Annotated in this window: 43 protein-coding genes and 1 pseudogene; 30 read left to right on the top strand and 14 right to left on the bottom strand. The window is 53.5% G+C overall.

The annotated features are described in order from the left end of the window. Positions 1-157 precede the first annotated feature (157 nt). From QRY16_RS15195 to yjfF, 3 genes are read left to right on the top strand one after another with little or no spacing between them, the layout of a single operon-like run. Positions 158-1678: a sugar ABC transporter ATP-binding protein gene (locus QRY16_RS15195; protein WP_289777192.1), complete on the top strand. Its 1521-nt coding sequence runs from the start codon at positions 158-160 to the stop codon at positions 1676-1678. After that, a complete protein-coding gene (gene ytfT, locus QRY16_RS15190) occupies positions 1671-2687 on the top strand; it encodes a galactofuranose ABC transporter, ATP-binding protein YtfT (RefSeq protein ID WP_193404096.1) in 1017 nt (338 codons plus the stop codon). The genes QRY16_RS15195 and ytfT overlap by 8 nt, the downstream gene beginning before the upstream one ends. Further along, the gene (gene yjfF / locus QRY16_RS15185) at positions 2684-3670 is read left to right on the top strand and encodes a galactofuranose ABC transporter, permease protein YjfF (RefSeq protein WP_289777191.1); all 987 of its coding nucleotides are present in this window, start codon (positions 2684-2686) and stop codon (positions 3668-3670) included. The genes ytfT and yjfF overlap by 4 nt, the downstream gene beginning before the upstream one ends. 453 nt (positions 3671-4123) lie before the next feature. Here the strand turns inward: yjfF and araA are convergent, their stop codons facing one another. Together araA and QRY16_RS15175 are read right to left on the bottom strand one after the other, a co-directional pair. Further along, entirely contained in the window at positions 4124-5626 is a 1503-nt protein-coding gene (araA, locus tag QRY16_RS15180; RefSeq protein ID WP_289777190.1) for an L-arabinose isomerase, read from the bottom strand. Positions 5627-5638: 12 nt separating this feature from the next. Continuing rightward, entirely contained in the window at positions 5639-7318 is a 1680-nt protein-coding gene (locus QRY16_RS15175) for a ribulokinase (protein ID WP_289777189.1), read from the bottom strand. 366 nt (positions 7319-7684) lie between these two features. On the opposite strand from QRY16_RS15175, the gene QRY16_RS15170 reads away from it, so the two are divergent. The 5 genes from QRY16_RS15170 to QRY16_RS15150 all read left to right on the top strand — a co-directional run bounded on the left by QRY16_RS15170 (position 7685) and on the right by QRY16_RS15150 (position 13476). Then, positions 7685-8668 carry an arabinose ABC transporter substrate-binding protein gene (locus QRY16_RS15170; protein ID WP_193404100.1) on the top strand — a complete coding sequence of 328 codons (984 nt, stop codon included), beginning with the start codon at positions 7685-7687 and terminating at the stop codon, positions 8666-8668. Positions 8669-8850: 182 nt separating this feature from the next. Next, a complete protein-coding gene (gene araG, locus QRY16_RS15165) occupies positions 8851-10371 on the top strand; it encodes an L-arabinose ABC transporter ATP-binding protein AraG (protein WP_289777188.1) in 1521 nt (506 codons plus the stop codon). Between the two features lie 13 nt (positions 10372-10384). After that, positions 10385-11371, top strand: coding sequence for an L-arabinose ABC transporter permease AraH (araH, locus tag QRY16_RS15160; RefSeq protein WP_289777187.1), 987 nt, complete (start codon positions 10385-10387; stop codon positions 11369-11371). Between the two features lie 68 nt (positions 11372-11439). Continuing rightward, complete coding sequence (gene araC, locus QRY16_RS15155) at positions 11440-12357, top strand: arabinose operon transcriptional regulator AraC (protein WP_193404103.1); 918 nt, start codon at positions 11440-11442, stop codon at positions 12355-12357. Positions 12358-12435: 78 nt separating this feature from the next. Further along, positions 12436-13476: an oxidoreductase gene (locus QRY16_RS15150; protein WP_289777186.1), complete on the top strand. Its 1041-nt coding sequence runs from the start codon at positions 12436-12438 to the stop codon at positions 13474-13476. Positions 13477-13522: 46 nt separating this feature from the next. On the opposite strand, the gene add is transcribed toward QRY16_RS15150, so the two are convergent. From add to manA, 3 genes are all read right to left on the bottom strand, one after another. Next, complete coding sequence (add, locus tag QRY16_RS15145) at positions 13523-14518, bottom strand: adenosine deaminase (protein ID WP_289777185.1); 996 nt, start codon at positions 14516-14518, stop codon at positions 13523-13525. Positions 14519-15070: 552 nt separating this feature from the next. Continuing rightward, positions 15071-16570, bottom strand: coding sequence for a YdgA family protein (locus tag QRY16_RS15140; protein ID WP_289777184.1), 1500 nt, complete (start codon positions 16568-16570; stop codon positions 15071-15073). A gap of 133 nt (positions 16571-16703) precedes the next feature. Then, entirely contained in the window at positions 16704-17879 is a 1176-nt protein-coding gene (manA, locus tag QRY16_RS15135) for a mannose-6-phosphate isomerase (protein ID WP_289777183.1), read from the bottom strand. Between the two features lie 188 nt (positions 17880-18067). Between manA and fumC the strand changes: the two genes are divergently transcribed. Then, on the top strand, positions 18068-19465 hold the full coding sequence (gene fumC / locus QRY16_RS15130) for a class II fumarate hydratase (protein ID WP_289777182.1): 1398 nt from the start codon (positions 18068-18070) through the stop codon (positions 19463-19465). Between the two features lie 50 nt (positions 19466-19515). On the opposite strand, the gene tus is transcribed toward fumC, so the two are convergent. Next, on the bottom strand, positions 19516-20445 hold the full coding sequence (tus, locus tag QRY16_RS15125) for a DNA replication terminus site-binding protein (protein WP_193404108.1): 930 nt from the start codon (positions 20443-20445) through the stop codon (positions 19516-19518). Positions 20446-20657: 212 nt separating this feature from the next. On the opposite strand from tus, the gene QRY16_RS15120 reads away from it, so the two are divergent. The 5 genes from QRY16_RS15120 (at position 20658) to QRY16_RS15100 (ending at position 23906) form a co-directional block, all read left to right on the top strand. Next, positions 20658-21842: an MFS transporter gene (locus QRY16_RS15120; RefSeq protein ID WP_289777181.1), complete on the top strand. Its 1185-nt coding sequence runs from the start codon at positions 20658-20660 to the stop codon at positions 21840-21842. Positions 21843-22032: 190 nt separating this feature from the next. Next, entirely contained in the window at positions 22033-22521 is a 489-nt protein-coding gene (locus tag QRY16_RS15115; RefSeq protein ID WP_193404110.1) for an RrF2 family transcriptional regulator, read from the top strand. Between the two features lie 250 nt (positions 22522-22771). Beyond that, positions 22772-23119, top strand: coding sequence for a helix-turn-helix domain-containing protein (locus QRY16_RS15110; RefSeq protein WP_193404111.1), 348 nt, complete (start codon positions 22772-22774; stop codon positions 23117-23119). An 86-nt stretch (positions 23120-23205) separates the two neighbouring features. Continuing rightward, positions 23206-23640 (top strand): ribonuclease domain-containing protein, encoded by a 435-nt coding sequence (locus QRY16_RS15105; protein WP_289777180.1) that lies wholly within the window; start codon positions 23206-23208, stop codon positions 23638-23640. Positions 23641-23642: 2 nt separating this feature from the next. Continuing rightward, positions 23643-23906 carry a barstar family protein gene (locus QRY16_RS15100; RefSeq protein WP_193404113.1) on the top strand — a complete coding sequence of 88 codons (264 nt, stop codon included), beginning with the start codon at positions 23643-23645 and terminating at the stop codon, positions 23904-23906. Here the strand turns inward: QRY16_RS15100 and QRY16_RS15095 are convergent. From QRY16_RS15095 to QRY16_RS15080, 4 genes are all read right to left on the bottom strand, one after another. Beyond that, positions 23903-26269: a virulence factor SrfC family protein gene (locus QRY16_RS15095; protein WP_289777179.1), complete on the bottom strand. Its 2367-nt coding sequence runs from the start codon at positions 26267-26269 to the stop codon at positions 23903-23905. The two genes, QRY16_RS15100 and QRY16_RS15095, sit on opposite strands and share 4 nt — an antisense overlap. Then, positions 26266-29229, bottom strand: coding sequence for a virulence factor SrfB (locus QRY16_RS15090; RefSeq protein ID WP_289777178.1), 2964 nt, complete (start codon positions 29227-29229; stop codon positions 26266-26268). The genes QRY16_RS15095 and QRY16_RS15090 overlap by 4 nt, the downstream gene beginning before the upstream one ends. Positions 29230-29231: 2 nt before the next feature. Further along, complete coding sequence (locus tag QRY16_RS15085; protein ID WP_289777177.1) at positions 29232-30515, bottom strand: SrfA family protein; 1284 nt, start codon at positions 30513-30515, stop codon at positions 29232-29234. Positions 30516-30675: 160 nt separating this feature from the next. Continuing rightward, complete coding sequence (locus tag QRY16_RS15080; protein ID WP_289777176.1) at positions 30676-31851, bottom strand: benzoate/H(+) symporter BenE family transporter; 1176 nt, start codon at positions 31849-31851, stop codon at positions 30676-30678. Between the two features lie 94 nt (positions 31852-31945). On the opposite strand from QRY16_RS15080, the gene QRY16_RS15075 reads away from it, so the two are divergent. The 3 genes from QRY16_RS15075 to QRY16_RS15065 all read left to right on the top strand — a co-directional run bounded on the left by QRY16_RS15075 (position 31946) and on the right by QRY16_RS15065 (position 33574). After that, on the top strand, positions 31946-32491 hold the full coding sequence (locus QRY16_RS15075) for a helix-turn-helix domain-containing protein (protein WP_289777175.1): 546 nt from the start codon (positions 31946-31948) through the stop codon (positions 32489-32491). A gap of 82 nt (positions 32492-32573) precedes the next feature. Then, positions 32574-32999 carry a MarR family winged helix-turn-helix transcriptional regulator gene (locus QRY16_RS15070; RefSeq protein ID WP_289777174.1) on the top strand — a complete coding sequence of 142 codons (426 nt, stop codon included), beginning with the start codon at positions 32574-32576 and terminating at the stop codon, positions 32997-32999. A gap of 17 nt (positions 33000-33016) precedes the next feature. Beyond that, the gene (locus QRY16_RS15065; RefSeq protein ID WP_193404120.1) at positions 33017-33574 is read left to right on the top strand and encodes an isochorismatase family protein; all 558 of its coding nucleotides are present in this window, start codon (positions 33017-33019) and stop codon (positions 33572-33574) included. 252 nt (positions 33575-33826) lie between these two features. Here QRY16_RS15065 and pqqU read toward each other — a convergent pair whose 3' ends face one another. Continuing rightward, positions 33827-35956, bottom strand: a complete 2130-nt coding sequence (pqqU, locus tag QRY16_RS15060; RefSeq protein WP_289777173.1) for a TonB-dependent receptor PqqU — start codon at positions 35954-35956, stop codon at positions 33827-33829. A gap of 292 nt (positions 35957-36248) precedes the next feature. Here pqqU and QRY16_RS15055 point away from each other — a divergent pair, with 292 nt between their 5' ends. From QRY16_RS15055 to QRY16_RS15010, 10 genes are all read left to right on the top strand, one after another. Then, positions 36249-37109, top strand: coding sequence for an NAD(P)-dependent oxidoreductase (locus QRY16_RS15055; RefSeq protein WP_289777172.1), 861 nt, complete (start codon positions 36249-36251; stop codon positions 37107-37109). Positions 37110-37652: 543 nt separating this feature from the next. Continuing rightward, complete coding sequence (locus tag QRY16_RS15050; protein WP_419776137.1) at positions 37653-38600, top strand: ABC transporter substrate-binding protein; 948 nt, start codon at positions 37653-37655, stop codon at positions 38598-38600. 92 nt (positions 38601-38692) lie between these two features. Next, positions 38693-39709, top strand: a complete 1017-nt coding sequence (locus QRY16_RS15045; protein WP_289777193.1) for a dipeptidase — start codon at positions 38693-38695, stop codon at positions 39707-39709. A 151-nt stretch (positions 39710-39860) separates the two neighbouring features. Beyond that, the gene (gene pqqA / locus QRY16_RS15040; RefSeq protein ID WP_009090272.1) at positions 39861-39932 is read left to right on the top strand and encodes a pyrroloquinoline quinone precursor peptide PqqA; all 72 of its coding nucleotides are present in this window, start codon (positions 39861-39863) and stop codon (positions 39930-39932) included. A 54-nt stretch (positions 39933-39986) separates the two neighbouring features. Then, on the top strand, positions 39987-40904 hold the full coding sequence (pqqB, locus tag QRY16_RS15035; RefSeq protein ID WP_289777171.1) for a pyrroloquinoline quinone biosynthesis protein PqqB: 918 nt from the start codon (positions 39987-39989) through the stop codon (positions 40902-40904). Between the two features lie 3 nt (positions 40905-40907). Beyond that, positions 40908-41663, top strand: coding sequence for a pyrroloquinoline-quinone synthase PqqC (gene pqqC / locus QRY16_RS15030; protein ID WP_289777170.1), 756 nt, complete (start codon positions 40908-40910; stop codon positions 41661-41663). Between the two features lie 3 nt (positions 41664-41666). Then, positions 41667-41945 (top strand): pyrroloquinoline quinone biosynthesis peptide chaperone PqqD, encoded by a 279-nt coding sequence (gene pqqD / locus QRY16_RS15025; RefSeq protein WP_289777169.1) that lies wholly within the window; start codon positions 41667-41669, stop codon positions 41943-41945. Continuing rightward, positions 41908-43074, top strand: a complete 1167-nt coding sequence (gene pqqE / locus QRY16_RS15020; RefSeq protein ID WP_290428330.1) for a pyrroloquinoline quinone biosynthesis protein PqqE — start codon at positions 41908-41910, stop codon at positions 43072-43074. The genes pqqD and pqqE overlap by 38 nt, the downstream gene beginning before the upstream one ends. After that, positions 43074-45350 carry a pyrroloquinoline quinone biosynthesis protein PqqF gene (gene pqqF / locus QRY16_RS15015; RefSeq protein WP_289777167.1) on the top strand — a complete coding sequence of 759 codons (2277 nt, stop codon included), beginning with the start codon at positions 43074-43076 and terminating at the stop codon, positions 45348-45350. Before pqqE ends, pqqF begins: the two co-directional genes overlap by 1 nt. Before the next feature lie 134 nt (positions 45351-45484). Next, positions 45485-46051: a YceI family protein gene (locus QRY16_RS15010; RefSeq protein ID WP_290428331.1), complete on the top strand. Its 567-nt coding sequence runs from the start codon at positions 45485-45487 to the stop codon at positions 46049-46051. Between the two features lie 35 nt (positions 46052-46086). Here the strand turns inward: QRY16_RS15010 and dld are convergent, their stop codons facing one another. Beyond that, positions 46087-47784 (bottom strand): D-lactate dehydrogenase, encoded by a 1698-nt coding sequence (gene dld, locus QRY16_RS15005; RefSeq protein ID WP_289777165.1) that lies wholly within the window; start codon positions 47782-47784, stop codon positions 46087-46089. Positions 47785-48144: 360 nt separating this feature from the next. On the opposite strand from dld, the gene QRY16_RS15000 reads away from it, so the two are divergent. Together QRY16_RS15000 and QRY16_RS14995 are read left to right on the top strand one after the other, a co-directional pair. Beyond that, positions 48145-48594, top strand: coding sequence for a thiol-disulfide oxidoreductase DCC family protein (locus QRY16_RS15000; protein WP_289777164.1), 450 nt, complete (start codon positions 48145-48147; stop codon positions 48592-48594). 149 nt (positions 48595-48743) lie between these two features. Further along, the gene (locus QRY16_RS14995) at positions 48744-49538 is read left to right on the top strand and encodes an SDR family NAD(P)-dependent oxidoreductase (protein ID WP_289777163.1); all 795 of its coding nucleotides are present in this window, start codon (positions 48744-48746) and stop codon (positions 49536-49538) included. Between the two features lie 118 nt (positions 49539-49656). On the opposite strand, the gene QRY16_RS14990 is transcribed toward QRY16_RS14995, so the two are convergent. Beyond that, a complete protein-coding gene (locus QRY16_RS14990; protein ID WP_289777162.1) occupies positions 49657-49986 on the bottom strand; it encodes a cupin domain-containing protein in 330 nt (109 codons plus the stop codon). Positions 49987-50124: 138 nt separating this feature from the next. Between QRY16_RS14990 and QRY16_RS14985 the strand changes: the two genes are divergently transcribed. After that, positions 50125-50763 (top strand): RpiB/LacA/LacB family sugar-phosphate isomerase, encoded by a 639-nt coding sequence (locus QRY16_RS14985; protein ID WP_289777161.1) that lies wholly within the window; start codon positions 50125-50127, stop codon positions 50761-50763. 492 nt (positions 50764-51255) lie between these two features. On the opposite strand, the pseudogene QRY16_RS14980 reads toward QRY16_RS14985, so the two are convergent. Further along, positions 51256-51469, bottom strand: a pseudogene (locus tag QRY16_RS14980) (IS4 family transposase); the annotation flags it as partial.

Below are 51469 nucleotides of genomic sequence, written 5' to 3'. Positions count from 1 at the left end.
TTTTAAGGCTCCATCAGGTGCGGAACTCATCGAGGCGCGGGCATCCATGCCCATAGTGACGCCGGATAGATTTAGGCAAGCCAACATTAATCAAAAATCAGTGTTGCAAAAATGGTGGGGACCATAGATTTTCGTGACGTGAGGCGGAGTTAGCCGGATGACCACACACAATGAAGATTCGCTGTTAACCATCAGCGGTGTCAGCAAAGAATTTCCTGGCGTAAAGGCGCTGGATAATGTCTCTTTCAGCATTCGCAAAGGCGAAATTATGGCATTGCTGGGGGAAAACGGTGCGGGTAAATCCACCCTTATCAAAGTGCTGACCGGCGTTTACACCCGCGATGCTGGCACCATTACCTTAAACGGCCATGCCGTCTCGCCACATAATACCGCCGATGCGCAGGCGATGGGCATTGGTACTGTCTATCAGGAAGTGAACCTGTTACCTAACATGTCGGTGGCCGACAATCTCTCTATTGGGCGCGAACCCCATCGTTTCGGCATAATCGATCGCAAGCGTATGGTCCGCAATGCCGATGCACTGATGCGCAATTACGGCTTCGCGCTGGATGTAACGCGCCCGCTTGGTCATTACTCGGTGGCGATGCAGCAAATTATTGCTATTTGCCGCGCTGTCGATCTTTCCGCGCAGGTATTGATCCTTGATGAGCCCACCGCCAGCCTTGATGCCAGCGAAGTGGACCTGCTGTTTAGCCTGATGGCGCAGCTGAAAGCCAAAGGGATGAGCCTGATTTTTGTTACGCACTTTCTCGATCAGGTTTATCGCATCACCGATCGTATCACCGTGTTACGTAACGGGCAGTTTATCGCAACGCGTGAAACCGCGTCGCTGCCACAGATTGAACTGATTAAGTTGATGTTAGGTCGGGAATTACTGGAAACCGCCTTGCAGCGTCAGGGCAGTACCTTGCGCAGCGATCAGCCCGTGGTTTCTTTCGAAGATTATGGCAAAAAAGGCACTATTGAGCCGTTCAACTTGCACGTGCGGCCCGGTGAAGTGGTTGGCCTGGCGGGCTTGTTAGGTTCAGGTCGTACAGAAACCGCTGAAGTTTTGTTTGGTATCCGCCGGGCCGATCGCGGTAAGGCCACGCTGAAAGGCAAAGTGCAACATATTCGCACGCCCGCCAAAGCCTCGCGACTGGGCATGGGTTTTTGCCCGGAGGATCGTAAAACAGACGGCATCATCGGCGCGGCTTCGGTCCGTGAAAATATTATCCTGGCCTTACAGGCGCAGCGCGGCTGGTTGAGACCGATCAAAAAGCGTGAGCAGCAGGCGATTGCCGAGCGCTTTATTAAAAGCCTGGGCATCCGTACGCCACATGCCGATCAGCCGGTTGAACTGTTATCCGGTGGCAACCAGCAAAAGGTATTGCTGTCGCGCTGGCTGGTGACCAGGCCGCAGTTTTTGATCCTCGACGAACCCACGCGCGGCATTGACGTGGGCGCTCATGCTGAAATCATTCGCTTAATCGAATCGTTGTGCGCGGATGGGCTTGCGCTGCTGGTTATCTCCTCTGAACTCGAAGAGCTGGTGAGTTATGCCGACCGCGTATTAATCATGCGCGACCTGAAGCAGGTGGCAGAAATCCCGCTGGAGCAGCTTTCGGTGGCATCAATTGTTAACGCCATTGCTAACGGAGGAGCACAACATGCTTGAATCCCATATGACACCTGAAAAATCGAACCGGCGTAAGCTGAAGCTACCGCCGGGTATGCCACAAATTGCTGCGCTCATTCTGGTCCTGCTGGTGGATAGTCTGGTCGCGAATAACTTTTTTGCCGTGCACCTGCAGGATGGCCGTCTGTTTGGTAGCCCGATTGATATTCTTAATCGCGCCGCGCCGGTGGCGTTGCTGGCGACCGGTATGACACTGGTGATTGCCACTGGCGGTATTGATTTATCCGTTGGCGCGGTCATGGCGATTGCCGGGGCTACAGCCGCGACCTTAACGGTCGCCGGTCACAGTTTGCTGTTTATTATCCTCGCCACGCTGGGCACCGGTTTGTTATGTGGATTATGGAATGGCGTGCTGGTGGCGCTCTTGCGTATTCAACCCTTTGTTGCCACCCTGATTTTGATGGTTGCCGGGCGCGGTATTGCGCAGTTAATTACCCAGGGCCAGATTGTCACTTTCAATAGCGACAGCTTAGGCTGGTTTGGTAATGGTTCGTTGTGGATGTTGCCAGTGCCGGTATGGATTACCGTGGTTGTGGCGCTGCTGGTATGGCTGCTGACACGCAAAACTGCGCTCGGCCTGTTTATCGAAGCGGTAGGAATTAACCTGCGTGCCGCACGAAACGCGGGCGTGACGGGCTGGCTGGTGGTGATGACTACCTATATGGTCAGCGGCATTTGTGCTGCGGTTGCCGGTTTAATTGTCGCGGCCGATATTCGTGGTGCCGATGCCAATAATGCCGGTTTGTGGCTGGAGCTGGACGCAATTCTGGCGGTGGTTATTGGCGGCGCTTCGTTGATGGGCGGACGGTTCAATTTAGTGCTGTCGCTGATTGGCGCGTTGATCATTCAGTCAATGAATACCGGTATTTTGCTCTCCGGCTTTCAACCTGAACTGAATCAGGTCGTGAAAGCCGTGGTGGTGATGTGCGTGCTGTTACTGCAATCGCCGCGCTTTATTGCAATGTTTAAGCGGAGGCGTCCATCATGATTAAACGTCATCTTCCTTTGATGATCACTTTGCTGGTGTTTATCGCTGGCTACCTGTTCTGCCTGAGCCAGTTTCCCGGCTTCGCTTCAACGCGAGTGATTTGCAATATCCTGACCGACAACGCTTTCCTCGGCATTATTGCTGTCGGCATGACGTTTGTGATTTTGTCTGGTGGCATCGATTTATCCGTTGGCGCGGTGATCGCGTTTACCGGCGTGTTTCTGGCGCGCGTGATTGGCGATCTCCATGTGAATCCTCTGCTGGCGTTCGCGCTGATCCTGGCGCTGGGTGCGCTGTTCGGCGCGATGATGGGCTGGCTGATTGATGTGCTGAAAATCCCGGCATTTATCATCACCCTGGCGGGTATGTTTTTTCTGCGCGGTTGTAGTTATCTGGTATCGGAAAATTCTATTCCTATTGATCATCCGTTTTACAGCATGCTTTCCAGTCTCGCCTGGAAGGTGCCAGGCGGGGGGCGGCTGAGTTTGCTGGCCGTCATTATGCTGGTTGTGGTTGTCGGTGGGATTATTCTCGCGCACCGGACACGTTTTGGTAATCAGGTTTATGCCATTGGCGGCAGCCTGACCTCGGCTCAGTTAATGGGGATTTCGACCCGTGCGACCACCATCAAAATCTATATGCTCTCCACTATGTTAGCGACGCTGGCAGGGATAGTCTTTTCAATCTATACCTCGGCGGGTTACGCGCTGGCGGGTCTGGGCGTGGAGCTGGACGCCATTGCGTCGGTTGTCATTGGCGGAACGTTGCTGTCTGGCGGCGTTGGCACCGTATTAGGCACACTGTTTGGCGTATTGATTCAGGGATTAATTCAAACCTGGATCAACTTTGACGGCACACTGAGTTCGTGGTGGACCAAAATCGCCATCGGCATTCTGCTGTTTGCTTTTATTGCTCTGCAACGCTTATTAACGGTGATGTGGGATCGTCAGCAGAACGCGCCGGTTAAGCGCTTAAGTTCGTAAATCTCTGGCGGCTCGTTAGCGCCGCGTTTTTCATTCAGTCTTATCAGACTATTGCCGGATCAACGAAATCATGCCTCCTTTGCTCCCCAGCCTGCTTTCAGCAGGCTGGGCTTCATATTGCCCGGCAGCGGTACGTGAAGCCCGCAAAATGGCAAAGCAGGTAAGGTTGCAGATAAGAAACGCTGATTAAACCGAAGGGATGGCATCTGAGGGCGTGTTAAAAACTTGCCTGACGGCTGTTAACAAGCGGGGGAGCCTAAACGCTCCCCCTGGCGACCCGGCAGAAGGTTGCTCTCTGCCTCTCTTTTTACTGTATCTTTTTACTGAAAAACAGTGCGCTGGCCGGAAAGATGCCTGTCAGGATTCACCGCGTTTTTACGAAACTGCCCATCATTTATGACGGGACAGCACCGTTTTTAAACCTGACGAATCCGTGCATCATTACACAATAAGTCAACGTGTTATCCGGTAATAAGCTTCATTCCAGCGCAGCGCATCTTTAAAGGCGGGTAGCTGCGTATGTTCATCAATGACTAACACCTCAATGTCGTTCATTTCGCCGTACAGATACATATCATCAAGGCTCAACGCCTGACTGAACACGGTATGATGCGCGCCACCAGCCAGAATCCAGGCTTCTGATGCGGTCGCCAGCGAAGGCTGGGCACGCCACAGCGCACGTGCCACCGGTAATTTCGGCAAGGGCTGCGGCTGTTCAATGGCATCCACCACGTTCACCAGCAAACGGAAGCGATCGCCCATATCAATCACGCTGGCGTTAATCGCACGGCCTGCGGGCGTTGAGAAAAGCATCCGCGCCGGATCGGCTTTATCGCCGATACCGAGGAACTGCACGTCAATCAGCGGTTTTTCTTCAATGGCGATGGAAGGACAGACTTCCAGCATATGGGAACCCAGCACCAAATCGTTGCCCGGCGAGAAATGATAGGTGTAATCCTCCATAAAGGAAGTGCCGCCTGGGCGATCGCCCGCTAACACTTTGAAAATACGCAGCAGCGCGGCGGTTTTCCAGTCGCCTTCGCCAGCAAACCCATAACCTTGCCCCATCAAACGCTGAACGGCCAGGCCCGGCAGTTGTTTCATGCCGTGCAGTGTCTGGAAATTGGTTGTAAAGGCGTGGCAATCTTCGGCTTCAAGGAAGCGTTTCAGGCCCAGCTCGATCCGTGCGGCATCCAGCACGTTTTGCCGTTTTTCGCCGCCTACTGCCGCCACGTCAGTAAAGCGATACTGACTTTCATACTCATCAATCAGTGCATTAACATCGCCATCGCTGACGCTGTTGATCACCTCAACCAAATCGCCCACGCCCCAGCCGTTAACTGAATAACCAAACTGGATCTGTGCCGCGACTTTATCCCCTTCGGTAACCGCAACTTCACGCATATTGTCACCAAAACGCGCAACTTTAAGTTGCTGGCTGGCCTGTTTCGCGATTGCGGCGCGCATCCAGTTGCCGATGCGCTGCTGGCTCTGTTGATCCTGCCAGTGACCGGTTACTACGCTGTGTTGCAGCCCCATGCGTGCACCAATAAAACCGAATTCGCGGCCGCCGTGCGCGGTCTGATTCAGGTTCATAAAATCCATGTCCATACTGTTCCACGGGATCTCAGCGTTGAACTGCGTATGGAACTGCAACAGCGGTTTGTTTAGCACGCTCAGACCGCCGATCCACATCCTGGCGGGAGAAAAAGTGTGCAACCAGGTAATGATGCCGACACATTTGGGGTCGTGATTCGCGTCGCGACACAGCGCCAGCGCTTCATCTGGTGATTTCACCAGCGGCCTGAGCTCCAGACGCAGGGGTAACGCTGCATGCTGATTCAGGCCCTCGACCACTTGCTGTGCATGCTGTTCTACCTGACGTAACGTTTCCGCTCCGTAAAGGTGTTGTGTACCAATCACAAACCACACGCTGTGTGTGTTGAACTGTTCCATAAAATGTCTCCATTATTGAGCGGAAGCGGGACGTGGGGCGTAATGCGGTTCTGCCGTCACGCACCATTGTTGATAGCGTTGATAGAGTTGCTGATAGCGTGCGACACGCACCGGGTCGGGTTGCAAAGTGACGGCAATCGGGCTGGCCATCACGCGTTGAGCCTCGGGAACGCTGGCATAAACACCGGCGGCGACGGCGGCAAAAATCGCTGCGCCCAGCGCACAGCATTCGTCAGAGGCGACGATGTCTAACGGGCGATTCATCACATCGCAGCAGGCTTGCATGATAGCGGGGGACTTACGCGCAATGCCGCCAAGCGTCAGGATGTTTTCCACCGGGATCTGCTGCTGCTCGAAACACTCCATAATGGCGCGCGCACCAAAAGCGGTGGCAGCGATCAGCCCACCGAACAGCGCGGGCGCGTCGGTGCCAAGATTAAGATCGGCGATCACCCCTTTCAGTCGCTGATTCGCGTTAGGCGTGCGGCGGCCGTTGAACCAGTCCAGCACCACGGGCAGGTGATCCAGGTGCGGATCGGTGGCCCAGGCGTCGGTCAGATTTTTAATCAGCCCTTTTTGCAAGTCTGCCAGCTGTGGTTTCAGTTCAGGATGCTGTTCTGCTGCCAGCTTTAACGGCCAGCCAAGCAGGCGACTAAACCAGGCGTAAATATCGCCGAAGGCAGATTGCCCGGCTTCACAGCCAATCGCGCCCGGCATCACGCTGCCGTCAACCTGACCACAAATGCCTTTGATTGCGCGATCGCCTACCTTTTCGCTGTCTGCGATCAGGATGTCACAGGTGGATGTACCGATGACTTTCACTAAGGTATAGGGTTTGGCACCGCCGCCGACTGCGCCCATATGGCAATCAAACGCGCCGCCAGAAATCGTCACCCGTTGCGTTAAACCCAGGCGCTGTGCCCACGCCGCACTGAGCGTGCCAACCGGAATATCCGCCGTCCAGGTCTGTTTAAATAGGGGCGAATCAAGCTGCTGCGTCAGCAACGGGTCAAGTGCATTAAGGAAATCTGTGTCTGGTAAGCCACTCCAGTCGCTATGCCATAACGCTTTATGACCGGCGGCACAGCGACCACGGCGCAGTTGCGCCGTGGCGGTGGTCGCGCTGAGCAGCGCAGGCACCCAGTCGCACAATTCGACCCAGGAAACAGCCGCGTCGCGTACTGCCGCATCTTCACGGGATATATGAAGGATCTTGGCCCAAAACCATTCAGAGGAGTAAATTCCGCCAATATAACGGCTGTAATCCGGGAAGCGTCCGCTGCGACAAAGTTGGTTGATCTCTTCGGCTTCTTCTATGGCCGTGTGATCTTTCCACAGCACAAACATCGCGTTGGGGTTATCGGCAAATTCAGGGCGCAGCGCTAAAACGTTGCCGTCACGATCGACAGGGGCAGGGGTTGAGCCGGTGGTATCCACACCAATCCCGACGACGGCGGCGCGTTGTTCTTCACTCAGCGCATTTAGCACGCCGAGCATCGCTTGTTCCATAGCGTCAATATAATCCTGCGGATGGTGACGAAAGCGGTTGGCATGCGGATCGCTGTAAAGACCTTGCTGCCAGCGCGAATAGCTCACTACCGCGCTTTCAAGCTCTTTGCCACTCTGACAATCCACCGCCAGCGCACGTACCGAATCACTGCCAAAATCCAGTCCGAGGGTGATGGCGCGCATCGGGTATCTCCTGTTGTGTGTGAGTGCTCCTATCCTGGAATTGGCGTGCGTGAAGGGTTAGTCATCGCTGGCTGAGAATATGCACTTTTCTGCCGTCAGCAGTGATTTTGTGATCCATTGCAAAAGTTACAACTCGGTTAAATTTGCTAAATATATGGACCAATTTGTCGTGATTGTGAGTTGTGATACCGCTCTACATTTTTCTTCTTCATTCCAGCTAAAACTAGCGCAGCGTTTGAACAGGCATGGCTTATCGTGCTTTCTAACGTACTGATTTACATCTGACCCTAAAAAAGAAATTTGATTGGTAACGTTTACACCGATTCGTTATTAACAGCGATAAAACAACTAGCGCCGGAGAGCATCATGCATAAATTCACTAAAGCGTTCGCAGCCATTGGGCTGGCAGCGGTTATGTCACAATCCGCTATCGCCGAGACCATGAAGCTCGGCTTTTTAGTCAAGCAGCCGGAAGAACCCTGGTTTCAGACCGAGTGGAAGTTCGCCGATAAAGCGGGCAAGGATCTGGGCTTTGAAGTGATCAAAATTGCCGTCCCCGATGGTGAAAAAACCCTTAACGCTATCGACAGCCTGGCGGCCAACGGCGCGAAAGGTTTCGTTATCTGTACGCCCGATCCCAAACTTGGCTCTGCCATTGTGGCGAAGGCGCGCGGTTACGACTTAAAGGTCATTGCTGTCGATGATCAGTTCGTTACCGCTAAAGGTAAGCCGATGGAAACCGTGCCATTAGTGATGATGGCCGCCACGAAAATCGGCGAGCGTCAGGGCCAGGAGTTGTATAAGGAGATGCAAAAACGTGGCTGGGACGTGAAAACCACGGGCGTTATGGCGATTACCGCGAATGAGCTGGATACGGCGCGTCGTCGCACCAGTGGTTCCATGGCAGCGCTCAAAGCGGCGGGCTTCCCGGCAGGTCAAATCTATCAGGTGCCGACTAAATCCAACGACATCCCAGGCGCGTTTGATGCGGGTAATTCGCTGCTGGTACAGCATCCCGAGGTGAAGCACTGGCTGGTTATCGGCATGAACGACAACACCGTGTTGGGTGGCGTGCGTGCGACTGAAGGTCAGAACTTTAAAGCCGCTGATGTGATTGGCATTGGTATTAATGGCGTGGATGCGATCAGCGAATTGTCGAAAGACAAAGCCACCGGGTTCTACGGCTCGCTGCTGCCAAGCCCAGATGTGCACGGTTATAAGAGCAGCCAGATGCTCTACAACTGGGTAAGCAAAGGGGAAGAACCGCCAAAATTCACCGAAGTCACTGACGTCGTGCTGATCACCCGCGATAACTTCAAAACTGAGCTGGCGAAGAAAGGGTTGATGTAAACCCGCAGAGCGTGCCGATGTTCATTGCGACAACGGCACTTTAATGACGTATAGCCAAAATAGTTCGGACCGCATGAAAGTGGCGAACGCGTGATCGCAGCAACGTCCTTCAGTCAGTTACTGAAGTCAACGCACGCAGCCGCTCTATCGGCGGGCCGAAACAGGAAGGATAAGGAGCTTCCATGAACACTGATAAAGCCTTTCTGTCGTTTCATGGCATCAGTAAAACGTTTCCCGGCGTAAAAGCGTTGCAGGACATCTCGTTTGACTGTCACAGCGGCCAGGTGCATGCGTTGATGGGAGAAAATGGCGCCGGCAAATCGACGCTGTTAAAGATCCTCAGCGGCAGCTACCAGCCGAGCGGCGGAGGAATTCGTATCAACGGCCAACCGGTCAACTTCCAGCACACCACGGATGCGCTTGATGCAGGCGTGGCAATTATCTATCAGGAACTGCATCTGATCCCTGAAATGAGCGTGGCGGAGAACATCTTTCTCGGTCAGATTCCGCACAAGCGCGGCCTGGTGAATCGCAAACTGCTGCGGCACGAAGCCAGTTTGCAGCTTAAAAAGCTCGGTATGGATATTGATCCTGATATGCCGCTGAAATATCTGTCGCTCGGGCAATGGCAAATGGTGGAAATTGCCAAGGCGCTGACACGCGATGCCCATATTATCGCCTTTGATGAGCCGACGAGTTCGCTGTCGGCACGTGAAATCGACAATCTGTTTCGCGTCATCCGTCAGCTGCGTGCGGAAGGCCGCGTGGTGCTGTATGTGTCACACCGGATGGAAGAAATTTTCGCCCTGAGCGATGCCATCACGGTATTCAAAGATGGCCGTTACGTCCGCACCTTTACCGATATGGCAACCACTGAGCATGACGACCTGGTGCAGGCGATGGTGGGGCGCAATCTGGGGGATATTTACGGCTATACACCGCGTGCCAAAGGTGCGGTGCGCCTGACGCTGGACAACGTTGAAGCGAAGGGGGTCCGCACCCCGATCTCCCTGAATGTGCATGCGGGTGAGATCGTTGGCTTGTTTGGCTTAGTGGGCGCAGGACGCAGCGAGCTACTTAAAGGGCTGTTTGGCGCGACACGACTGCGTGCTGGTCAGGTTTTGCTGGATGGCAAACCGTTAACGCTACGGGAACCGATTGATGCCATTCGCGCAGGCATCATGCTGTGCCCGGAAGATCGTAAAGCGGAGGGCATTATTCCGGTGCACTCGGTGCGTGACAATATCAATATTAGCGCGCGACGCCATAACCTGACGGCGGGATGCCTGATCAAAAATGGCTGGGAAGCGAAAAATGCTGACAGCCATATTCGTTCCCTGAATATCAAAACCCCCGGCGCCGAACAGCTAATCATGAACCTTTCCGGCGGTAATCAGCAAAAGGCCATTTTAGGCCGCTGGTTATCGGAAGAGATGAAAGTGATCCTGCTCGACGAGCCGACGCGTGGCATCGATATAGGGGCTAAGCACGAAATCTATAACCTGATTTATCAGCTGGCAAACAGAGGCATTGCCGTGCTGTTTGCTTCCAGTGATTTACCGGAAGTGATGGGCCTTGCCGATCGTATCGTGGTGATGCGAGAAGGGGCGATTGCCGGTGAATTACTGCATGACGACGCCACGGAGCAGCAAACGCTGAGCCTGGCGATGCCAAAAACTACTCAAGCGGCCGCCGTGGCCTGACAGGAGATCAATCATGGCTTCATCCACGACATCCAATACGCCGCCGCCAGCATCACGCAGTGGGCTGCAGTTTGGTCGCATCTGGGACAATTTCGGCATGCTGGTAGTGTTTGCGCTGCTGTTTGTTGCCTGTGCAGTTTTCGTGCCGAACTTTGGTTCGTTCATCAATATGAAAGGGCTTGGGCTGGCGATGTCCATGTCCGGCATGGTGGCCTGTGGCATGCTGTTCTGCCTGGCGTCAGGCGATTTTGACCTGTCGGTCGCGTCAGTGATTGCCTGCGCGGGCGTGGTCACCGCTGTGGTGATCAATATGACCGAAAGCCTGTGGATTGGCGTGGCGGCAGGCCTGATGCTGGGCATGCTGACCGGGTTTATCAATGGCTTTGTTATCGCCCGACTGAAAATTAATGCGCTGATAACCACGCTGGCGACCATGCAAATCGTGCGTGGCCTGGCCTATATCTTTTCCGACGGTAAAGCCGTGGGCATTGAGGATGAACGTTTCTTTGCGTTGGGTTTCACCAACTGGCTGGGGGTGCCGGCGCCGATCTGGCTCACCATCGCCACCATGGCGATTTTTGGTTTCCTGCTGAATAAAACCACGTTTGGCCGCAACACGTTAGCGATTGGCGGTAATGAAGAAGCTGCGCGATTAGCCGGTGTGCCGGTGGTGCGTACCCGCATTATCATCTTTATCCTGTCCGGGTTAGTCTCGGCGGCGGCGGGTATCATACTGGCGTCGCGTATGACCAGTGGACAGCCAATGACCTCGCTGGGCTATGAGCTGGTCGTCATCTCCGCCTGCGTATTAGGCGGCGTGTCATTAAAGGGCGGCATTGGCAAAATCTCCTATGTCGTTGCTGGCGTTTTGATTCTCGGCACCGTTGAAAATGCGATGAATTTATTGAATATCTCGCCATTCTCACAGTATGTCGTGCGCGGTTTGATACTGTTAGCAGCGGTAATTTTTGACCGCTACAAACAAAAGCATAAAGCCTGATTAAGTCGCAGTAACCACGCGGACGTCGGCGTCCGCGTTTGATCAAACATCGACAGAGTGAGGATATTATGTATCACCGTGAATTAGCTGCGGAACAACACAATCCCCTGTTGCCGGGTTACGCGTTTAATGCCTGGCTGGTGGCGGGGTTAACGCCCATTACTGCTGAAGGCCCGCTGGATTTCTTTATCGATCGTCCGCACGGCATGAAAGGCTACATTCTGAATCTGACCATCAAAGGAAAAGGGCGGGTATTTGATGGCGAAAGGGCGTTCGATTGTGAGCCGGGTGAGATGCTGTTGTTTCAGCCAAAAACGGCGCATTATTATGGCCGTTCACCGGAAAGCCCGCAATGGTTTCACCGCTGGGTCTATTTTCGCCCGCGCGCTTACTGGAATGACTGGCTGCAATGGCAGGATGAGAAAGAGGGCGTCGGGCGGCTGCAGCTACCGGAATCGTTACGCGGTGAATTTGATCGCCTGTTTGCCAGCATTGAACAAACGCACACATCGGGGCGGCGCTTTGCCGAAGAGCTGGCGATGAATTTGCTTGAACGCCTGTTATTACGGGCAGTGGAAGAAGATCCGCGTAGCCACCAGCAGGTGCGTGATCCGCGGGTGATTGAAGCTTGCCAGTACGTCACAAACCATTTAGCCAGCGAAGTGAAAATTGAGGATGTGGCCCGTCATGTTTGTCTGTCGCCATCGCGCCTGGCGCATCTGTTTCGCGAACAAATGGGTGTCAATTTGCTGCGCTGGCGTGAAGATCAACGCGTTATCCGTGCCAAACTGCTGCTGCAAACCACGCAGGAACCGATTGCCACCATCGGACGTGAAGTGGGTTACGACGATCAACTCTATTTCTCACGCGTATTCCGTAAACGGGTTGGCATCAGCCCCAGTGATTTCCGTCGACGCAATCTGGATGTACCTGACAGTCTGGCGGCGCAAACGGCCTGGCCAGCGACACGACGTGCTATCTCCTGATTTTTAGGGAAATTCCACCTTGTTCTGGCCGGGTTAATGGTCTTAAATCAATCGGATTAGCGAACAAGAGGAATAAAGATGAGCGATAAACTTCGTGTTGGTCTGATAGGTTATGGCTTTGCCAGTAAAACGTTCCATGCACCGCTGATTGCGGGTACCCCTGACGTCGAGCTGGCGGCGATTTCCAGCAGTGACGCCAGCAAAGTTCACGCCGACTGGCCATCCGTCCAGGTTGCGACTGATCCTCAGGCGCTACTGGACGATCCTACGCTGCAACTGATAGTGATCCCCACCCCTAATGACACCCATTTTCCGTTGGCGAAGGCAGCGCTTAATGCCGGTAAACATGTGGTGGTTGATAAGCCGTTTACCGTGACGTTGTCACAAGCACGCGAGCTGGATGCGCTGGCGAAAGCAAAAGGGTTACTGCTTTCTGTATTTCATAATCGCCGCTGGGATAGCGATTTTCTGACGCTAAAACAGCTGCTGTCGGATGGCACGCTGGGCGAAGTGCGCTATCTGGAATCGCATTATGACCGTTTCCGCCTGGAGGTTCGTCAGCGCTGGCGTGAAATGAAAGGCGCAGGCAGCGGTATCTGGTACGATTTAGGCCCGCATTTACTGGATCAAACATTACAGCTGTTTGGTTCGCCGGTTGCTATCAATGTGGATCTGGCTGAAATGCGCCCAGGTGCGCAAACTACCGATTACTTCCATGCCACGCTGACCTACCCGCAGCGCCGTGTGGTGCTGCACGGCAGCATGCTGGCGGCCGCAGAATCTCCCCGTTATGTGGTACATGGCACCGCAGGTAGCTATGTGAAATACGGCCTTGATCCGCAGGAAGATCGGCTGAAAGCAGGCGATTTTCCGCCAAAAGAAGACTGGGGATATGACATGCGCGACGGCACGCTGACGCTGGCTGAAGGTGACAGCATGACGGAAAAAACCCTGATGACGCAGCCAGGCAATTATCCGGCTTACTACGCGGCAGTACGTGACGCGATTAACGGACGGGGCAGCAATCCGGTGACAGCGGAAGAGGCGATTCAGGTAATGGAGCTGATCGAGCTCGGCCTGCAATCAGCTGAAAAGCGCCAGACAATGTCGCTGAAATAACAAGCTTAAGCAAACGGGCCTGAATGGCCCGTTTTTTTACCTGCCATTACTGCACTTTTGCCCTGATCGCGGCTTTTTCATCCTCGCTCAAAAAGGCGATGGTTAAGCCATTCTCCTGTGCCTGACGCATTTGCGCCTGACTCAGCCCCGCAGCTGGCGCGGCATGCTCATATTCATACCCCAGCTCAATGCCCTGAACCGCCGGGTCGTCGGTGTTAATGGTGGCCAGGATGCCATGCTCAAGGAAGGTTTTCAGTGGATGCTGCGCCAGTGATGGCACGGTGCTGGTCTGGATATTGGAGGTCAGACAGGATTCAATGCCAATGCGGTGCCCGGCAAGGAAATCCATTAGTGCGCGATCTTCCATCGCCTTGACGCCATGGCCGATGCGCTCAGCGCCCAGTTCGCGAATGGCTTGCCAGATACTTTCCGGACCAGCGGCTTCTCCGGCATGCACCGTGACGCGGAAACCCGCATCACGTGCCCGGTTAAAGTGGCTGAGAAATTCGCTGCCAGGAAAACCAGCCTCGTCGCCTGCTAAATCTACCGCTGTGATATGGTCGCGATGCGCCAGCAAGCCATCAAGTTCATTCAGGCAAGCTTCTTCACCAAAGGTGCGGCTCATAATGCCAATCAAACGCACCTCAATATCGTACTGCTGACAGCCAGCTTTGATGCCATCAATGACCGCCTCAACGACACCGGCAATGGGCAGATTGTGGTGCATCGCCATGTAGCCAGGAGAGAAACGCAGTTCAGCATAGTGGATACCGGCGCGCGCGGCATCTTCAACATTTTCCATGGCGACACGTCGGCAGGCATTCAGATCACCTAAGACTTTTACGCCCCAGTCCAGTTTTTGTAAAAAGCTGACCAGGTCCGGCTGGCTTTGTGTGACCTGTACGTGTGGGCGCAGCAAATCTAAGGTGTCAGCAGGCAGGGTAAAATTAAACTGGCGGCCTAAATCGAGAATAGTTTGTGCACGAATGTTGCCGTCAAGATGACGATGAATATCAGTGAGGGGGATCTTTGAATCAATCATGGTGCACTCGCTTAGTTGTCGGTATGCGTTGGCGGGGAGTGCAGAGTAGTATAAAAACAACGTACGCAACTGTGCCAGTGGTTTGCGCAACAACCGTTTCAGATGTTGCTTAATTGTGCGGAAAAAGACGCCGCTTCTGTCTGGACGCTTACCCGGTTTACAATCGGATAACCGCGCGTTGACGCGACATGCCATTTTCCAGTTGCATTTACCTGCTGCCGTGGCGAGCCACTGTTTCGATAAAATCAAACATGGTCGCTTTAAGTGACAACGTCATATTTAGGCGTGAGCGTTCGCCGCTGACCGGTTGAATGGTGGCTTAACCGCGCCTTTAAGAAAGTTTGCTGCAAGATCGCGCTGTAAAAGGCAGACACCTTGCCCGGTGTGATCGCTCAGGGGAGAAAACATTGCCCGAACGCGGGCGCTTAAACAGGGGTTGCGATGTTTTATCGTTTCACTTTAGCGTATTGAATAAAAATGCCGACCTATGGCGGGGTCGGCACTGTTCGCTTTTGGCACTGTTTACCTGTAGCGGGAGGTAAACCGAAAACGCTATTGCGGCATCCCATCACTGGTTGGCATACCCAGCATATAGCGTGACATAAATTGCTCAAGCGTCATCTTATTGCCATTCATGTTCACCTGGCCCCTGGCGTATTGCAGCGTGGTAACAATATTATCGTCTTGCTGCTGGGTCAGACGGAACATCTGGCCCATTGCCGCCAGGCCTTTAACCTGCTGGTCAGCCAGTTTTTGTGCATCTTCAGCCTGATAACCTTCTGCCAAACCAACATGGCGCATCGTTTCAGTCGCCATCGGCATATTAATAATTAATTTGCCATCCAGCGTTTTCAGAATCCGATCAATCATTGTGCTCAGACTTTGTGGTTCACCGCTCACGGTAGCCGGATCGTTAAAGTTAGCGGTCAGATTAAATGTGCTTTCGCCTTTATCATTTTTCCAGCTCAGCGGCGCAATGCTGATGGAAGGCGAGCCTTTCAGCAAGGTAGGTAAGTTGTTCAGCAAAATAGTATGAACGCCAGCCTGGTAGCGGATAGGATCGTCCGCCAGCCCCTGTTGATTTAGCAGATCCTGCAACTGCGCGTTGTAATTATCGGAGAAGGTTTTCACCGCCTGCGCATCAAACTGTGACAGCTTCATCTTTAATGTCGCCTGGCCGAAATCCTGTTGCTGCAACTGAACGCTAGCGACGTGATAATCGATATTGCCGCCAATTTTGCCGGAATGATTATCAAAGGAGGAGGTGCCTTTCAGCTTCAGCAGGGTCAGGGCGTCCTGACCATTGATGCTTGCGTTGACTTTTTCGACGTCAATCGCTTGATCACCGATACGCACGCCTTCAGGGCTGAGATGAGTTTTGCCGCTGACGTTTAAGTTATTCAGCGTGAACAAGACCGGCTGGCCCATTTCATTTTTGCTGGTCAATGCCACGCTGCCAATATCACTGTCCAGCGACACGCTATCGCCTTTGCTGTCAATGCTGACGTTCAGCACGCCGCCATTGGTAGCCGCACGTTCTCCGCTTTGCACATTTTGATAATCGATCGGTAAAACTTTCAGCGCGGTATCGGTTGCACCGCTGTAGCCAATGCGCGTTTCAGCATTGATCAGCGAGTGATTATTGGTCAGTTCAAACAGTTTCTTCACCGCATTGGTATTCGCCAGTTCGGTATGAACTGACGCCATGCTGGGGATCAGATTGCCATGCTTCAGCTGGGCAAACGGAAAAGGGCCGTGGCTGATCTTTTCATTAAAGACGATACTTTGGCCGGGCTTCAACAGCGAATTATCTTCCGTCTGCGAGGTTGCCTGGATCACCAGTTTTGTCTGGCTGCTAAACACGCCGCGTTGATAATCCTGATAGCTAATCTTCAGTCGGCTGTTTGGTGCGTAAGCGTTCAGCTGGGTATTGGCGTTTTGCACCAGCTGATCCATGTGCGTTTCCAGTTGCTTGCCGGTGAACCAGGCTGCGCCAGCCCAGATTACGCCCAAGGCTACAATTACACCCACGGCAACGTTAGTCTTTTTCATTACTGAGTCGTCCTTATCCTTGAGTCCGCCTACGCCGCTTATCGTATCCGGCGAGTGAAGAAAAAACACCCGCAGGTGTTTTTTAGCTAATAGATTGAAATAATAGCAGTTACGCGCGAGAACGTCAGCCGCATCACGGTAAGTCGTTGAACACGCGTGCCAGACGGCCCGTTCCGGCGACGGTAATCGGGGCCTCATTCGCAGCAACAAAGCATGACTCACCCGGACGCAGCGTTAACTGCTGTGAGCCTCTGGCAATAATCGCCTGGCCTTCAATGCAAAACAGCAGGGCAGCGCTTTCCTGGCTCACCGATTGCGGCTCAGCATTCAGGGTATGAATAGCGAAAGCAAAATCATCAACCGGAATGGGGAAGCGCAGCTCATTACCCTGTTGTTCGGGCTGCGTCAGTAACTGATCCGCCGGTTTCTCGACAAATTTAACGTTCGCCGTCAGTTCAGGAATATCGATGTATTTAGGCGTTAAACCGGCACGCAATACGTTATCCGAATTGGCCATCACTTCCAGCGCTACGCCTTTTAAGTAGGCATGCGGCGTTTCGGCAAACAGGAACATCGCTTCGCCTGGCTGCAACGTAATCACGTTAAGCAGCAAAGGGGAAAACAAACCGCTGTCGTCAGGATAACTGGCTGCAATGTTTTTGACCGTCTGCCACGGTTCACCTTTATTCGTGTTCAGGGCCGATTTCAATACGCCGAGCGCCAGTGATTTGGCTTCATCTTTCAGCGACAGCAGCGTGAGGAACAGTTTCGCCAAATTATCCTGATCAGGATGTTGCAGAAAGTGGGCAATTTGCGGATGCGCCCCGGCAACCGGCTCCAGTAAGGAAACGATCTCCGAACAGGTACGAAAACCGTTCATCGCCTGAAAAGGGGTTAACGCATACACCAGCTCGGGCTTGTGATTAGCATCTTTATAATTGCGTTCGGCAGCGTTGAGCGGAATTGACGCGGCGTTTTCCCGTGAATAACCCTCTTCGGCTGCGCTTTTGCTGGGATGAACCTGAATAGAGAGCGGCTGATCTGCACACAATACTTTGAATAAGAAAGGCAATTCACCAAAGCGTTGCGCAACGGCGGCACCAAGGACGGAAGCAGGATTAGCCGCAATTATATCGTGTAAAGAGCGGGTTTTACCCTGGTCGTCCAGGGTTGAAGGACTTTTAGGATGCGCGCCCATCCACATCTCGGCCATCGGTAAACCTTTGGGGTTGGCAATGCCATACAGCTCCGTTAAGGCCGTTTTGCTGCCCCATGCATAATTTTGCAGCGAATTGTTCAGTTTATACATTATTTGCCCTTATTCACGGGAAGTTAATGTGCTTATTAAAGCAGAAAGTATTAATGAAAATACATATCAAGTGCAATAAGGATGGCAGGCTTGCATAATGTTAAATTATTGTATGTAAAAATCTCGCCCGCCCAGATGAATTCGTCGGGCGTTTCAATCCCAAAACCTGTGCTAAAGGAGAAGTAGTCATGGCAGCCAATCGCATTGAAAAAGATTCAATGGGGCCCATCGATGTACCGGCAGATAAGTTATGGGGCGCGCAAACACAGCGCTCGCTGGAACATTTTCGTATTTCTACTGAAAAAATGCCGACAGCGCTGGTACATGCGCTGGCATTGACTAAACGCGCTGCTGCCAGCGTTAACCGTGATTTAGGTTTACTCCCGGCCGAGCGGGCAGACGCGATCGTTAACGCAGCGGACGAAGTCCTTGCTGATAAACACAGCGAAGAGTTCCCGTTGGCCATCTGGCAGACCGGTTCCGGTACGCAGACCAACATGAACATGAATGAAGTGCTGGCAAATCGCGCCAGTGAAATTCTTGGCGGCGAACGCGGCATGTCGCGCTTAGTGCATCCGAACGATGATGTAAATAAAAGCCAAAGTTCGAATGATGTATTCCCAACCGCCATGCACGTGGCTGCGGTTATTGCTCTGCGCGAACAGCTGATACCGCAGATTCATGTCCTGAAGAAGACCCTGAGCGAGAAGTCAGAAGCCTTTAAAGACATCGTGAAAATCGGCCGAACCCATCTACAAGACGCGACACCGTTGACGCTGGGTCAGGAAATTTCCGGCTGGGTGGCAATGCTGGAGCACAACCTTAAGCACATCGAACACAGTATTCCGCACGTAGCCGAGCTGGCGCTGGGCGGCACCGCAGTTGGCACCGGTTTAAATACCCATCCTGAATATGCGGTTCGCGTAGCAAAAGCCCTGGCCGAATTAACCCAACAGCCCTTTGTCACCGCGCCAAATAAATTCGAAGCGCTGGCAACCTGTGATGCCTTAGTCCATGCACACGGTGCATTGAAGGGGCTGGCCGCATCCTTAATGAAAATCGCCAACGACGTGCGCTGGTTATCTTCAGGCCCGCGTTGCGGCATCGGCGAAATTGCGATCCCGGAAAACGAGCCGGGTAGCTCCATCATGCCGGGCAAGGTCAATCCAACACAGTGTGAAGCCATGACCATGTTGTGCTGCCAGGTGATGGGCAACGACGTGGCGATTAATATGGGAGGAGCTTCAGGTAACTTTGAACTAAATGTGTTCCGTCCGATGGTGATCCATAACTTCCTGCAATCGATACGCCTGCTGGCAGATGGTATGGACAGCTTTAATCACCATTGTGCAGTCGGTATTGAACCTGTGCGCGAACGTATCGAGCAGTTACTGAATGAATCACTGATGCTGGTTACGGCTTTGAACACCCATATCGGTTACGACAAAGCGGCGGAAATTGCCAAAAAGGCCCATAAAGAGGGGCTGACGCTAAAAGGTTCGGCGCTGAAACTGGGTTATCTGACCGAGGAGCAGTTTGACGAATGGGTCCGTCCTGAAGAGATGGTCGGCAGCATGAAGCAATAAGTCATTCGTCACAACGAGGCCAGCTTATATTAGCTGGCCTTTTTGCTGTGCTACACCGGCGAATCGACCCAAAGATGCAGGCGCGGAATCAGCAAATAAAGCGGTTCAGCGGCAGGTTTATGGCGATAAGTGATGTTATCGGCGTCATAATTAAGCAGTTCGCCCAGCAGCGGAACCTGGGTACGGTCACGACATAACACCAAAATCGGCGAAGGGCAGGCAAGCTGCGTTTGCTTTTTTTCATCGGCGCGCCAGACGCGGGCAATCGGCTGTACTTTTACGGGGCGCTTAATTTTCAAACGTGCCGATGCAGGCAGTGCCCGCACACTTTCTAACTCTTCCTGCACTTTCTGCGCCCACTGCTCACGTGACCAGGGCGCTTGCGAGCGTCCAGCCTTCAGGCTTTTCTCCAGTTTTGCCATGATCTCTTCGCGCGTCACATTTTTGATGATGTGTTTGTTAGCCCAGCCAAAACGCAGGCTGTCCGGTGCCTGTAGCAAAGTAATGGTACGGTAAGCGTTTAGCGTGATTAGGCCACGTAAGTGCTGATGGACAAATTCAAAGCGCGCTTCACTGGGTAAGCCCGAATCCACGGTGATTAGTTTCTCCAGCTGGGCTTTTAATTGATTAATCTCATCGATTTGCAGCGTGATTTGCTGTTGCCTTGCGTCGTCACATTCAATGCAAATCGCGCCAGGCAAACGTACTGCCGCTTTGGTGCTGAGCTTTTCAGACTGATGCTGCATAAACAGGCGGCAGTAATGGTTCAGCGCCATTTCACGCGCCGTTTCACCGAGATGTTGCTCAACGGCTATCTGGGTGATGGCGTCATGTTCGCGGCCTTTTTCAACTGGCGGCAAGCTAAACACGCGCGCAATCAGCAGCGGTTGGGATTCAGTCATCTGCCTTAAGGAAGCGAGCGCCCGTTCTAAATCGTTTATGCACTGGTGTAAATCAGCCACTAAATCGTAACGCGACATAATTTTTCTCCTTAATTACAACATCCATAATGTGGCAGAAGAAAAACAGAGGCGCAAACGTGGTTATAGTTACAACATACTTTTAGTGATCAACCAAAATCAGGCCCGCGGTTTTGCAAAGCAGAACAAAAGGGTGGCCTCACGGCTGGCAAAGTTTTTCCTTGTCTCAGAACGTGTTATAAAAATGCTTTGTTAGCTAATGGATTACAAACGTGAATCAAAAGAACAAACCTGGCGCTGCCGCTATTATCACGCTGGGTTTCGTGCAAATTCTCTCCTGGGGTGGATCGTTCTATTTAATGGCGGTGATGGCAGATCCCATCGTTGCCGAAACCGGATGGTCGCAGCAATGGGTTTACGGTGCGTTATCGACGGGTATTTTAGTGTCTGGATTGCTGGCTCCGCTCAGTGGGCGCATTATCGCCAAAACCGGTGGGCGCCTGTTACTGGCATCAAGCGGGGCAGTGATGGCGCTGGGACTGGTCCTTATGGGGCTAAGCCACACGCTGGCATTATTTTTAGGCGCATGGGTGATTATCGGAACGGGCATGGCGATGGGGTTATATGACGCGCTTTTTGCCACGCTCGGCGCGCGTTATGGCAGCCAGGCACGTTCAGCAATTACGGGTATTACGCTGATTTCAGGGTTCTGTACCACCCTGGTCTGGCCCGGCACGGCACTATTAATTCACTGGCTGGACTGGCGCGGCACTTGCTTTGCGCTTGCAGCCATGCTTGTGCTCTGCGTTTTACCGGCGTACTGCTATGCGTTACCGCAGAGTAAACCGGTTCCCACTATAAAACCTCAATCCTTATTGCAGAATGATGCCGACATCGCACCGATGCTGTTTTGGCTGTTGTGCGCCATTTTTACCCTGGCATCGGTGATTATGACGGCGATCTCGGTGCAACTCATTAGCCTGTTGCAAGCCAGCGGCCATAGCTTAACCTCAGCGCTGGCGTTAAGCGCCATACTGGGTCCTTGTCAAGTCGCTTCACGGCTGGTTGATATTGCCTTTAAGCGAGGGCATCCCATCTGGACCACTTTTTTCTCCGTTGGACTGGTGGCAACGGGCTTGTTACTGCTGGTTTTTTTCCCACAGCTGGCGCTGCTCAGCATGGTGCTTTACGGAGCCGGAAACGGTTTACGTGCCATCGTACGTGGAACTTTACCGCTGGCGATGGTCAAACCGGAGGTCTATGCCATTGTGGTAGGACGAATGGCGCGTCCGGCCCTCATCGGACAGGCACTGACGCCGCTGGTGGGTGGATATGTGTTTGAAACTATGGGCGCACCCGCTACGTTAGGGTTGCTTTGCGTGCTGGCAATTATTAATGTGCTGCTGGTGATTTTTTTAAAACAAAAACTTCCCACGCCTTCGGCCGCTTTCAGCTAATAGCAGAATAATCTGGCGGTTAGCCGGCTAAGCACCTTGTGCTATCGTGCCGTAGGCTTTGGGGAAAACGTGCCTTGTCACTGTCGCCTTGCTTCTAAAAAGCAACAGTGTTTGTTATATTTATTGCTTATTCATTGTTCTCTTAAGCGGCGATAAAACAACAAGATGCACCGCAACTCAGGATAAATAAATGCTTGATTACCGCTTCCCGACAGCTTTGCAGATGGTTCTGAGCGTAGCGATGGCGGAGCAAACGGGAAAACGCTCAACCAGCGCGATTCTGGCTTATGGGCTTGAAGCGAATCCCAGTTTTATCAGGAAATTGATGGTCCCTTTAACCCGCGACGGCATTATTGTCTCAACGCTGGGACGCACCGGATCGATTCATCTGGGCCGTCCGGCCGCAGAAATCACGCTTCGTGACATCTATATCTCCGTCATCGAAGATAAAAAAATCTGGGCTTCCCGCCCTGATGTTACGCCGCGTTGTCTGGTTAGCGCCAATCTCTGCTGGTATTTTAAATCCATTGCAGATGAGGCTGAACAGGCTTCGCTGAATGTATTAGCTAAACGTACTGTCGCCGATGCGCTCAATGAGCTTAAAAAACGTGACACCAGCAATTGCACCGCCGTACCTGTACTTGACGAGGCGGATGATTGCTGCAAAAAAGGCCGCTGATGCGGCTTTTTTTCATTTCTGATCCCCGCTGAATCGAGAGCAATCTGAAGATGACTCTCCCGGTTATTCACTTCACTGCGTCACTGCTTTTTTGCCTGCCTTACTCGTCAGCAGGCGATAAAAAACCCTACAAGCTGTGCGGCATTTAATGTACCAATAAAACTTGCATTAAATGGCATAGTCACTCACCCTTTAAGTGTAACTGCAATTGATACTAATACTATTTGTCACCGCGACGGGAGAGACTGGAATGATGAGCGACGCCTTTATTCATGATCTAATCGACTGGATTGATAACAACATCGAAGCACGTCTGGATCTGGATACCGTTTCTGAGCGTGCAGGCTATTCGAAGTGGCATTTGCAGCGGATGTTCAAAGAACACACCGGCTATCCGCTGGGTGAATATATTCGCGTGAAAAAGCTGAAAAAGTCCGCTGATCGTTTGACCAGCACCAATGAACCGATCCTTAACGTGGCGATTTCGTTAGGCTTCGATTCACAGCAATCGTTTAACCGCAGCTTTAAACGGCAATATGGTGTTGCGCCGGGGACATGGCGTCGTCATAGCGCAAATACGCATTCACACGCTGCTTAACGCCGCTGGGGCCAGCTTGACTGGCCCGCGCTGTTTCTGCGCATGAAAACTGTTATTATCAGCATCCTGTCGTCACGGATGTCATCATGTCAAAAAAACTCTGGATTGGACTCTTTTTTGTCCTTGCCGCCTGCTGGACTGGTCTTAAACCTTATCTGAACTCATCACTGGCGCCTGCTGCTGGCGACATTACTTCGCTGACCGATGCGCGCCTTGTGGCCCGTTATATTTTGCAAAATCAGCAATTGCCCGATTATTACCTGACTAAAAATGAAGCGCGGCAACGTGGCTGGAACCCGGCTAAAGGGGATCTGTGCCAAGTCTTGCCGGGTAAAGCCATAGGCGGCGATCGGTTTTCAAACCGCGAGAAGCGACTGCCGCAACGCAAAAACCGTCAGTGGTATGAGGCTGACGTAAATTATCGCTGCGGTCATCGCGAAGCGGATCGTCTGGTCTACTCTTCCGATGGCCTGGTTTATCTCTCAACCGATCACTATCGCAGCTTTAAACAGGTGCCGTAAGCATGCTGATTCTGACCTTTGATTTTTGCCAGTTAGCCGATCGCGATGCGTTTTATCATCAGCTGGCACAGCAAAGCCATTGCCCGTTTCCGTTTGGCAATAACCTTGATGCGCTATGGGACTGGCTGACCGGTGGAATGGCACTGCCTGCGGAAATACACTTACACCACATTGATAAGCAGCGTGATGCGCTTGTACCGGTATTGGCGCTGTTAGAAGAAGCGGCGCAGTCGCTAAAAGGAGAGCTGCGCCTGGTAATACATTAGCTGCGCAGCGGCTTCAGCAAAGCAATCAGCGCTTCACGCGCAGCAGCGGGTAAATCGCTGCCGCCGGTGTAGCCGTTATTTTCGATAATCACCGTATTGAGTCCGACTAACCAGTCATAGATATAATAAGCCGTATGATTAGCGGGCGCGGCAGCAAGTCTGGTCAGGCGTTGCCCGGCACCAAAGCTTACGCTTGGCGCGGGGGGGCGCGAGAAAATAGGTTGACCGCGATTGACGCGGCTTGGTGGACGCTCCGGCTCCGGGCGCTGCAAGAAACCCAGCCAGGCGACAAAATCGCCCAGTACCGTCATTGCCCGCGTTACCTGCCGATCGGCGCGCGATCCATGCGTCACCGCATGCGAATCGGATTCATGCAGCGCCTGCTGCAATTTTTGCGTCATATCGGTGCGGAAACTGGCGGTGATCAACTCTTCAACCAACCATTCCATTGTAGCTTTATCGATATTCAGCAGCGTCAGTAAGCTGCGGTTTTCGGGCAGCTGGCGCAAGTGATCGAGCCATAAACGGAATACCTGCTGCGGAAATTGCTGACCACTCTGACCCGTTTGACTTTGCTGTACCGGCGCTTGCGCTGTTTCAGTGCTGCTAAACAGATCAAACTCAAACCCAATGCCAAACTGCGTTTCTGCCGCCGGGAGACTGCTGCTGGCGGGTACGGCGGTTTGATTCAGCCAGAGCTGACGTAACGCCTCACGCGGGGGTTGCAGGCATTCCAGCAGCTCACCGTGCAAACCGGTGCGGTGCTGCAAACACTTCAGCAGGGTATCCGCGATAGTCTGTTTGCGTGCCGCCTGTTCCGGGCTGGCTTCGGCTTCCGTCCACGGCTGCAAGCGGCGCTCAACTACGGCATGCTGAACCTGAGCCAGTTGGGCGACAAGTCGATCGCGCCGCGCCTCCGGCTGCATCTCGTCCTGTAACCAGGCGGCCATACGATCAACCCCTGCGCGATCCAGCGCCAGCATTGAACCCCAGTGCTGTCCCGGCTGACCAATCTGACGCTGTACCGCTTCATCTACATTGATCTGCTGATGGCGTGCATCGTAAGGGGTGATCGCCCAGATCAGCCGGGGCTTTTCACCGTTTTTATGCACAGGCTGGTAACGCAGCCATGCACGCAGCGTCTGGCTGGCAAGGCTGGCATCCTGGCGCTGGCTGGCAGCGGTGCAAACCAGTAACAGATCGATAGCCTGACGCGCAGCGTAAAAGCCGGGCAGCAGGGCGCGTTTGTGTTCCAGTAGCCGCGCTCGCAGCGGATCCTGCTGTTGCAGGCGCAGACGCTCTTCCCGAATTGTCTGGTCTGCTGGCAGACCTGGCGCAGGCAGTTCGAGCATGTCGGCGTCATCGTACAGCGCGGTACGCGGCGTTGAACTTAGCGGAATCGACACTTCCAGCGTTAATAACGCCAGCAGGCCCAGCGCCACGCTTTGCGGTTTGGCGATGCGATTTCCGTTCAGTGGACAAACTTCGATTTGCCGTTGCTGGTCTTGCTCGCTGGCCGGTACGATCAGCTGTTCGGCAGGCAAAAAGGCGGTATCGGTCAATACGCTCAGCGGCACCAGCACGCGGTTGCTGTTACGCAGCTGATGACGCAAATGCAGCAGGTCGCGCAGCACTTCATTTAATGCCGGTTCGGCAGGCCACAGCAGCGAAAATAGCTGCACGCGATCGTCAACGCTGAGCCAGGGAGCCAGTTCAATCGCCTGCGGCCAAAAATGGCGATCGAGCAATGCATCATACAAGTGATGACGACGGCACCACGACCATAAGCTGACTAACGCGTCGGTCTCTGATCCTGCCAGCGGCGTGGTCAGGCGATGACGCTGCAAACGGCGTAGTTCGCTGTCGATCTGAGGAATATCCGGCTGTGCAATACCGCCGCCGCAGGTGATGACCAGACGCAAAATTTCCGCTTCGCTCAGCAGAGCTAATTCCACTGGCCATTCGCCAGACAGCGGCTCACGCTGGTGGCTAAAACGGGTCGCAATGGCAAAATCGAGGTTATCGGGATTGATATGCTGAAAATAGTTCAGCGATTTATCGTTCAGGCGAGTCATTAACTGGCCTTGCGCGTCGGCAACCATTTCACGTAGCAGCCAGGCTTTTCCTGCCTGTGATTGCCCAAACAGGGCCAGCGTAACCGGTCGCGCTATTTGCTGGGCCAGCGTTTCCGTTTGCACGCGCGCCTGGCGTAGTTGCAGCGTCAGCGTTTCAGCTTCCAGCGCCAGACGTGGTGAATGCTGGCGGCTGTTATCAATCCAGTCAAGGCTGGCGTTCAGCGCGTCCTGTAACAGGCTAAGACGTTTTGCCAGCGTTTGTGGCTGGCGCGGTTTTACCGATTTCATGATTTACATACGCTCCCGCTATCAATCCAGTATTGCGCATTGGCGTTGCCAGTGGCCGAGAGGGTATTTAATTTCAGGCTCAAATGGTCGAGCGGCACGCGTGTGCCGTCGTCAAGTTGCGCATCACTCAATATCAGGTTTTCCGGGCCTTGCGCATCCGCGCCTGCTTTGACCGTAAGCTTCACGCGCAACACGCTTTCACCAGCAACCTTACGGGCAAGCGCGGCGTCGTTCAGCGTCAGGCTATACAGCGGCGATGCTGGCCAGCGGTCATTGTCCAGTTGGCGGAAACCAAGGCAGACATTGCCGCGAATGCGGAAACTGCTTTTGCGATCCAGCACAAAACTGTTGTCATCAAGGTCAATCTCGCTGTAACAGAGATTTTCATCGCTCAGCGCCTGGTTTTCGTCGAGCATCCCAAGGTAGCGAATCGTTGAGTAAGGCTCAAAGTCACCCGCGCGGAACCAGAAGCTGCTGAGGCGTAAATCCAGCGCCAGCAGGCAGAGCATTGCGCCGACGGCGGCGGTGGATTTAGGGTTGTCAATGCGGCCATGTTTGTTAAACGGATACCAGTCACTGGTATGATAGCCTTCCAGCGACAAAATTCGGCTGCCCGGCAACGGTTGCAGGTGACGCACCAGTGCCTGAATGCCAGGGAAACGTGATGGACGTCCGGTGAGCAGCAGCACATCGCACTGATAAAGTGAAACCACTTCACACATTGAACGCAGCGCGGGAATGATCGCCATGCGGTGCTGCATAAACTCTGCATGTAGCTGCGTCATGCTGACCACCAGCGGCACATCGAGCAGATCGAAGCGGCTGTTGCCGCCTAATTCACGCTGAATCTCACCATTTATAAACGCCAGTACCGCATCGCCAGGCCGCTGTCCCACCAGTTCACCGAACAACGCGTTAATCTCGGCGTGGCTCTCCAGCGGGTCCCAGTTTTCGTAGCGTTCCAAAACCGCCTGTGCCAGTGGAATGAACAGCTGCAACGTGGCTTGCTGGCGCAGCGTCGCTTGTCCATCCATGCGACTGTCATGGCCAAATAACTTCGTTATCAGCGGCTCTGCCAGCGTCAATCCTGCCTTTTGCAGGCTTTGCTGTAAGGCAGGTAAAACCCATAGCTGGATCACATCCAGTAGAATGTCGTCGCCGGCCACTTTAAACCCTTCACGGAACAGCAGACGTGGGGTGATTTTGACATTATTGCCCTGGCCGTCATCAAGACGATATTGGGTTATCGCTAAATCAGTGGTGCCGCCGCCAATGTCGATGGAGGCGATGCGCAGGCTTTTGCCCGGCCGCTCATCGGTTTCGCGTGGGCAGTCCGGACGCGCCATGCTGCTGAAAAAATCCCCGGCGCGACCGGCGAAGTTGACCTGAGTTTCGTTAAACAGCCAAACCATTTGCCCACAGGTGGCTTCATCCCACTCCATTTGTACGTCTGGCACCGGTTTGCGGCTTTGCGCCTGGCTTTGTGGCGAAAAGGCTTCGTCGGCGGGATGCCAGCCTTCAGCCTTCCACACCAGCGCAATGGCTTCCTGCATCCGGCGACGGAATATCTCACGTTCTGGTTTTGGCATCGCCGACGGCAGCGTAAGAATGACGTGCCGCAGTTGACGCGGCGCGTGACTTTGCGGCATGCGTTGCCGCTGTGCGGCACTGTTCATTTGCATCATTGCCTGTGCCAACAGCTCACACAGCATAAAAGTCATCAGCGAACTGCGACTGTAATGAGCAGAAAAAACCGGCAGGCGCTGATCAACAGGCAGCGTATGCAGCGGCTGGCCTTCATCATTAAGCAACAGCGTAAAAGGGGCAGCGCAGGCCAGCGGCTCGCCTTGACCATTCTGCTGATTGAAGCGCCAGCCTGGCTGATAGCGCGCTTCATCCCATAAGTAACGGCGCGGACTGGATAATCCGGTGCTGCCTTCCAGCCCGGCGCGTTGCAGCGCCATGCGGCTGGCTTCACGACCAACGCGGGTCAACGAGGGCCACATAAAGGCCGATTCACGTCCGCTTTCCAGCGAAAAGTTAGCTTTACCGAAACGCGCCTCGGCGAACTCCAGGCGGCTGTCGAATAGCCCGTTATAGACCCGATGTGGCTGCGTGAGATCGCGCAGTTGCAGCTCATAGGTCTGTTTCAGGCCGTTAGTCTCTTCGGGATGATCTTCCACCAGAATGCCACAGGTATGGGAATTACCGACGTCGAGAATGATGTCGACATTCACCGCCGGGGTTTGCAGCGTGGCGGCCTGAATATGAATATCAGTGAGATTCAGCTGCTCACCGAGCACTTCCAGCAGATTAAGATAGTGCGCCTGATATTCAAATTCGCGCAGCGCCTGATTAATTGCCTGCTCGCGGCGATCCTGAACACGCTCGGTAAACGCTTCACGCAGCCAGCCATCAACCCAGGTATGATCGAGAAATTCACCCAGCTCATAGTTGTGCCACGCCAGCGCAAAGGTTACGCCGTTTTGCGCATCAGCGGGGGACAGGCCAAGTTGTTCGCCACCTTCTTCCTCTGCCACGCAGCGGGTGTCAAACGCCAGGCTCACGCGATGGGTATTGCCTGCCGCGTCGGGGGTATCCAGCGCCACCAGGCGCATGCGCGCCCAGTTTTCTGGCCCGCCAATAAAGCGGCGTCCGCTGGCACAACGCAGTATTGGCAACGGCAACCAGCAGGCAGACAGCAGTGCCAGCGAATCGGCCAGCGCAATGTCAGATTCAGGGCGCACGACTTCCGGGGCGCCTCCGTCTTTGGGATAGAGCCGGAATTTGCCGTTGTTACCGTCCAGGTTAAGGCGCAGCAGCGGACCGTTTGCCGTCTGGCGCACAAACTGGCGGCGCGCCTGGGTCGCCGAAAATTGCAGACCAAAGTCAAGGAACTGTACGCCGCTGTCTTGAATCAGCGTGATTTTTTGTTTGTCATCGATCAGGGGAGCCAGCATGGTTATTTATTCTCACGCTTAATCGTCATTGGAAAGGCTTTGTCACCACTGAACCGGGCTTCGCATACCGCTGCCTCCAGGCCGGGTTTACATATCAATCGCGGCATACGATAGCGCGAGCCGTCACTGCACTTAGCGGTATAACGGCTGCGGATCACCATTTGTCCGCTGCTGACCATCGCGGCACTGACCTCGTCCGCTTCACAGCGCACATTATTGCCTAACGTAACGATGGCGCTGCCTTTACCGTTATTGAAGGCATAATGCAACACGGGGGAAGCGCCGCCCGGCAGGGAATTTTGCATAACTACGCGCCAGTTGCCATCAACCACTTTTACCGCGCCGGTTCGTACATCATCGCTGCTTATCACCAGTTCGCTGCTTTGGGTAGATACCGTCGGGACAGGTGGCGTAATCACACTAGCGAGGGTAGCTGATGGCGCAACTGATACAGCAGCGGCTACTGTTGCTGTTTTTTGTGGCAGCGTAGCGGCCAGTTTTTCTGCTGAAGCGACGATCGGCGGAGATTTGATCGGCGATTGTGTCACAGACTTAGCCGGTGTGACGGGCGCAGGCGAGGGCGAGGTATACAGTAAAACAGCCGTGACAATAGCTGTAGCCACTGCAACGGGTAGGATCACGTACCCTGGACGGAAGGTTGAACGACGCGAGATGGCTTGTTCAACGCGAACGGGTTCAGCGATAACCGGCTCGGCGGCAACCGGTTCAACGGGCACAGGTTCGCTCTTAATCACCGGTTCTGCTGACGGCGGTTCAATCCGTATTTTTGGTAACGACGCTTCAATGCTGTCGCGCAGGCAGGAAAGGGCATCTTCGCGGCTACGTGCCTGTGCGTCGACAAAGCCCCAAAAGGTAATGACCGGTTTGCCATCCACCAGGTAAACATATTGCTGATCAGGAAATTGCAGGGTTTTGCTCAGCAAGGCACCAAACAAGCGCATCGCCGGATTCTCAGCTTCGCGCGCGCGTGCGCTCAGATCGTTCATATCCTGTTGATAAACGGTAAGCTGTTGCAGCGCCTGACGACGTTCGTGCTCACTGGCACCCAGCCAGGATTTTACCTTGCCGGAAAAGGGCGAATACCAGTCAAGGCGGTCACCACGCTCGTTGGCCTGTGGAATGGCAAGGCAGTTTGCCAGTGCGTTTTGGCGGCGCAGCCGCAGGGTTTCGCGAATTTGCAGGGCAGAGGCATAGACCGGTTGGCCGTTTTCACCTAAAGCCAGCACCGCGTCGAGATTACCGCTACGCAGAAAAGTTTTTGCCACCTGTTGGGACCTTATCGGTCGTTGTCTGAGGCAGAAAATCGTGAGTTATCGGCTATTACGGTAATTTTACGTGGAACAAGGGCCAGTCAAACGGTGGAAAAAGGGGATAAATGGGTGGGTTTTTCGCGCGCTGCCGTAAAAACAGCAGCGCGTAAAGCGGTCAGGCTGACTTTCTTACCAGCAGCAGATGAACGATCAGGCCTCCCACTAATCCCCAGAAGGCAGAACCGATGCCGAGCAGCGCTACGCCCGACGCGGTGATCAGGAAGGTGATAAGTGCGCTGTCACGCTCAGCAGGATGTGCCAGGGCGCGTTGCAGACTGCCTCCGAGCGTTGCCAGCAGCGCAAGACCAGCCAGTGCCTGAATCAACACCGCTGGCAGGGCGCTAAACAATACGCCAATCAGTGCGCCGGAGAAGCCCGCGATAAGATAGAACACGCCCGCAATGGCAGACGCTACCCAGCGGCGGCGCGGATCGGGGTCCACATCTTCGCCCATGCAAATCGCTGCGGTAATCGCGGCGACGCAGACAGAAAAACCGCCAAACGGCGACAATACCAAAGCGATCAAACCGGTCCAGCTCATCAACGATGACACGGACGGTGCATAGCCATGCGCCTGCAACGTAGCGATGCCAGGCGCATTTTGCGAAGCCATCGTCACCAGAAAATAGGGTAAGCCGATGCCGATCAAAGTCGTTAAGGTAAAGTGCGGCATTACCGCGTCCGGCAAAGTAAAGCCAACGGGATGCGGCGGAAAATGGATCCCACCCTGGGCCATCGCGACAGCCACGCCGGCGACCAATGTCACCAGAATGGCATAGCGCGCCAGCCAGCGGCGGGCCAGCAGCCAGGCAAGACACATACTGCCGCACAGCGTGAAATTGCTTTGTAGATCGGCAAACGTTTGCAGACCAAAACGCAATAAAATACCGGCCAGCATCGCCGCCGCTAACGAGGACGGAATAGCGTTCATCAGCCTGGCGAACAAACCGGTTATGCCGCTTAGCACGATTAACGCGTTAGTAAAAACAAAAACGCCCACCGCTTCGTTGATGGAAATGCCGTGAAAGCTGGTGGCGAGCAGTGCAGCGCCGGGCGTTGACCAGGCGGCAAGAATGGGCATGCGGTAGAACAGGGAAAGCCCAAGCGATCCTATGCCCATCGCAATGCCGATCATCGACAGCCAGCCACCAACCTGGACTGGGCTGGCTCCCGCCGCTTGCGCGACCTGATAAATAATCGCGCCGGTGCTGCTGTAACCTACCAGCACAGCGACAAAACCGGAGACCAGCATCGGTAAGGTAAAGCGAGGGCAAGGAATAGCGATGAGCATGTTAAATATCCCGTTGTGCGTTATAGCGCACATGGTCGCATGATGCGCTATAACGCACAAGTGATACACTGCTAGTCAGCAAGCAGGAGGAACTATGGAATATCTGCACCACCATCTTAGTGAAGCGTTGAAGCAACTCAGACAGGCCAACGGCTGGAGCCTGACGTTAGCCGCGCAACGTACCGGCGTAAGCAAAGCGATGCTGGGCCAAATCGAGCGCGGCGAATCCAGCCCAACAGTGGCGACATTATGGAAAATCGCGACTGGCTTTAATGTTCCTTTCTCGTTTTTTATCCATGACAGCAGGTTGCAGCCTGGCGAAACGGTGGCATTTAACCAACCGAATGCGCAGATGAGTGTGCGTCCACTGTTGCCCTATGACGCGAAACTGCGCTTCGATTTTTTAGCTGTCGAATTAGCACCCGGCGCGCAAAGTGATTCATCAGCACATGAAGCGGGCGTTATAGAGCAAGTGGTTGTGCTGGAGGGAGAGTTATTACTGAGTCTGGACGGGATCTGGCGGCGACTGCAGGTCGGCGAAGCCATACAGTTTGCCGCCGACGTCGCGCACAGCTACCACAATCCGTTAAAAACGCCCTTGCGTTTCCATAGCCTGATCCATTATCTGGCGCGTACCTGACATTACAATTTGATACGAAGGTAAACTACACAGTCTGCCTTCCTGTTTGTAGAGTAACGCCTTCGTGGTAAGGAGCAGGCTAATGAGCGATTTGAACGCATCCGCAGCAGAATTACGCAGTGTGATTGGCAGGCTGGGTCGTCGTTTGCGTGAATCCGCTCCGCCGGGAGATCTGACCTGGTCGCAGGTTTCAGTACTCGGCTATCTGGTGCGTGACGGCGCGATGACCATTACCGAACTGGCGCGATCAGAAGGCGTTCGAACGCAGTCGATGGGCGCAACCGTCGCCCGTTTGCAGGATGCCGGCATGGTGCAGGGAAAACCAGACGCCCATGACGGGCGTAAGACACGCTACACGGCCACGCAAGCCTGTTTAGATTTAATTAGCGCCAATCGGGCACGTCGTGATGACTGGCTGGTGCAAACTATCGACACGCAATTTTCCTGCGATGAACAACAGCAATTGCTCAACGCTATTCCTTTACTACAACGTCTCGCTGACGACTAATCCTGAGAGGACTCAACATGGCTGTAACCACCCTTGATGCAAACACCGCGCTGCTTATTATCGATCTGCAGCAGGGTATTGTCGCATTACCGGTTGTGCATAAACCGCAACCGGTAATCACGTTGTGCGCACAGCTTAAAGACGCGTTTCATGCCAAAGGCTTACCGGTAGTATTGGTAAATGTGGCGGGAGGGGCGCCAGGCCGTAATGAACAGGCGCGTCACAGTGGTGAACTGCCTGCTGACTGGGCAACGCTGGTAGCAGAAATGACGCCACAGCAAGAGGATATCACGATTACCAAACATAGCTGGGGTGCGTTTAATAACACGCCGTTGCACGACGAGCTACAAAAGCGCGGCATTACGCAAGTGGTGATTTGCGGTATTGCAACCAGTATTGGTGTGGAATCCACGGCGCGTCAGGCTTATGAGTTAGGTTACAACGTCACGCTGGCGACTGACGCTATGACCGATTTGAATAGTGATACGCATAACAATAGCGTAAAACTGATTTTCCCCCGCCTGGGTGAAACGGGTAGCACCGAAGCGATCGTAGCGCTGGTAAAGGGTCTGTAATGTAAGCGTTGTTCGGATTGAGACACAGAAAAAAGCGCGGTAGCCGCAATAAACGTCTCTGTTTCAGGGCCTTTTATTGGGCACGCAGGTAACACAATAACCTGTTACCGCGCTGCTGACGGGTAAAGCACGCAAGCCAAACGTCCTTTTTGTCACCTGCTACGCAGAAGGGGGGCTGATACCCTGGACGTGAACAAAGTAACCAGCCAGTACTGGAACGCGCCTCGCCTCAGCCTTTACCGCGAGACACGTTTACTGAAACGCGTAACTTACATTCAGGCCAACGCTGTAATTGCGGCCCGGCGCAGGTTCAAAATAGCGTCCGTTGCTTTCGTTCACGATGACCGAACCGACGTAATCGCGGTCAAACAGGTTATCGACGCGGCCAAACAGATCCAGCGTCCAGTTTTGCACCAGCCATTTATAACCGCTATTCAATGCGGTGAGCGTGTAAGACGGAGCCTTCACATCATTCTCATCATCGGCGGCAATATTGCTCATATAACGCATCTCGGTACCTGCATAGAAGCCTTGTTCCGGCGCATACTCCAGCCCGGCATACGCCATATTGCGTGCGATGCCCGGAATGCGATTGCCATCACAGCTGTCATCGCCACAAGCATTGGTCCGATAGCGCGCATCAAGCAGCGTATAAGCCATTTTTAAATGCCAGTCGTAAGCGAATTGCTGATCCAGCCCTAACTCCAGCCCACGACGACGCGTCTCTCCGGCATTTTTATACGTGGTGCGTCCGCCGCTACTGGTATCAGCCACGATTTCATCCTGCGTATCGGTCTGGAAAACCGACGCGGTGATCAAACCATTGCCAATGCGTTTTTTGGTGCCCAACTCAATGGTGTCGCTGGTGGCGGGTTTCAGGCGCAGGTTCAAACCCGATTGACCATCTGAGCGATAAGACAGCTCATTGATGGTTGGCGTTTCAAAACCGCGACCGGCGGAAAGATAGGCATTCCAGCTATTGTCGAACGCATATTTCAGTGAGGCCGCTGGCAGCCATTTATGGTAGCGCGTATCGCCGCTGTCATCGCCATTTCCGGCGGTAATGTAATGATCGTTAGAATCGAAATTGACGGTACTGAAACGCACGCCCGCATCCAGCGACAGCTTATTGGTGAGTTGCCAGGTGGTTTGCAGATACGGATCGAGATTCCACATCAAATTGCGCTCATTGCGACGCAAATTGCCCTTCGTTCCGTAATCATACACCCCGTTGCTGACGGTGAAATTCTCAAAGCCTTTACGGTATTCGGTCATGGTTTCATAGTCGAGGCCGCCGGTCAGCGTCACCGGAATTGAGAACAGCGCATCGCGGTGCGTCCAGCGCGTATCAATGCCCTGATAATGACGCGTCAGCGAAATGACTCCGCCAGGATGTGACGCACTGCTTTGCACGCTGGCTGGAATTGACTGGTACTGCGTGGTTTCACGTATGCCTGCATACATCATCACGCTGAGATCATCGTTCTCGCCCATCTGACGCTGATAGTGCAGGCCACCCTGGGTCTGATCAACGGTTTTGCGCGTGTTATAGAGTGACACATTGCTCACGACCTGACGCGGGTTAGCGCGCCACTGATCCGCTGTTAAACCGCCCGGATCCTGCGCATCAATATGGACACTGTTAAACAGTAGCGTCAGCGTGCTGACGTCATCCAGCCGCACACCCAGTTTGGCGTTACCCAGATTCTTCTGTGCGGCGCTGTGATCGCGATAGCCATGCGTGGTAAAGCGGGAGGCCGACACGGTGTAATTGACGTCGCCAGCGTGGGTCCCGTCGCCCGTTGCACCGCTAACTTTAACGCTGTTGCGCCAGCTGCCGTAGCTGCCGTACCAGGTCCCGGCTTCAACGGTGGTGGGTTGCTGACCGGTTTGGGTATCGACGTTGATCACCCCACCTGACGCGTTGCCGTACAGCGCCGAAAACGGCCCGCGTAGCACTTCGACGTGATCGATCGAGCCAATGTCGATATTCGAGGTTTGCCCCTGTCCATCGGGCATGGTAGCGGGAATGCCATCGACATAAATACGCAAACCGCGCACGCCATAGGTGGAGCGCGAACCAAAACCACGTACCGACAGTTGTAAATCTTGCGCATAGTTTTGCCGGTTTTGAATCTGTAAGCCCGGCACGCTGGTTAAATTTTCTGACAAATTAACGCGCGGCGCGGCCTGACGCATATCTTCGCCGGTCACTACGCTAACTGCGGCAGGCGTATCCAGTTCAGAAAGCCCTGAACTAACCGGTGCGGCGCTCACCACCATGGTATTACTGCTGTCATCTGCAGCTAACAGCGGCAAAGGAAACACTGCTGGCAGCATCAACAGCGGAAGGTGCGCCTGACGAAGCAACGTTATTTTCATTATTAAGAACCTACAAAAAGGGAGGAATGAACCAACCGGAACATTGTGTGCATATGTTAAAGGTTTTGTCGGCTGTTTGAAAAGCGTAAATGATAACGCGCTGTTATGCGAAAACCCGCAGCAGAAAGTGTTCGATGCGGTTACGTATTTAGGCTGGATTTTTTAACCGAATGTCGCCAGGCTGAATGTTTTGCTTTTCGCAGTGATCCTGCTGCACGTTTTATTCCGTCTCAGTTTATCGTGAAACTGCCATTGCGCAGGTTCGTTAAATCCATCTTAAAAGGGAATCAGCATGAGTCAAAAACCTGAAGTTGCGGTATTAGGATTAGGCGCAATGGGCCACGCATTTGCCGCTAACCTGCTAAAAAAAGGCTTTACTGTCCACGGCTGGAACCGCACTCGCGCCCGTGGGAAAGATTTAGTTGAAGCCGGGCTGAAACTCACCGACCAGGCAACAGAGGCGGTAAAACAGGCCGACGTCGTCATCGTTATGTTATCCGACGGTGCAACCACTGAAACCGTATTGCATCAGGTAAAAGATGCCTTAAAGCAGGGCGCAGTGCTGTGTCAAATGGGCACTATTGGCGTAGAAAAAACCGATGCGCTGATCGCTTTCTTTGCCAACGCGCGTGAGGACATCATTTTTATTGATGCGCCGGTTTCCGGCACCAAAGCTCCGGCTGAAAATGCGCAAATTCTGGTGATGGCCAGCGGCGATCAAACGCGTGCTGCCGCTGCCGAAACGGTATTTTCGGCGATCGGTAAAGGTACGCAATGGCTGGGCGAAGCGGGGGCTGGCTCGCGCATGAAATTAGTGATCAATAGCTGGTTGATTGGTTTGATGCAGAGCCTGGCGGAAAGTACCCGTCTTGCTGAGCAGTTTGGTTTCTCTACCGACGATATGTGGAACGTGCTGGACGGTGGTCCGCTGGCAGCGCCTTACGCCAAAATGAAACTTGGCATGATTGCCAGTGACGATTACACCCCACAGATGCATCTGGTATGGGCGTTGAAAGACGCGCGCCTGGCGCTGGATGCAGCCGACAGCAAGCTGCCGGCACTGGAAAATATTGCCGATGTCTGGCAACAGGCCGTTGATGCAGGCTACGGTGAGCAGGATTTGGCCGTAATTTATAAATATCTGAAAGCGTAAACGCGCGCCACGCGCATCTTCGGCGTTGCCTCGCGCCCGTGGGTGCCGTTTGCACATGATGATGCTCACGGCAGCCACGAATCCTGCGCCCTCATACCTGGACGCAGCTGATTCCTCCTCTGAGCAGCGGTGGAAATCAGTCAGGTAAGCGTGAGACGCACGATGTGTCATTATCAGGTCCCACGCCCGTTCTCCCGCGCGCTTCCGTTGCCACACTTCTGCTACCGCTTCACAAACTCCAGCACGCATCTGACCCAGTGACGTTGGTGGAAAGCCAGCACGGTGTCTGAATTAACTGACGATCGGGCAGGACGATAACCGGTTGCGGTGATACTTTCCTGCGGGCTGGTGCAACATATTGCTCTCTTTTTGATGTGTAGCATTCCGAACGCTATTTCGCTGATGAAGCGTCTGCAAAACTAATAACCGATGATGCAAACGTGACAACCGCTTATACCGAAAATGGCAAACGTCATGAGGAATCGGCATCGCTGAAATTCGTGTTGCAGTTTAGGCTGAAGCTCTTTTGCGCGATGAGAATCAATGATGAAAAATCAACTAATTGCCCTCAGTTTACTGTTAGCAGGCATCACCTCGGCGCAGGCAGTCACGCTGCGCATTGCCGATCAAAAAGGGAATATGCATGCCGAGATGGAAGCAGCAAATCAGCTGCAAAATCTCTCTTATAACATCGAATGGTCCGAGTTTCCGGCTGCCGCGCCGCTGGCCGAAGCACTGAATGCAGGCGCGGTGGATGCGGGCATTATTGGCGATGCGCCGCTGCTGTTTTCGCTGGCCGCAGGCGCGCAGGTAAAAGCCGTGGCGGTGAGCAAATCGGTGCCGACAGGCACGGCATTGCTGGTGCGTACCGATTCAGCGATTAAAAACGCGGCGGAACTGAAAGGTAAGCGTATCGCCACCGGACGCGGATCGATTGGTCATTTCCTGGCGCTGAAAGCGCTGGAGCAGGCGGGTGTCAGCGATAAAGACGTCAAATGGCGCTTCTTAACGCCCTCGGATGCGCGTATTGCATTAGACAGCCATTCGGTTGATGCCTGGGCAACCTGGGACCCTTACACCGCGCTGGCAGAAGTGACACAAAGCGGGCGTATATTGGTTAATGGCCAGGGCCTGGCAACCGGTAACAGTTTCCTGGCAGCAACCGATGCCGCGTTAGCCGATAACGAAAAACGCGCGGCGTTACAGGATTATATCAATCGCCTGGCTGCCGCCGATCGCTGGGCCAACAGTCACGTAAAGGACTATTCACAAACGCTGGCGAAAATTATCGGTTTTCCTGCCGCCGCTGCGGAAAAAGCGTTTTCGCGCCGTCAGTCGCACTGGCAAAGTATTGATGACGCCACCCAGCAACAGCAGCAGCAAACCGCTGACTTCTATCATAAATATGGTCTGATTCAGAAATCACTGGATGTGAAACCGACCTTTTATCGCGGACTGACCGTGGCACAGAACAGCGCGTCAGCGAAATAATAAACGGATTAAACACCGTGTGCGCTGTGGTTTGGCGAAACGACAGCGCACGCGTAGCATGGTGCAATGATTTACCACGCCACACGACACTTATGCTGACTTTCGACGGTCATAATGACCTGCTTCTCAATCTTTGGCTTCATCACCGCGACGCGCCAGCCGCTGCCTTCTTTAACGGTATTGAGCGTGGTCATCTGGATTTCCCCCGTATGCAACAGGGAGGCTTTGCCGGCGGCCTGTTCGCTATTTTTGTCCCGCCGCAACATTACATTGCCAGCATGACGCCGCACTACGCTGATCACCCGTATCAGCCGCTGGAGATTATGTGGCAGCAGCTGGATATTTTGCAGCAGATCGCTGATGCCTCTGCCGGTCGGGCAAAAATCTGCCGCAGCACGGCGGAAATTGCGGCATGCCGCGAGCAAGGTGTGTTGGCACTGGTCGCGCACATTGAGGGTGCGGATGCGCTGGACGCAGAAGGCGAGGCGCTTGCCGCTTTTTACCATGCGGGCGTACGTAGCGTTGGGCCGTTCTGGAATCTGCCTAACCGGTTTGGCACCGGCGTGAGCGGCAATTTTCCTGCCTCGCCGGATACCGGTCCCGGTCTGACCGCAGCAGGCAAAGCTTTTATTCAGCAGGTCAACGCGCTGAAGATGATGGTTGACGTGTCGCATATGAACGAAAAAGCCTTTTGGGATACGGCCCGGCTCTCTTCAGCGCCGTTGGTCGCCAGCCATTCCAACGCTCACGCGCTCTGTGCCCAGCCACGTAATCTCACCGACGCACAGCTAGCGGCGATTCGGGCCAGCGACGGTTTAGTGGGTATCAATTTCGGTAATGCCTTTTTACGTGCGGACGGCAAACGTACCAGCGATACGTCATTGGCAGAAATTGTTAAACATTGTGATCATTTACTGACGACAATGGGCGCCGATCATGTGGCGTTTGGCTCCGATTTTGACGGTATCTCAACGCCCGATGCGTTAGGCGATGTCAGCGGATTACCCCGGCTGTTCGACGCATTGCGCGACGCGGGCTATGATCAGGCATTGTCAGAAAAGCTGGCGTGGGGAAACTGGCAACGAGTTTTACATTTGACCTGGCATTGATAACAATTTTCTTACGTCTTGTCGGTTGATCTCGTCGCGCGATTGGCGCACCATCTGTCGGCTGAATTGTGATAGAGATCGCGTTTAATCTTCTACTGCAATTGTTTCTGGCAGTTATTTATCTGCCCATTCATTTATGAGGAAAAGGATTATGTGGAAAAAGCCAACTTTTGTTGATTTACGTTTAGGTCTGGAAGTTACTCTGTATATCTCCAACCGCTAATGTTTCAGCCCGCCATCCGTGCGGGCATTTTGTTTCAACGTCTGGTTTTCCTTCATGTTTATTAAAGTCCTCGGATCGGCCGCCGGTGGCGGATTTCCTCAGTGGAACTGCAACTGCGCTAACTGTCATGGCGTACGTAACGGCAGCATACACGCTACGCCGCGTACGCAATCATCCATTATCCTCAGTGATAACGGTAAAGACTGGGTATTGTGTAACGCCTCGCCAGATATTAGCCAGCAGATCCGCCATACCCCAGAATTAAGTAAAAAAGGGGTGCTGCGTGGGACGGCGATTGGCGGCATTATCCTTACTGACAGCCAAATCGATCACACGACCGGCCTGCTCAGCCTGCGCGAGGGCTGTCCACATCAGGTCTGGTGTACGCCAGAGGTGCATGACGACCTCACCCGTGGTTTCCCGATATTTACTATGCTGAAGCACTGGAACGGTGGTCTACAGCATCGGCCTGTTGCCCCGCTCGAACCCTTTAACGTTGATGTGTGTCCCGACCTGCAATTCACCGCTATCCCCATTTTAAGCAATGCGCCGCCGTATTCACCGTTCCGCGATCGTCCGCTGCCAGGCCACAACGTGGCACTGTTTATTGAAAATCGCGCTAACGGTCAGACCTTGCTGTATGCGCCGGGTCTTGGCGAACCGGACGCGGTGATTTTGCCCTGGCTGAAACGGGCCGATTGCCTGTTGATTGACGGCACCGTCTGGCAGGATGATGAGCTGCTGACTACGGGGGTGGGTAAAAATACGGGCAAGGCGATGGGGCATTTAGCGCTGGCAGAAGAGCAGGGCCTGATGGCGCTGCTGGCGTCTTTACCGGCCAGGCGCAAAATTCTTATTCACATTAACAACACCAATCCGATCCTCAACGAGCATTCACCACAGCGTCAGTTCCTGACACAGCAGGGCATTGAGGTGAGCTGGGACGGAATGGCGATCCATCTTCAGGGCTAAAGTATGCAGATTACTGAAACGCTGTCGCCAGCGGCTTTTGAACAGGCGCTGCGCGACAAAGGCGCGTATTACCATATTCATCACCCTTACCACATCGCCATGCACAACGGCCAGGCAACGCCTGAACAAATTCAGGGGTGGGTGGCGAATCGCTTCTATTATCAAACCAGTATTCCGCTGAAAGATGCGGCAATTATGGCGAATTGCCCGGACCCGGCAACGCGGCGTAAATGGGTGCAGCGTATACTCGATCATGATGGCAGCAACGGCGAAGATGGCGGCATTGAAGCCTGGCTGCGTCTTGGTGAAGCGGTGGGGCTGTCCCGCGATACGCTGCTGTCCGGGCAGCATGTGCTGCCTGGCGTGCGTTTCGCGGTTGATGCTTACGTCAATTTCGCCCGTCGCGCTAACTGGCAGGAAGCGGCATGCAGCTCATTAACAGAACTGTTCGCCCCGCAAATCCATCAGTCACGTCTCGACAGCTGGCCGCAGCACTATCCGTGGATCAAAGAAGAAGGTTATTTTTATTTCCGCAGCCGTCTGAGCCAGGCGAACCGCGATGTTGAGCACGGTCTGGCGCTGGCGCTGGAATTCTGCAATACGCCGGAAAAACAGAACCGCATGCTGGAAATTTTGCAGTTCAAACTGGATATTTTATGGACGATGCTGGATGCCATGACGATGGCGTATGAGCTGAAGCGTCCGCCTTATCACACCGTCACCGACAGGGCGGCGTGGCACACCACCCGACTGGTATAAATCATGAACGACAACTCCATTCCTACCTTTCGTCGCGGTTATCGCATGCAGTGGGAAGCCGCGCAGGACAGCCATGTGGTGCTGTATCCCGAAGGCATGGCCACGCTGAACGAAACCGCTAGCGCGATCCTTGAACTGGTTGACGGTAAGCAAGACATTGCCACGATCGTCGCCACGCTGGATGAACGTTTCCCGGAAGCGGGCGGCGTGGGCGCGGATGTGAAAGAATTTCTGCAATCGGCCTATGAACAAAAGTGGATACAGTTTCGTGACCCAGCATAATCCCGCTATAAAGCCGCCGCTGTGGCTGCTGGCGGAGCTAACCTATCGTTGCCCGTTGCAATGTCCTTACTGCTCTAATCCGCTGGATTTTGCCCAGCAGGAGAAAGAGCTGACAACCGGACAGTGGATCGATGTGTTTCGTCAGGCGCGAGCCATGGGCAGCGTACAGCTCGGTTTCTCTGGCGGCGAACCGCTGACGCGTAAAGACCTGCCGGAACTGATCCGGGCGGCACGGGATTTAGGTTTTTATACCAACCTGATTACCTCGGGAATTGGTCTGACGCAGAACAAGCTCGACGCCTTCGCCGATGCCGGGCTGGATCATATTCAGATCAGTTTCCAGGCCAGTGATGAAACGCTGAATGCCGCGCTGGCAGGGTCAAAAAAAGCGTTTCAGCAGAAGCTGGAGATGGCAAAAGCGGTAAAAGCCCACGGCTATCCGATGGTGCTTAACTTTGTGCTGCATCGCCACAATATTGACCAGATCGACAAAATTATCGATCTCTGCATTGAGCTGGAAGCCGATGACGTTGAATTAGCCACCTGTCAGTTTTACGGCTGGGCGCAGCTTAATCGCCAGGGGCTGTTGCCAACGCGTGAGCAGATTGCGCGGGCAGAAGGCATCGTCAACGCATATCGTGAACGCATGAGCGAAAACGGCAACCTGACGAATCTGCTGTTTGTCACGCCGGATTATTATGAAGAGCGACCAAAAGGCTGCATGGGCGGCTGGGGCGCGGTCTTTCTCAGCGTAACGCCAGAAGGCACCGCGTTGCCGTGCCACAGTGCACGCCAGCTACCGGTGGCGTTTCCGTCGGTGCTGGAGCAACGTCTGGATGACATCTGGTATAACTCCTTCGGTTTTAACCGCTACCGTGGTTATGACTGGATGCCGGAGCCGTGCCGCTCTTGTGACGAAAAAGAGAAAGATTTTGGCGGCTGTCGTTGCCAGGCGTACATGCTGACCGGCAATGCGGACAACGCCGATCCGGTATGCAGCAAATCTCCGCATCACGGCAAAATCCTTGACGCCCGTCGCGAAGCCGATTGCAGCGACATTAAAATCGGTCAGTTGCAGTTCCGTAATCGCAGTAATTCACAGCTAATTTATAAGTCGCGCAACATCTGATGATCCGCCGTCTTCGCCTGCCCAATGGATTAGCAGTGACGCTGATCCATCAGCCCGATGCCAGTGACGCGGCGGCATTGCTGCAGGTGGCGGCGGGTAGCCATGATGAACCAGAAAACTGGCCGGGCCTGGCCCATTTGCTGGAACACATGGTGTTTACCGGCAGCCAGCGCTGGCCCGATCAGGGTCGATTGATGAGCTGGATTCAGGCCAACGGCGGGCGCGTTAATGCCACCACGCTGGCGCGGCGTAGCGCGTATTTTTTTGAAATCCCTGCCGATCGCTTCGCCGAAGGCGTCGTGCGGTTACAGGATATGCTGCTGGCGCCATTACTGAAAAAAGCGTCGATCAGGCAGGAAACCACGGTAATTGACGCCGAATACCGGCTACTTCAGCAACATGCGCCCGCACAGGCTGAAGCGGCGCTGTTGAGCCGGGTTGCCGGGCCGCAAACGTTTCAGCGATTTCAGATCGGTTGCGCTGAGACGTTTGGTGATGATCCGGCAGCGCTACAAAAGGCGTTACGCGATTTCCATCATCGGTTTTACGTGGCGAATAATATGCAGCTTTGGCTGCAAGGTCCGCAACCGCTGGATGTGCTGGCGCAGTTAGCCCAGGCTTTTGCCACTTTGCCGCAGGGGAAAGCACGGCCTGCTGTGCGTATGCCCGATTTTTTAGCCGAAAACAGCGTGCAGTTACGTTGTTCTGGCCCGGCAAAATATGCGCATTCCTGGCTTATTCGGCGAAACTTATGTGACAACGTCACACTTCTGCGTGAGTTTTTGCTGGATGAGGCGCCGGGCAGCTTAATGGCGACCTTACGTCAGCGTGGTGCAGCCAGCGAACTTGAGTTTACGTGGCTTTATCAGGACGACCGTTGCGGTTGGCTGGTAGCCATGTTTACCAGTAGTCAGCCGGAAGTGGTTTGCGCTTTACTCCGTCAGGCTTTAGATGCCTTGTCGCAAACGACCTCAGTGCAGCAGCAACACTATCTGCAACTGGCACAGCAGCGCTTTTCCGCATTGTCACCGTTAGACCAGTTACGTCAGCACATTTTAGGGTTTGTACCCGCTGAGACGCACGCTTTCCAGCCGTTTCTGGCGGCATTAAAAGCAGCGCCATCAGCCCGGCTTGTTTGCTCACCTGATGTGCAGGGCGAAAAGATTTTTACGCAAGGTTTCGGGCTGGTATTAGCGCCGTGGCAAGCGCAACGGGATAGCGAAACTGAGCCTGCGGCATTGACTTTCTATCCGCTGGAAACCGGGTTAACCACATCAGTGGCGCCGTTACGTACCCTTCCGTTATTACACCTTACGCCCGGAGAAACACCGGCAACCCTGATTCTGCGGCCCGAATTTTTTAGCAACTATCCTGCTGAATCGGGAATAGTTGTTGGCAAACGGCTACGTCCACTGTTTGCAACGCTGCGTCATTTGGGCGGTGGCGGAGAGTGGAATGAAGTGCAGGGCGTCTGGCAATTGACGCTGCGTCTGCCAGAGAACGAACCACTGGCAGATTGGGCGTTGGAGCAGGTTATTCATGAACTATCCGCGACGGTATCGGAGACAGAAGAACAGCCCACAGAAAGCATCGCCATCCGTCAGTTATTAAAGATGCTGCCACGACAGCTGGCGCTTTCCGACACGCCGACCTGCTGGCGAGCCGCACTAGCGGGCGGCAGTAAATCGCTGCATCAGAGAATTGCGCGGCGTCTGGCGATGTTTTTACTGCCGGTTAACCCTTTGTCGCGCACTGAGCGGTTATCTTCGCGCTGCGGCGTAACGCGCATCGAGCATCCTGGTAGCGATAAAGCCCTATTGCTGTTTATCCCGCTTGATGACGGACAACAACTTGCCGCGTTACGTGCACTGACGCTGATTTATGAGCCACGTTTTTTCCAGCGCTTACGCGTGGAACAGCAGATTGGCTATGTGGTCAGCAGCCGTTATTTACGCTGTATGGATCAGGATGGCGTCATGTTTGCGTTGCAATCGCCAGATCTGAGCGTCACCAGATTATTGCGACACTGCAAAACTTTTTTGCGATCGCTGGAAAGTGAAATAGCCGCGCTGGAGATGGCGCCGCTTAAAGCGCAGCTACAGGTTGACAGCCGTGATGCGGCACTCATCGCGTTGCGCGCAGAGAATGGTTTGTTTGATCTTACCCAGGCAAGCATTGATGCGCTTTCACGGAAAGAGGTGCAGCAACTGCATACTCGCTTAATGAAAAAACGTCGGCGTTGGCGCGTGCTGTTCATTGATGGGTGTCAGCCGTGATAATCACTATGCGGTATTGCTGAATTAATTTGAAAAATACGTCCAAAACTCTTCACTGTTTATTCCCATCGCATTGAACGACACTCACAATGAATCTTATTAATGAGGACGTGACTGTGAAAAATTTTAAGCGAATGGCGCTGCCGCTGTTAGCCGTTGCTAGTCTGTATGTGCCTTTCTCGCAGGCGGAAGCCATGCATTATCAACTCAATCCTGAGCACACATCGGTCATTGTGACCTGGACACATTTTGGCTTCTCCCATCCAACTGCTGACATCCCGAATTCAGGCGGCTCGCTGGTATTTGATAAGGATCAACCTGAGCAGTCACGCGTTGATGTCACGCTGCCCATCACGCAGATTGACAGCCACGTCGCGGCCCTGACCAAAGAGTTTAAAGGAGCGGAATACTTCGATACGGCCAAATATCCAACCGCCACTTTCCACAGCACCAAAGTCGTCGCTAAAGGCGACAATAAATTTGATGTAGAAGGCAACCTGACGCTGAAGGGCATCACCAAACCGGTGACCTTGCACGCGACGCTGAATCAGCAGGGTATGCATCCGATGGTGAAAAAGCAGGCGATTGGTTTTGACGCGACTGGCACCATTAAGCGTTCAGACTTCCGGCTGGATAAATATGTGCCAGCAGTAAGCGACGATGTGACGCTGACCATTTCGACGGAAGCGTACGCGAAGTAAATGTTATCTCCCCCCGCCTGGCGGGGGAAATAAACTCAATTCGCCCAACACTTTTTCTTGCTGGTTTTGCCAATCCCTGGGTTGCAGCTATTTGTCGGGTCCAGTTGCCGCCAGTGCTGCTCATGCTCACATGACGCATGGTACAAATGTCCAACATTGTGCTCTGCCGGATACTTCGCGCCACGCTGTTCCAGCACCGTGATCACTGCTTCCTTAAACGCTCTGGCGTCCACACCAGGTTTTAATACGTAATCCTGGTGATTAACAAAGCAGAAGAAGTGGCCGCAGCATGAATCTACCTGAACCTGCTCCTGTAAATGCGCCGGCAGTACCAGACGCCACGCATCGTCGTTGCGGCGCAGCGCCACATCGAACGCCACTAAGCGCTCATCGGTGTTATAGCCAAGATAATCGCAGTACGAAATAGTGCAACCGCCAACGCCAAAGCGAACCAGAAAGGCATCGGCGGCTTCGCGTGCATTACACAGAAAAAAATCGCCGTTTTTCTGCCGAAAGAAATTATCGAGCAGTTGCTGTAGTTCAGCCGTTTGCTGCGCTTCAACTTTGATCATCAGATGATGCTCAAAGCGGGTGCGGTAATCGAGGATGCGCGATGCAACAAAACGCGGCGTGATTTGATTGAAGAACTGCAACGCTTTATCGACGCTATTACGTGGCAGGAACCTGAGATGGCTGACCCGGACATCCCATTTTGCTTTCTTCGCCATCAGGCCGGGCAGCGCCTGCGGGCCAAGTTTGCCAATCGCCAGATACATATGCTTGCTGTAGCGAACGGTTAAATCAAACGCGTTGCGATGGATATATTCGGCCTGAAGCGGCAGCTCCTGCATATTCGCCAGCAGATAACGACGCAGCGCGACCAGCTCTTTTTCATCGTGAGTGCCAATATAAAAGGTGTCGCTTTTCTGACTGGCCTCGAAGGTGGGCAAACGTACCGCAAATACCACGACTTTTCCCGCGCTACCGGAACTTTCATGCAGATAGCGCATATCGCCATTAAAGCGCGAAGGGCTGTCGGCCTGCGTATCGCGCAACTGCCCGGCGTAATCATCTGCCCAAATTTTGCCAGCCCAGTCAGGTTGTTCGCCCGTGGTGTAGTCCTGTTGTTCCAGCCGACGCAATATCTCTTCAGGGGACTCACCCAGGGCAATGCCAAGATGATTCACCATTTCCAGCCGACCATCGTCATGTATGCGGGCAAATAACGACTTCTCGGTAAAGGCTGGCCCACGCCTGATCAACGAACCGCCGGAATTATTGCAAATGCCGCCAATGACCGATGCGCCAATACAGGAAGAGCCAATAACCGAATGCGGCTCGCGCCCTAACGGTCTTAAGGTCTTTTCCAGCTCGGTCAGGGTGGAGCCGGGAAAAGCGATAACCTGACGCGCCTGATCAATAACCTGCACGCCTTTTAGCTGGCGCGTACTGATAATGACTACGTTGCGGTCGTAGTCATTGCCATCCGGCGTTGAGCCGCCGGTTACGCCGGTATTCGCGGCCTGCATCAATATAATCGCGTCGTGCGCCACACAAACCTGCAGCGTCTGCCACAGTTGCAACAGCGTTTGTGGTAGAACCACGGCAAACGCTTCTCCGCGCCCGACGCGAAATCCTTTGGTGTACCAGGCTTTGTCATCCTGGTGGGTTAACAGCTGTCTGGTGCCTACCACATCACCCAGTTGGCGTAACATTTCCTGCGAGGACGTCATGATCTCTCTTCTGATTTGAATTAAAAATCGCCTTATTGGACAGGTTGAGCGCAGGGGAAGTCAATCTTTCATCGATGCGGAATCAGACACACAGCACAGTTACCCTCATAAGAATTAACCTATTCAGATGTACCGAACCCCCCTTAAATAAACCTGATATTCAGCGGAAAAGAGGGAATGACTAAACTGAACTGTGCAGAGAAAGATAAAAAAGAGATTTGATGTGAATAAATTATTTTCGCGCGTTTCTGTCTACCCCGACGAGGCGGTAGCACGTGTGGGTATGCCAACAGTTGACGACGACAGGCTACACTTTTTCTTTTAATGCATTCTTTAATGCACGAGCCGAAGAGAGAAACCATGTCGCCACCGCCTTATCTGCAACCGAATGAGAGCGCCGTGCTTTATGATGGCGTCTGTAAACTGTGTAATGGCTGGGTGCATTTCCTGCTGCGTCACCGTGTGGCGCGGCAGGTTCGCTTTGCCTCGGTACAAAGCGAAGAGGGAAAAGCTTTATTGCGCTGGGCAGGTTTGCCGCAAGAAAATGTTAGCACCATCGTTTATATCGCTGACCAGCAGTATTGGCTGAGGGCGCAGGCGGTATTTCGTGTTATGCAGAAACTGCCGGGACCGTGGCGCGTTCTTAGCGTGCTGCGTCACTTTCCCGCTACCGTTAGCAACTTCGCTTACGACCGCATTGCGCTTAATCGCTACAAACTGTTTGGGCGCTACGACAGCCAGCACGCTATTACTCCGGATTACCCCGGTCGTTTTTTGCATCAGGTTGAAAAAGACCCCGATGCAGAGTGAGCGGCACCGTTGCGATGCCAGCGGGTGATCCGTGGTTTGTAAGCTACCAGCGGTATTGGTTACAGAATATGTTTTAGCAATGAATTCTCCGCGCTTTCAGCCAGGATTTTGTGATGCAGATCGCATTATAAGCACTTAAGGAGAAAACCATGAAAATTGATCTCAGCGGTAAAACCGCCCTGGTGACGGCCTCAACAGGCGGTATTGGTTTTGCTATCGCGCAAGGCTTAGCAGAATGCGGGGCGGAAATTGTGCTAAACGGGCGCAGCGAAGCCACGGTAAGTCAGGCACAACAGCGGCTAAATGCGGCGGTGCCAGGAGTGAAAATTCACAGCGCGATAGCCGATCCTGGCAGTGCACAAGGCGTAACGACTTTGCTGAAAGGGCTGCCGCATATCGACATCCTGGTGAATAACGTGGGTATTTACGGCCAAAGCGATTTTTACGATACCGATGACGAGACATGGGAACAATACTGGCAAACCAACGTGATGTCGGGCGTGCGCTTATCACGCGCATTGCTGCCAAAAATGGTGGAAAAAGCGTGGGGTCGCGTGGTGTTTATCTCTTCCGAATCGGCACGCAATATCCCAGCGGATATGGTGCATTACGGCGTAAGCAAAACGGCGCAGCTTTCACTGGCTCGCGGCCTGGCGAAAGCAGTCGCGGGAACGGGGGTGACGGTGAACAGCGTATTGCCTGGCCCGACGCTATCAGATGGGTTCGCCAGTATGATGGAAGATGAAATGAAACGCACCGGGAAATCGCTGGAAGCGCTGGCGAAAGAGTTCGTTATGGCGAACCGTCCAGCCTCCGTGATCCAGCGTGCAGCCACAGTAGAAGAGGTGGCAAATATGGTGGTTTATGTCTGCTCTACCTTATCTTCGGCAACGTCAGGTGCTGCATTGCGCGTTGACGGCGGCGTGATTGACGACATCGTCTGAGACATAAAACCATGTAATTAGGGGTTTGTGCTTATAGTCAGCATGCTCGCCATAAGCACATATTTTGCGCTTTACCAGACGATGACAAAGAGCCGAAACCGCGACTGTACAGCGTTGGCTATTTTTCGGGCAAAAAGTCTTCGCGCTGCGGTGTGAAAGTGTCCAGCAAGGTTCCCGCCTCCAGGCAGACACAGCCGTGGGCCACATTAGGCGCTTTATATAACGTATCACCCGCGCCCATCTCTTGCGTTACGCCATCAATGGTAAAAGCAAAACGGCCATCTAATACATAGGTAAGCTGCTCATGCGGATGATGATGTAGCGGCCCAACGGCATCTTTTTCAAATGTCACTTCAACCGCCATCATACCGCCGCCATGAGCCAGAATGCGGCGCGTAACGCCGTTGCCTAACTCCTCCAACGGACGGTCTTGTTTGTAGATAAACATACATGCCCCTGATTGTGGTCGGTTATGCTGTGGTGGTTTTGTGATGACACTCACAGCGAGAAGGTGATTTATCCCATGCACTTTAACGCCTTTTCATTAAAATGAAACGATATTTCAATTGAATGCTAAGGGCAGATCATGAAAATCGCGTTAATGATGGAAAACAGTCAGGCGGCGAAAAACGCCACCGTATTGAAAGAACTGGAAGGTGTGGCACAGCTGTCAGACCATCAGGTATTTAACGTCGGTATGAGCGACGAGCAAGATCATCACCTGACTTACATTCACCTCGGCATTCAGGCCAGTGTGCTGCTTAACAGTCAGGCGGTGGATTTCGTGGTTACCGGCTGCGGCACCGGGCAGGGCGCACTGATGTCGCTGAATATCCATCCGGGAGTCATATGCGGCTATTGTATCGATCCGGCTGACGCCTACCTTTTTGCGCAGATCAATAACGGCAATGCATTGTCGCTGCCATTTGCAAAAGGCTTTGGCTGGGGAGCAGAACTGAATCTTCGCTTTATCTTTGAAAAAGCCTTCAGCGGTGAAAAAGGGCTGGGTTATCCACCAGAGCGTAAAGAACCGCAGGTGCGTAATGCGGGCTTATTGAACCAGGTCAAAGCGGCGGTGCTCAAAGAGAACTATCTCGACACATTGCGCGCTATCGGTCCTGAGCTGGTACGTACCGCTGTCAGTGGTCCGCGTTTCCAGCATTGCCTGTTTGAACAGGGTCAGAATCAAGAAATTATCAGCTTCGTTCGTCAACTAACACCATAAAACACTGGACGGCTCAGGCCGTCCGTTGCTGCGTCATCAGCGCGGTTAAAATAACAAAGCCGCTGTTGTTTTTTTATAAAATAAAGTGAATTAGCGAAGCGTAATTCCCTTCTTATTTTCCAGCCCGGTTGATTCAATATCTCTTTATGGGAATAATTATTATTCCCTTTATTTTTATTCCTGCTTTCGGTCTGGTGGAATAAAAAACAAATTTTCACATAAATAAATTTAAAATAAATTCATCAGGTTAATAGGTTGATATTCTTCTACCGCCGCTTTCCTGTGGCGCGATGACTTGCGAGTTATGCATTTCTCTTCAATAAATTAAGAGTCAAATCGTTAGCGGGCTGCTTTGCGTTAAGATTGATCCGCCCGCGAAATAAATCTCATTTTTTAGCAGGAGTGCGTAATGTTTCGTCACGTCAAACAAATGCAATATACCGTTCGCGTCGCCGGTCCGAATCCGGCTGAGGGATCCCCACTAATCGCAGCTCAGTAAATCATGACCATATTCCGGTATGAACGGGCAAGATGATTGAGGACCTCATCCGGCAACAGCTGCCTTAAGACCAGCGAAGGATGTCTGAGGATGTTCTTCGCTAACGTCAGGTAGGATATGACCCGTCGCGACTTTATACTGTTGGCCTGATATCTCAGATGTAATCCTTTACTTTCAGCATGATAACCCAGCAGCCACAGGACGATT

Origin of the sequence: Mixta mediterraneensis, assembly GCF_030283135.1 — a bacterium.
Lineage (GTDB): Bacteria > Pseudomonadota > Gammaproteobacteria > Enterobacterales > Enterobacteriaceae > Pantoea > Pantoea mediterraneensis.
The sequence above is the reverse complement of the archived record's forward strand: the minus strand, read 5'-3'. Positions and strand labels throughout refer to the sequence as shown.

Excerpts from the sequence above, each read along its gene's own strand:
- QRY16_RS14990 (WP_289777162.1), bottom strand. The coding sequence starts at position 49,986 with ATGTTTATCTACAAACAAGACCGTCCGTTGGAGGAGTTAGGCAACGGC.
- QRY16_RS15095 (WP_289777179.1), bottom strand. The coding sequence starts at position 26,269 with ATGAAATCGGTAAAACCGCGCCAGCCACAAACGCTGGCAAAACGTCTT.
- QRY16_RS15140 (WP_289777184.1), bottom strand. The coding sequence starts at position 16,570 with ATGAAAAAGACTAACGTTGCCGTGGGTGTAATTGTAGCCTTGGGCGTA.
- pqqB (WP_289777171.1), top strand. The coding sequence starts at position 39,987 with ATGTTTATTAAAGTCCTCGGATCGGCCGCCGGTGGCGGATTTCCTCAG.
- QRY16_RS15100 (WP_193404113.1), top strand. The coding sequence starts at position 23,643 with ATGCTGATTCTGACCTTTGATTTTTGCCAGTTAGCCGATCGCGATGCG.
- add (WP_289777185.1), bottom strand. The coding sequence starts at position 14,518 with ATGATTGATTCAAAGATCCCCCTCACTGATATTCATCGTCATCTTGAC.
- QRY16_RS15000 (WP_289777164.1), top strand. The coding sequence starts at position 48,145 with ATGTCGCCACCGCCTTATCTGCAACCGAATGAGAGCGCCGTGCTTTAT.
- QRY16_RS14995 (WP_289777163.1), top strand. The coding sequence starts at position 48,744 with ATGAAAATTGATCTCAGCGGTAAAACCGCCCTGGTGACGGCCTCAACA.
- araG (WP_289777188.1), top strand. The coding sequence starts at position 8,851 with ATGAACACTGATAAAGCCTTTCTGTCGTTTCATGGCATCAGTAAAACG.
- pqqE (WP_290428330.1), top strand. The coding sequence starts at position 41,908 with ATGAACAAAAGTGGATACAGTTTCGTGACCCAGCATAATCCCGCTATA.
- QRY16_RS15115 (WP_193404110.1), top strand. The coding sequence starts at position 22,033 with ATGCTTGATTACCGCTTCCCGACAGCTTTGCAGATGGTTCTGAGCGTA.
- pqqD (WP_289777169.1), top strand. The coding sequence starts at position 41,667 with ATGAACGACAACTCCATTCCTACCTTTCGTCGCGGTTATCGCATGCAG.
- QRY16_RS15175 (WP_289777189.1), bottom strand. The coding sequence starts at position 7,318 with ATGCGCGCCATCACCCTCGGACTGGATTTTGGCAGTGATTCGGTACGT.
- QRY16_RS15055 (WP_289777172.1), top strand. The coding sequence starts at position 36,249 with ATGAGTCAAAAACCTGAAGTTGCGGTATTAGGATTAGGCGCAATGGGC.
- ytfT (WP_193404096.1), top strand. The coding sequence starts at position 1,671 with ATGCTTGAATCCCATATGACACCTGAAAAATCGAACCGGCGTAAGCTG.
- QRY16_RS14985 (WP_289777161.1), top strand. The coding sequence starts at position 50,125 with ATGAAAATCGCGTTAATGATGGAAAACAGTCAGGCGGCGAAAAACGCC.
- manA (WP_289777183.1), bottom strand. The coding sequence starts at position 17,879 with ATGTATAAACTGAACAATTCGCTGCAAAATTATGCATGGGGCAGCAAA.
- QRY16_RS15195 (WP_289777192.1), top strand. The coding sequence starts at position 158 with ATGACCACACACAATGAAGATTCGCTGTTAACCATCAGCGGTGTCAGC.
- araA (WP_289777190.1), bottom strand. The coding sequence starts at position 5,626 with ATGGAACAGTTCAACACACACAGCGTGTGGTTTGTGATTGGTACACAA.
- QRY16_RS15010 (WP_290428331.1), top strand. The coding sequence starts at position 45,485 with ATGGCGCTGCCGCTGTTAGCCGTTGCTAGTCTGTATGTGCCTTTCTCG.
- araC (WP_193404103.1), top strand. The coding sequence starts at position 11,440 with ATGTATCACCGTGAATTAGCTGCGGAACAACACAATCCCCTGTTGCCG.
- pqqC (WP_289777170.1), top strand. The coding sequence starts at position 40,908 with ATGCAGATTACTGAAACGCTGTCGCCAGCGGCTTTTGAACAGGCGCTG.
- fumC (WP_289777182.1), top strand. The coding sequence starts at position 18,068 with ATGGCAGCCAATCGCATTGAAAAAGATTCAATGGGGCCCATCGATGTA.
- QRY16_RS15105 (WP_289777180.1), top strand. The coding sequence starts at position 23,206 with ATGTCAAAAAAACTCTGGATTGGACTCTTTTTTGTCCTTGCCGCCTGC.
- tus (WP_193404108.1), bottom strand. The coding sequence starts at position 20,445 with ATGTCGCGTTACGATTTAGTGGCTGATTTACACCAGTGCATAAACGAT.
- QRY16_RS15090 (WP_289777178.1), bottom strand. The coding sequence starts at position 29,229 with ATGCTGGCTCCCCTGATCGATGACAAACAAAAAATCACGCTGATTCAA.
- QRY16_RS15045 (WP_289777193.1), top strand. The coding sequence starts at position 38,693 with ATGCTGACTTTCGACGGTCATAATGACCTGCTTCTCAATCTTTGGCTT.
- QRY16_RS15170 (WP_193404100.1), top strand. The coding sequence starts at position 7,685 with ATGCATAAATTCACTAAAGCGTTCGCAGCCATTGGGCTGGCAGCGGTT.
- QRY16_RS15050 (WP_419776137.1), top strand. The coding sequence starts at position 37,653 with ATGATGAAAAATCAACTAATTGCCCTCAGTTTACTGTTAGCAGGCATC.
- pqqF (WP_289777167.1), top strand. The coding sequence starts at position 43,074 with ATGATCCGCCGTCTTCGCCTGCCCAATGGATTAGCAGTGACGCTGATC.
- pqqU (WP_289777173.1), bottom strand. The coding sequence starts at position 35,956 with ATGAAAATAACGTTGCTTCGTCAGGCGCACCTTCCGCTGTTGATGCTG.
- dld (WP_289777165.1), bottom strand. The coding sequence starts at position 47,784 with ATGACGTCCTCGCAGGAAATGTTACGCCAACTGGGTGATGTGGTAGGC.
- QRY16_RS15070 (WP_289777174.1), top strand. The coding sequence starts at position 32,574 with ATGAGCGATTTGAACGCATCCGCAGCAGAATTACGCAGTGTGATTGGC.
- QRY16_RS15065 (WP_193404120.1), top strand. The coding sequence starts at position 33,017 with ATGGCTGTAACCACCCTTGATGCAAACACCGCGCTGCTTATTATCGAT.
- araH (WP_289777187.1), top strand. The coding sequence starts at position 10,385 with ATGGCTTCATCCACGACATCCAATACGCCGCCGCCAGCATCACGCAGT.
- yjfF (WP_289777191.1), top strand. The coding sequence starts at position 2,684 with ATGATTAAACGTCATCTTCCTTTGATGATCACTTTGCTGGTGTTTATC.
- QRY16_RS15110 (WP_193404111.1), top strand. The coding sequence starts at position 22,772 with ATGATGAGCGACGCCTTTATTCATGATCTAATCGACTGGATTGATAAC.
- QRY16_RS15150 (WP_289777186.1), top strand. The coding sequence starts at position 12,436 with ATGAGCGATAAACTTCGTGTTGGTCTGATAGGTTATGGCTTTGCCAGT.
- QRY16_RS15075 (WP_289777175.1), top strand. The coding sequence starts at position 31,946 with ATGGAATATCTGCACCACCATCTTAGTGAAGCGTTGAAGCAACTCAGA.
- QRY16_RS15080 (WP_289777176.1), bottom strand. The coding sequence starts at position 31,851 with ATGCTCATCGCTATTCCTTGCCCTCGCTTTACCTTACCGATGCTGGTC.